At 35.5% G+C, this 57,671-nt stretch carries 50 protein-coding genes and 1 tRNA gene (1 of these 51 running past the window's edge); 25 read left to right on the top strand and 26 right to left on the bottom strand.

Annotation, left to right across the window (positions count from 1 at the left end; all coding sequences use genetic code 11):
• Both NBRC110019_RS12510 and NBRC110019_RS12505 read right to left on the bottom strand, forming a co-directional pair.
• Positions 1-2,930, bottom strand: the 5' portion of a protein-coding gene (locus tag NBRC110019_RS12510) for a SusC/RagA family TonB-linked outer membrane protein (RefSeq protein ID WP_281755351.1). It extends 175 nt beyond the left edge of the window; 2,930 of the gene's 3,105 nt are visible here — the first part of the coding sequence; the start codon lies at positions 2,928-2,930; its stop codon lies off the left edge, out of view.
• Between the two features lie 48 nt (positions 2,931-2,978).
• On the bottom strand, positions 2,979-4,418 hold the full coding sequence (locus NBRC110019_RS12505) for a glycoside hydrolase family 28 protein (protein WP_281755350.1): 1,440 nt from the start codon (positions 4,416-4,418) through the stop codon (positions 2,979-2,981).
• A gap of 264 nt (positions 4,419-4,682) precedes the next feature.
• On the opposite strand from NBRC110019_RS12505, the gene NBRC110019_RS12500 reads away from it, so the two are divergent.
• Positions 4,683-5,723 (top strand): LacI family DNA-binding transcriptional regulator, encoded by a 1,041-nt coding sequence (locus NBRC110019_RS12500; RefSeq protein WP_281755348.1) that lies wholly within the window; start codon positions 4,683-4,685, stop codon positions 5,721-5,723.
• Positions 5,724-5,741: 18 nt separating this feature from the next.
• On the opposite strand, the gene NBRC110019_RS12495 is transcribed toward NBRC110019_RS12500, so the two are convergent.
• The 8 genes from NBRC110019_RS12495 to kduI form a co-directional block, all read right to left on the bottom strand.
• Positions 5,742-7,352 (bottom strand): UxaA family hydrolase, encoded by a 1,611-nt coding sequence (locus tag NBRC110019_RS12495; RefSeq protein ID WP_281755345.1) that lies wholly within the window; start codon positions 7,350-7,352, stop codon positions 5,742-5,744.
• Positions 7,353-7,364: 12 nt separating this feature from the next.
• Entirely contained in the window at positions 7,365-8,831 is a 1,467-nt protein-coding gene (locus NBRC110019_RS12490) for a tagaturonate reductase (RefSeq protein WP_281755344.1), read from the bottom strand.
• Positions 8,832-8,994: 163 nt separating this feature from the next.
• Positions 8,995-10,428: an MFS transporter gene (locus tag NBRC110019_RS12485; RefSeq protein WP_281755342.1), complete on the bottom strand. Its 1,434-nt coding sequence runs from the start codon at positions 10,426-10,428 to the stop codon at positions 8,995-8,997.
• 190 nt (positions 10,429-10,618) lie between these two features.
• Positions 10,619-11,290 carry a bifunctional 4-hydroxy-2-oxoglutarate aldolase/2-dehydro-3-deoxy-phosphogluconate aldolase gene (locus tag NBRC110019_RS12480; RefSeq protein WP_281755340.1) on the bottom strand — a complete coding sequence of 224 codons (672 nt, stop codon included), beginning with the start codon at positions 11,288-11,290 and terminating at the stop codon, positions 10,619-10,621.
• A 12-nt stretch (positions 11,291-11,302) separates the two neighbouring features.
• The gene (locus NBRC110019_RS12475) at positions 11,303-12,313 is read right to left on the bottom strand and encodes a sugar kinase (protein WP_281755338.1); all 1,011 of its coding nucleotides are present in this window, start codon (positions 12,311-12,313) and stop codon (positions 11,303-11,305) included.
• 11 nt (positions 12,314-12,324) lie between these two features.
• Positions 12,325-13,758 carry a glucuronate isomerase gene (gene uxaC / locus NBRC110019_RS12470; protein WP_281755336.1) on the bottom strand — a complete coding sequence of 478 codons (1,434 nt, stop codon included), beginning with the start codon at positions 13,756-13,758 and terminating at the stop codon, positions 12,325-12,327.
• A 12-nt stretch (positions 13,759-13,770) separates the two neighbouring features.
• Positions 13,771-14,556: a gluconate 5-dehydrogenase gene (locus tag NBRC110019_RS12465; RefSeq protein WP_281755333.1), complete on the bottom strand. Its 786-nt coding sequence runs from the start codon at positions 14,554-14,556 to the stop codon at positions 13,771-13,773.
• An 85-nt stretch (positions 14,557-14,641) separates the two neighbouring features.
• Entirely contained in the window at positions 14,642-15,478 is an 837-nt protein-coding gene (gene kduI, locus NBRC110019_RS12460) for a 5-dehydro-4-deoxy-D-glucuronate isomerase (RefSeq protein WP_281755331.1), read from the bottom strand.
• 314 nt (positions 15,479-15,792) lie between these two features.
• Between kduI and NBRC110019_RS12455 the strand changes: the two genes are divergently transcribed.
• Positions 15,793-15,990 (top strand): hypothetical protein, encoded by a 198-nt coding sequence (locus NBRC110019_RS12455; RefSeq protein ID WP_281755330.1) that lies wholly within the window; start codon positions 15,793-15,795, stop codon positions 15,988-15,990.
• Between the two features lie 3 nt (positions 15,991-15,993).
• Here the strand turns inward: NBRC110019_RS12455 and NBRC110019_RS12450 are convergent, their stop codons facing one another.
• Positions 15,994-16,587, bottom strand: a complete 594-nt coding sequence (locus tag NBRC110019_RS12450; RefSeq protein WP_281755328.1) for a riboflavin synthase — start codon at positions 16,585-16,587, stop codon at positions 15,994-15,996.
• A 99-nt stretch (positions 16,588-16,686) separates the two neighbouring features.
• On the opposite strand from NBRC110019_RS12450, the gene pdxA reads away from it, so the two are divergent.
• The 12 genes from pdxA (at position 16,687) to NBRC110019_RS12390 (ending at position 28,021) form a co-directional block, all read left to right on the top strand.
• On the top strand, positions 16,687-17,730 hold the full coding sequence (gene pdxA / locus NBRC110019_RS12445; RefSeq protein WP_281755326.1) for a 4-hydroxythreonine-4-phosphate dehydrogenase PdxA: 1,044 nt from the start codon (positions 16,687-16,689) through the stop codon (positions 17,728-17,730).
• 81 nt (positions 17,731-17,811) lie between these two features.
• Entirely contained in the window at positions 17,812-18,351 is a 540-nt protein-coding gene (locus NBRC110019_RS12440) for a YceD family protein (protein ID WP_281755324.1), read from the top strand.
• Positions 18,352-18,360: 9 nt separating this feature from the next.
• A complete protein-coding gene (gene rpmF, locus NBRC110019_RS12435; protein ID WP_281755322.1) occupies positions 18,361-18,558 on the top strand; it encodes a 50S ribosomal protein L32 in 198 nt (65 codons plus the stop codon).
• Between the two features lie 159 nt (positions 18,559-18,717).
• The gene (locus tag NBRC110019_RS12430) at positions 18,718-19,713 is read left to right on the top strand and encodes a beta-ketoacyl-ACP synthase III (RefSeq protein WP_281755321.1); all 996 of its coding nucleotides are present in this window, start codon (positions 18,718-18,720) and stop codon (positions 19,711-19,713) included.
• Positions 19,714-19,729: 16 nt separating this feature from the next.
• Complete coding sequence (gene accB, locus NBRC110019_RS12425) at positions 19,730-20,218, top strand: acetyl-CoA carboxylase biotin carboxyl carrier protein (RefSeq protein WP_281755319.1); 489 nt, start codon at positions 19,730-19,732, stop codon at positions 20,216-20,218.
• 92 nt (positions 20,219-20,310) lie between these two features.
• Positions 20,311-21,657 (top strand): acetyl-CoA carboxylase biotin carboxylase subunit, encoded by a 1,347-nt coding sequence (gene accC / locus NBRC110019_RS12420; RefSeq protein WP_281755317.1) that lies wholly within the window; start codon positions 20,311-20,313, stop codon positions 21,655-21,657.
• 62 nt (positions 21,658-21,719) lie between these two features.
• Positions 21,720-22,415, top strand: coding sequence for a hypothetical protein (locus tag NBRC110019_RS12415; RefSeq protein ID WP_281755316.1), 696 nt, complete (start codon positions 21,720-21,722; stop codon positions 22,413-22,415).
• A gap of 2 nt (positions 22,416-22,417) precedes the next feature.
• On the top strand, positions 22,418-24,367 hold the full coding sequence (locus NBRC110019_RS12410) for a hypothetical protein (RefSeq protein ID WP_281755315.1): 1,950 nt from the start codon (positions 22,418-22,420) through the stop codon (positions 24,365-24,367).
• Positions 24,368-25,699 carry a hypothetical protein gene (locus NBRC110019_RS12405; RefSeq protein ID WP_281755314.1) on the top strand — a complete coding sequence of 444 codons (1,332 nt, stop codon included), beginning with the start codon at positions 24,368-24,370 and terminating at the stop codon, positions 25,697-25,699.
• A gap of 56 nt (positions 25,700-25,755) precedes the next feature.
• Positions 25,756-26,871 (top strand): NAD(P)/FAD-dependent oxidoreductase, encoded by a 1,116-nt coding sequence (locus NBRC110019_RS12400; RefSeq protein WP_281755312.1) that lies wholly within the window; start codon positions 25,756-25,758, stop codon positions 26,869-26,871.
• A 3-nt stretch (positions 26,872-26,874) separates the two neighbouring features.
• The gene (mtgA, locus tag NBRC110019_RS12395; protein ID WP_281755310.1) at positions 26,875-27,582 is read left to right on the top strand and encodes a monofunctional biosynthetic peptidoglycan transglycosylase; all 708 of its coding nucleotides are present in this window, start codon (positions 26,875-26,877) and stop codon (positions 27,580-27,582) included.
• The gene (locus NBRC110019_RS12390) at positions 27,563-28,021 is read left to right on the top strand and encodes a 3-oxoacyl-ACP synthase (protein WP_281755308.1); all 459 of its coding nucleotides are present in this window, start codon (positions 27,563-27,565) and stop codon (positions 28,019-28,021) included. Before mtgA ends, NBRC110019_RS12390 begins: the two co-directional genes overlap by 20 nt.
• Positions 28,022-28,128: 107 nt before the next feature.
• Here NBRC110019_RS12390 and NBRC110019_RS12385 read toward each other — a convergent pair whose 3' ends face one another.
• The 3 genes from NBRC110019_RS12385 to NBRC110019_RS12375 all read right to left on the bottom strand — a co-directional run bounded on the left by NBRC110019_RS12385 (position 28,129) and on the right by NBRC110019_RS12375 (position 33,349).
• Positions 28,129-29,064, bottom strand: coding sequence for an ABC transporter ATP-binding protein (locus NBRC110019_RS12385; RefSeq protein ID WP_281755306.1), 936 nt, complete (start codon positions 29,062-29,064; stop codon positions 28,129-28,131).
• Between the two features lie 150 nt (positions 29,065-29,214).
• Positions 29,215-32,028, bottom strand: coding sequence for a TonB-dependent receptor (locus tag NBRC110019_RS12380; RefSeq protein ID WP_281755304.1), 2,814 nt, complete (start codon positions 32,026-32,028; stop codon positions 29,215-29,217).
• A gap of 100 nt (positions 32,029-32,128) precedes the next feature.
• On the bottom strand, positions 32,129-33,349 hold the full coding sequence (locus tag NBRC110019_RS12375) for a beta-helix domain-containing protein (RefSeq protein WP_281755302.1): 1,221 nt from the start codon (positions 33,347-33,349) through the stop codon (positions 32,129-32,131).
• Between the two features lie 261 nt (positions 33,350-33,610).
• Between NBRC110019_RS12375 and dgt the strand changes: the two genes are divergently transcribed.
• Positions 33,611-34,951, top strand: a complete 1,341-nt coding sequence (gene dgt, locus NBRC110019_RS12370) for a dGTP triphosphohydrolase (protein WP_281755300.1) — start codon at positions 33,611-33,613, stop codon at positions 34,949-34,951.
• A gap of 75 nt (positions 34,952-35,026) precedes the next feature.
• Here dgt and NBRC110019_RS12365 read toward each other — a convergent pair whose 3' ends face one another.
• Entirely contained in the window at positions 35,027-36,169 is a 1,143-nt protein-coding gene (locus NBRC110019_RS12365; RefSeq protein ID WP_281755298.1) for a cystathionine gamma-synthase, read from the bottom strand.
• Positions 36,170-36,271: 102 nt separating this feature from the next.
• Here NBRC110019_RS12365 and NBRC110019_RS12360 point away from each other — a divergent pair, with 102 nt between their 5' ends.
• Positions 36,272-37,042, top strand: a complete 771-nt coding sequence (locus NBRC110019_RS12360) for a DUF3298 and DUF4163 domain-containing protein (RefSeq protein ID WP_281755296.1) — start codon at positions 36,272-36,274, stop codon at positions 37,040-37,042.
• A 22-nt stretch (positions 37,043-37,064) separates the two neighbouring features.
• Here NBRC110019_RS12360 and NBRC110019_RS12355 read toward each other — a convergent pair whose 3' ends face one another.
• Positions 37,065-37,523, bottom strand: a complete 459-nt coding sequence (locus NBRC110019_RS12355; protein WP_281755294.1) for a DinB family protein — start codon at positions 37,521-37,523, stop codon at positions 37,065-37,067.
• Between the two features lie 71 nt (positions 37,524-37,594).
• Positions 37,595-40,150: a T9SS type B sorting domain-containing protein gene (locus NBRC110019_RS12350; RefSeq protein WP_281755293.1), complete on the bottom strand. Its 2,556-nt coding sequence runs from the start codon at positions 40,148-40,150 to the stop codon at positions 37,595-37,597.
• Between the two features lie 142 nt (positions 40,151-40,292).
• On the opposite strand from NBRC110019_RS12350, the gene NBRC110019_RS12345 reads away from it, so the two are divergent.
• Both NBRC110019_RS12345 and NBRC110019_RS12340 read left to right on the top strand, forming a co-directional pair.
• A complete protein-coding gene (locus tag NBRC110019_RS12345) occupies positions 40,293-40,649 on the top strand; it encodes an arsenate reductase family protein (protein WP_281755292.1) in 357 nt (118 codons plus the stop codon).
• Positions 40,642-41,544, top strand: a complete 903-nt coding sequence (locus NBRC110019_RS12340) for a DMT family transporter (protein WP_281755291.1) — start codon at positions 40,642-40,644, stop codon at positions 41,542-41,544. Before NBRC110019_RS12345 ends, NBRC110019_RS12340 begins: the two co-directional genes overlap by 8 nt.
• 90 nt (positions 41,545-41,634) lie before the next feature.
• Here NBRC110019_RS12340 and NBRC110019_RS12335 read toward each other — a convergent pair whose 3' ends face one another.
• The 4 genes from NBRC110019_RS12335 to NBRC110019_RS12320 all read right to left on the bottom strand — a co-directional run bounded on the left by NBRC110019_RS12335 (position 41,635) and on the right by NBRC110019_RS12320 (position 49,383).
• Complete coding sequence (locus NBRC110019_RS12335) at positions 41,635-42,099, bottom strand: hypothetical protein (RefSeq protein ID WP_281755290.1); 465 nt, start codon at positions 42,097-42,099, stop codon at positions 41,635-41,637.
• Positions 42,100-42,105: 6 nt separating this feature from the next.
• Positions 42,106-44,598: a hypothetical protein gene (locus NBRC110019_RS12330; RefSeq protein WP_281755289.1), complete on the bottom strand. Its 2,493-nt coding sequence runs from the start codon at positions 44,596-44,598 to the stop codon at positions 42,106-42,108.
• Positions 44,599-44,677: 79 nt separating this feature from the next.
• The gene (locus tag NBRC110019_RS12325; RefSeq protein WP_281755288.1) at positions 44,678-48,214 is read right to left on the bottom strand and encodes a hypothetical protein; all 3,537 of its coding nucleotides are present in this window, start codon (positions 48,212-48,214) and stop codon (positions 44,678-44,680) included.
• Between the two features lie 689 nt (positions 48,215-48,903).
• Entirely contained in the window at positions 48,904-49,383 is a 480-nt protein-coding gene (locus tag NBRC110019_RS12320) for an acyl-CoA thioesterase (protein ID WP_281755287.1), read from the bottom strand.
• Between the two features lie 92 nt (positions 49,384-49,475).
• Between NBRC110019_RS12320 and NBRC110019_RS12315 the strand changes: the two genes are divergently transcribed.
• The 6 genes from NBRC110019_RS12315 to NBRC110019_RS12290 all read left to right on the top strand — a co-directional run bounded on the left by NBRC110019_RS12315 (position 49,476) and on the right by NBRC110019_RS12290 (position 53,877).
• The gene (locus NBRC110019_RS12315; protein ID WP_281755285.1) at positions 49,476-50,438 is read left to right on the top strand and encodes a YheT family hydrolase; all 963 of its coding nucleotides are present in this window, start codon (positions 49,476-49,478) and stop codon (positions 50,436-50,438) included.
• Positions 50,439-50,478: 40 nt separating this feature from the next.
• Complete coding sequence (locus NBRC110019_RS12310; RefSeq protein ID WP_281755284.1) at positions 50,479-50,973, top strand: c-type cytochrome; 495 nt, start codon at positions 50,479-50,481, stop codon at positions 50,971-50,973.
• 266 nt (positions 50,974-51,239) lie between these two features.
• The gene (locus NBRC110019_RS12305; protein WP_281755282.1) at positions 51,240-52,097 is read left to right on the top strand and encodes a YicC/YloC family endoribonuclease; all 858 of its coding nucleotides are present in this window, start codon (positions 51,240-51,242) and stop codon (positions 52,095-52,097) included.
• Between the two features lie 24 nt (positions 52,098-52,121).
• A complete protein-coding gene (gene gmk, locus NBRC110019_RS12300) occupies positions 52,122-52,694 on the top strand; it encodes a guanylate kinase (protein WP_281755281.1) in 573 nt (190 codons plus the stop codon).
• Between the two features lie 10 nt (positions 52,695-52,704).
• Complete coding sequence (gene nadD, locus NBRC110019_RS12295; protein WP_281755280.1) at positions 52,705-53,286, top strand: nicotinate (nicotinamide) nucleotide adenylyltransferase; 582 nt, start codon at positions 52,705-52,707, stop codon at positions 53,284-53,286.
• A gap of 330 nt (positions 53,287-53,616) precedes the next feature.
• A complete protein-coding gene (locus tag NBRC110019_RS12290) occupies positions 53,617-53,877 on the top strand; it encodes a T9SS type A sorting domain-containing protein (RefSeq protein WP_281755278.1) in 261 nt (86 codons plus the stop codon).
• Between the two features lie 206 nt (positions 53,878-54,083).
• Here NBRC110019_RS12290 and NBRC110019_RS12285 read toward each other — a convergent pair whose 3' ends face one another.
• The 4 genes from NBRC110019_RS12285 to NBRC110019_RS12270 form a co-directional block, all read right to left on the bottom strand.
• Positions 54,084-54,572: a hypothetical protein gene (locus NBRC110019_RS12285; protein ID WP_281755276.1), complete on the bottom strand. Its 489-nt coding sequence runs from the start codon at positions 54,570-54,572 to the stop codon at positions 54,084-54,086.
• Positions 54,573-54,606: 34 nt separating this feature from the next.
• Positions 54,607-55,173: an aminoacyl-tRNA hydrolase gene (pth, locus tag NBRC110019_RS12280; RefSeq protein ID WP_281755274.1), complete on the bottom strand. Its 567-nt coding sequence runs from the start codon at positions 55,171-55,173 to the stop codon at positions 54,607-54,609.
• A gap of 113 nt (positions 55,174-55,286) precedes the next feature.
• Complete coding sequence (locus NBRC110019_RS12275; RefSeq protein WP_281755272.1) at positions 55,287-55,889, bottom strand: 50S ribosomal protein L25/general stress protein Ctc; 603 nt, start codon at positions 55,887-55,889, stop codon at positions 55,287-55,289.
• A gap of 28 nt (positions 55,890-55,917) precedes the next feature.
• Positions 55,918-56,859, bottom strand: coding sequence for a ribose-phosphate pyrophosphokinase (locus tag NBRC110019_RS12270; protein ID WP_281755270.1), 942 nt, complete (start codon positions 56,857-56,859; stop codon positions 55,918-55,920).
• A gap of 393 nt (positions 56,860-57,252) precedes the next feature.
• On the opposite strand from NBRC110019_RS12270, the gene NBRC110019_RS12265 reads away from it, so the two are divergent.
• Positions 57,253-57,334, top strand: a tRNA-Leu gene (locus NBRC110019_RS12265).
• A gap of 104 nt (positions 57,335-57,438) precedes the next feature.
• Here the strand turns inward: NBRC110019_RS12265 and NBRC110019_RS12260 are convergent.
• A partial coding sequence (locus tag NBRC110019_RS12260; protein ID WP_281755268.1) for a hypothetical protein occupies positions 57,439-57,671 on the bottom strand: 233 nt, incomplete at its 5' end.

The following is a 57,671-nucleotide window of genomic DNA, read 5'->3' as shown; positions in this document are numbered from 1 at the left end:
CTTGGTAATGTGTATCCTAATGAAATGTTTTTAACTTTTACGAAAGATGCATCTCTATAGTACCCAATATTATTATTGATCCAATAAGTACCTTCATTTCTTGGTTGTGGATTATCATTTGTATATTGAGCCTCTAAGCCAGCATCATTTGCAGGTACATACCAGTTTAAGTCTAGTTTTTGTCTACCACGATCACGTACGTTAGCAAAATTTGAGTGGAAACTACTATAAACAAGAACTCCTTGATTGGTAATAATAGAAGCCGATAGATCGAACTGTCCGAAAGTTACTTTAGTAAAGAAACTACCAGACCATTTAGGATCTGAATTACCTAATATAATACGATCATCAGAAGTAATTTGACCATCACCATTAACATCTTTCACTTTTGCCTGTCCTTCTGTTTGGTTATAAGAAGCTGCCTCATCTACTTCGTCCGCTTGCCAAACACCATCGTATAAGAAGTTATAGTAAGAATTAGTAGAGTTACCAATAAATAGGTTATTTCCTATATCATCATCTTCGGTTTGCCCGTATAATTCTTTAATTTTATTGGTGTTTTTGGTAAATGTAAAGCTTGCATCCCAACGTAATTTTTCCTTATTAATAATGGTTGTGTTTAAGGTTGCTTCAACCCCCTTGTTACTTACTTTACCAACGTTTGCGGCAACATTTGGCCAACCAGATTCGCTAGGTAAATCTTGATTCATTAATAAATCTTCAGATAGTCTGTCATAAATTTCTACAGATCCTGAGATTCTACCTTTATATAGACCATAGTCAATACCAAAGTTGAATTCACGAGTTTTTTCCCATTTCAATAAAGTATTTGCCAATCCTAATGGAATCCATCCGTTAGCGGCATTACCACCAAAGTCATAGTACGTTTGACCGTCTAATACATTTACAGTAGAGTACGGGTCTATTACATTGTTACCAGTATATCCGTAACTAGCTCTTAGTTTTAAGTTAGAAATAACCTTATTTCCACTTAAGAAATCTTCCTGACTAACTCTCCACCCTACGGCAGCAGAAGGGAATGAATCCCAACGATACTCTTCAGGGAATAATGAAGAACCATCCCATCTGGTAGATACTGTAAACAAGTATTTATCATCAAGGGTATAGTTTAGACGTAAAGCATAAGAGCTAAGTTGTTGTTTTGAATATCCTGAATTGATGATATAAGAGCTCTGATCTCCTGATCCGGTATTATAAAACCCAGTATCAAAAGGGAAACCATAAGCATATTGGTATGTACTTTCCGTTTTATCCATGTATACACTTTGTAGTGCTAAAAAGTTAAATCGGTGTTTTTCGTTAAAAGTATAATCAACATTTACCTGATTATCCCAAGTGTAGTTAAAGTTTTCGCTTTTGGTAATAGCACCAGAAGCATCTCCTAAACTTGCTCCCTTTTCAGATTTTAACCCCCAATACTGACCTCTTCTGTAGTTTAAGAAAGAAGTAGAGAAATTAGATTTTAAGGTTAACCATTCAATAGGTTTGTACTGAATAAATGCATTCCCTATACCTTTCCAACGTTTTTTAAGGTCAGATGTATTTTTAACTGTTAAAACAGGGTTATAGGTACTTGTTTTGTTAATTAACCAGTCACCATTTTCATCCTTTAGTTTACCTGGTAGTTCATATAATGTTGTACCGTCTACGTCATACGGACTTAAGAATGGGTTTAATCTAAAGGCATCACGCATTGCCTGGTCACTACCGTCTTGTTGTTCGGTAAGTGCTATTTTAACACTACCACCTACGGTAAGTTTGTCGTTTATTTTATGATCAAGTCCTAAGTTAAAGGTGTATTTGTCTAACGACTCGTTTTCAATGTTACCGGTTTCTGTTTGGTATCCCATACCTATATTATACCCTAAACCATTATCGGCTCTACCATTAATATTAACAAAGTTGTTACTTTGAAAACCAGATTTTAGCATGATATCGTACCAATCATACCATTCGTTGTCGTTTGCTCTTCTTTCTAATTCAGAGTTATTACTACCAATTACTGAAGCATAAAGAGTTGCGGCAGAAACTTCTCCCGTTGCAGGGTCATCTGCAGCAGTAGCTAAGTAAGCAGATTGGTGATATCTCCACCAGGTTTGCGCGTCCATCATATCGGGCAGTCTGGCTACTTCTTTAAAACCAATATAGGTATCTAAGCTAACAGATAAACCACCTTTGGCTTGTGTACCGTTTTTAGTAGTTACAATAATTACCCCATTAGCACCTCTAGAACCATAAATAGCTGTAGAAGAAGCATCTTTTAAAATATCCATTTGTTGAATGTCCTGAGGGTTTAAAAAGTCAATATTATCGGTAGGAACCCCGTCTACAACGAATAAAGGAGTACTTGAACCTGTTAATGAACTTGCTCCACGGATGGTAATGTTAAATCCATCTCCAATTCTACCTGTTGAATTGGAAATTTGAACCCCTGGAACATTTCCTTGTAATGATTCTAAAGGGTTGGTCATTTTACGTTCGGTAAGCGCTTCAGCGTCTAGAGAACCAATAGCCCCTGTTAAGTCCGATTTTTTCTGGGTACCATACCCTACAACCACTACTTCATCTAAGGCTTGTGTGTCAGGAACAAGAACTACATCAATAGTAGTTTTGCCTTTTGTACTTATCTCCTGAGGAGTGAACCCTATGTAGCTGATTTCTATGATGGCGTCAGCCGAGCTAACCGTAATAGAGAAATTACCATCGAAGTCGGTAGATGTACCATTACTAGTACCTTTTTCTATAACGTTAACTCCAGGTAGCGGAATGTTGGTACCTTCCTCCAAAATGGTACCGGTAATGGTGCGCGAAGTTTGCGCATACAAAGTACCTGACATCAGTAATAAAAACATACTGATGATAGGCAGTAACCGCCGTGTTGTTACTAGTTTGAATGTATTAAATCTCATGATGTAAAAAATTTATATTTGGATTAGTATTTTTTTTAAAGATTTTTTCTATTTCATAAGCGTTTTATTAATGTATGTATTTATATAGGTGATGGAATCTGCGTTTTCTATAGAACTAGCGTTCTCTGCGTTGTCTATGGTTACATTTTTTAATGTAATATTGGTCACAGGAGCTTGTTCACGACCTTTGATGAGTAAGCCGTATTTACCACCATTTTTAACGGTGACATTCTCCAGATTAATGTTTTTGATAGTTGGGATATATTCGCCACTCTGATTAGCGTAAATCCCATAATAGGTATTTACTTTTAGTACGGCTTCTTTTACTTGACCAACTGTAAGATCTTTTACGTACACGTTCTCAACAAAACCACCACGTAAAGTGTTGGTTTTAATGCGTATAGCACGTTCAAGTTCGGGGCTGTCCATGGTGCATTTTCTAACGAATACGTTTCGAACTCCGGCTGATATTTCACTACCTATTACTACACCACCATGGCCATCTTTCATAGTACAATTTTGTACTACGATGTTTTCACTCGGAATGTTTACTCTACGGCCGTCGTTGTTTCTACCCGATTTAATGGCAATGCAATCATCACCAGTATTAAAAATACAGTTTTGAATAACTACGTTTTTACAATATTCAGGGTCGCAACCATCATTATTAGGGCCATGACTGTTTACTGTAACACCATCTACTATAATGTTATTAGACTTTAATGGATGAATAACCCAGAAAGGAGCATTGGTAAATGTTACCCCTTTAACGATAACGTTTTCGCACTCAAGAGTTTCAAAAAATAGGGGTCTTAGCTGATGTCCGGGACCAAATTTCCTTTCCGAAATAGGTGTATTGTCTTCGTTCATAATACGTAACGTAGGTAAATTGTGCTCATCTTTTTGATCGGGCATACCTTCTAAATGTCCGTAGCGGTTGGCTCCGCACCAAGGCCACCAATTAGTAGTGTCTGCTTGCCCGTTTAAAGTACCTTCCCCAGTAACTCCTATATTTTTTGCTCCTTTAGCATAAATAAGAGGGGAGTAGTTCATAAGCTCAACGCCTTCATAAGAAGTGTGCACCATAGGTAAATAATCTAAGGTATCTTTAGAGAATAGAACTTCAGCTCCCTTAGAGATATATAAGTTTACATTACTTTGTAAATGTATAGGGCCTGTTACATAAACACCTTCAGGAACTAAAACAGTTCCACCGCCACTTGCAGAGCAAGCTGTAATAGCTTTGTTAAAGGCTTCCGTGTTTTTGGTTATACCATCTGCTATAGCACCAAATTTGGTAACATTAAATAGGGTATCTTTAAATACAGGAGTTTTTACATTTTCTATTATTTGTTCTGCTTTAGCCCAAATATCGGGTTGAGCATCCGCTTTTTTGGCAGATTGAACGTCGCAACTTATACTCGCAAAAAGAAGCAATGGCAGTAAAAATGCCTTTTTAAATATTCGAGTTGTATGGTGTTTGTACATTGTTATTATGTATTGAATATCAACTTTCATGTAATCGATTGCACGAATCTAAGTAAATAATATGAAAAATCAAATTTTTACATTGAAAAAATAACTAATAGATAAAATATAAATCATATTTGTACTATATTAATAAAGCACATGTTTTTATTGAGAAATAAATGGTATATTACAACGTTTTAGTAGTGTAGATGCATCTAAATGTTATCGATTACACAATTAATATGTAAAACTTATCTATATTCGCCTTTAAAAAAATCTTCAATGAAAGAGAAAGTTACCATTTATGATATTGCCAAGGCTTTAAATATTACTGCTGCAACAGTTTCAAGAGCTTTGAACAATAATCCTAAAATTAGTGAAGCTACACGTACGCTAGTTATTGAGACGGCCAAAAAAATGAACTACGAGCAAAACAGATTTGCGCTGGCACTTAAGAGTGGTAAAAGTAATAATGTTGGGGTAGTGGTACCTTTTATAAATAGAAATTTCTTTTCTTCTATTATTAGAGGTATCGAAGAAGAGTTATACCCAAAAGGGTATCATGTAATTATTTGTCAGACCCATGAAGACACCAAAAAAGAAGAAGAAACCGTTCAGAACTTACTTAATGCACAAGTGGATGGTATTTTAATGTCGGTTTCTAAAACCACGCAACAACTGCGTCACTTTAAAAAGGTTTTAAAAAGTAATACACCGTTGGTGTTTTTTGATCGGATTAAAGAAATAGATGGTGTTAGTACGGTAACTATTGACGATTTTCAGGGAGGATATATAGCTACCAAACATTTAATAGATATGGGATGTACTCGTATAGCCCATGCAACTGTTGATTTAGCATTAGATATTTATAAATATCGTTTTGAAGGATATAAGGAAGCTTTAAATGATCACGGAATTCCTTTTAAGGAAGAATATATAATTAAGACTAAGAGTGATATTGATGCGGGTGAAAAAGCCATTAAGAAATTAATGAAACTTAAAAATGCACCCGATGCCATTTTTTCTGCTAGTGATTTTGCTGCACTGGGAGCAATTCAGGAGCTTACTAAATTAGGTGTTAAAGTGCCAAATGAGTTTGCGGTTGTTGGTTTTAGTAATGAGCCTTTTACACAATTTATGGAGTTGTCTATTACTACGGTAGATCAGTCTCCTGTAGAAATGGGTAAAATGGCGGCACGTGTATTTTTAGAGCAAATGAAAGAACCTACTTTGAAGATCATGAAAAAAGTAGAACTTTCCCCCGAATTAATCGTGAGAAAGTCCTCCTCAAGTTTAACAGCAAAACAACAAACAAATATTTAATAGAAAATACTTTTTCTTTTATAAGGAAACGCCACGTTTCCATGGGATAAAGTCGCTTTGATTTAATTTAGATGCTTTTGTAAGCACCTCTCCACTAGCTACTTTTATAATAAATTCCATAAGTTCATCACCCATTTCTTCAATAGATTTTTCACCACGTACTACAGCACCTGAGTCAAAGTCTATAATATCTGGCATTTTTGCAGCCATTTCCGAATTAGATGATACCTTAATTACTGGCGTTATTGGATTTCCTGTTGGTGTACCTAATCCGGTAGTAAACAGAATAATGTTTGCACCAGACCCTGCCATAGCAGTTGTGCTTTCTACGTCATTACCCGGGGTACACAAAAGGTTAAGTCCGAGTTCGGTTACGTATTCACCATAATCTAATACATCTTGCACTGGTGAGGTACCGCCTTTTTTAGCGGCTCCGGCCGATTTCATAGCATCGGTAATTAGACCATCTTTAATATTACCAGGTGATGGATTCATATCAAATCCAGATCCTGCAGCAACAACCGATGCTTCAAAAGCCTTCATTAGGCTTAAAAATTTATCTGCTTTTTCGGTATCTACACAACGGTTTACCAATTCTTGTTCTACTCCACAAAGTTCCGGAAACTCAGAAAGTATAGCCGTTCCTTTAACAGAGGCCATAATGTCTGATACATGCCCTAAGGTTGGGTTGGCAGAGATGCCAGAAAAACCATCTGATCCTCCACATTCTAATCCTATTCTTAGTTTGGAAATAGGTGTAGGTTTACGCTCTATATTGTTAGCCACTTTAATGGCTTTAAAAGAGTCTTCTATAATTACATTCAACATTTCTTCAACCGTACCCATTTGCTGTTGCTCATAAATAAGAACCTGCTTGGTACTGTTAGGATTAATAGCAGTAAGGGCATCTTTAAAAATCTGAATTTGTAAATTTTGGCAACCTAAACTAAGTACGGTGGCTCCGGCAACGTTAGGGTTATTTACATAACCTGCCAATAATTTGGCTAATGTTTCAGAGTCTTGACGAATACCACCACAACCTCCTTGATGGGTAATAAATTTAACGTCTATATTTTCAAAAACACGGGTACTTTCTTCCTCTTCAATAGTATCGGTACTCGAATCGTTTATAAGCGATCTTAATAATCTTCTATGTTTGTTTACATCTTGGTGCAACAATTCTTTCTCGAATATTTCTTTAAGAACCTCAATGTTTCGGTTTTCACAAAATACCAATGGGAAAAACAACCATACATTGGCAGTACCTACTTGCCCGTCTTCACGGTGATACCCCATAAAGGTGGCATCTTGCCATTTTTCTTTATAAGGAGGTGTCCATGTAAATGTGTCGGTTTTACCGGTTACCTTAGCACTTTGGTGTTTTACATTCTCGGTAGTAAGTACATCTCCTTTGGCAATGAGCTCACTTGCTTTACCTACTAATACACCATACATTATAATATCTTTACCTTTGGTAAAATCTACTAAGGCAATTTTATGTTTAGCCTTGGTGTTACTTACCACGGTATAAGGAGTACCTTCTAGTTCAATTACCTCATTCGCCTGTAGGTTTGTTAACGCTACAGCTACATTATCATTCGGATGTACTTTTATTAATTTCTTCTGCATGCTACACTAGTATTAGTTGTATAATTGACTAAAATTCTGGTAGGCGGTTTTTACCCCATTCTGGTCTATTTCTTGTAGTGCTAATGTTACCGCCTTGGTTAAACCATTAACAAGATTTAAGTCTTTTTCCCAAAAAGTTATATTACCTAATGCTTTTTTAGCTACGGTTTCATGATTGTTATCTTTCCAAAGTTGCTTCATAAAGTCTACTACGGCTGCATCGTCATTAATTGGTAAGGCTTCATTATTCCAAGTACCTTGGTAAAAACGTATTAAACACGCAAAAGCAAAGGTTAAATGTGTAGGTACTTTTTCAAATTTGTCTACATATTCTAATAAACTTGGTAACACACGTACTTTAAATTTAGATATAGAGTTTAAAGCAATGCTAGAAAGGTTATGCTTAATAAATGGATTTCTAAAACGGTCGAATACCTCATCTGCAAATTTTTCCAGCTCGGCTTTGTCCATGTCCAGTATTTCTATAATTTCTTTAAACACTGCTTTTTGTATAAAGTCTCCCGTAAACTCGTCATCTACAGTTTCTTTAACCGTGGTCTTACCATATAACAAACCAAACGGTACCATACTGGTATGTGCACCATTTAAAATACGCACCTTACGGGTACGGTAGGGTTGCATATCTTTCACTACCAATACATCTAAACCAGTTTTGTCAAAAGGTAATTTCTCTTTTAATTTATCATCACCTTCTATTACCCATAAGAAAAACACTTCTGCAGTAACAATCAGGTTATCTTTATAGCTTAATTGTGCATTGTATTCTGAAATCTGATCTCTTGGGTATCCTGGTACAATACGGTCTACCAATGTATTATGGAAAGTACAACTTTCAGTCACCCATTTTTTAAATTCGGTACCTAAATCCCAATTATCGGTGTATTTAAAGATGATTTCTTTTAGGGTGTCGGCATTATAGTTAATCAATTCACAAGGAATTATAGTAAGTCCTTTTGCCGTATCTCCGTTAAAAAACTTAAAGCGTTCAAAAAGTAATGCTGTAAGTTTAGCAGGAAATGATGAAGGTGGTTGTAAACTTAATTTATCGGTAGGCACGTAGGCAATACCAGCTTCGGTGGTATTTGATATAATAAATTCTAATTCTTCTTCTTTTGCAAGCGATAGGTAATCGGTATAATCGTTATACGGATTAACTAACTTAACAATATTAGATATGAGTTCTTTCTCCTGAATTTCTTGTCCTTTTTTAACCCCTTTCATAAACAAAGTATAGAGCCCATCTTGCTCTTCAAGCATGTGCACCATACCTTGTGCAATCGGTTGCACAACTGCAACGCCAAAATTTTTCCCAACTTTTGTGTTTAACTGCTGAATAGCGTAATCTACAAAAGCTCTTAAGAAGTTACCTTCTCCAAACTGAATTACCTTTATCGGTAATTTTTCTTCTAAACCAACATTGGTTCTGTTTAAGGATATTGTATTTGATTCTACCGACATATCAATTGGTTTTTGCGTATTTCTAGCTGAAATAAAACCATTTTATTTCAGCTAGACTGTATTTATACATTTTTTAATTAATCTAAAGTCAACACTATTTTTATATAACTACAAAAATAGGTAAGGCACTATACTTAATTGTATACTTAAAATTTATTTGGTATTATAAATCGGTTACTGGTTTGTATTTTGGTAAAATAGCTTTCATGGCTCCCCAGGCAATTATATAGGCTACGGCACATACGCAGAAAATAATAAAATACCCAGCTTCTAATCCTTCAAATCCAACAAATTTCATTTTATTGATGTCTGCATAATCAAATAACATCCCAGAACCTTTGTTAATGAAAAACGATCCGATACCACCTGCTAGACCTCCCATTCCAGTTACAGTAGCAATAGCTCTTCTAGGAAATAAATCACCTACTACTGAGAAAATGTTGGCAGACCATGATTGGTGAGCAGCTCCTGCAATACCAATAATTATAACAGGAATCCAATAGGTAATATGTCCTAAAGGTTGTGCAAAAAGTGTTAGTAGCGGTAAAAAGGCAAAAATAAGCATCGATTTAATACGTGCATCAAAAGGATGTTTTCCTTTATTTACCAAGTAGGTTGGTAAATACCCACCTGCAATAGATAGAAAAGTAATAGCATATAGTACAAAAAGAGGAAGTGCTATCTCTTGGTCGTTCATATCATAGATAGAACTAAGGTAAGCAGGAGTCCAGAATAAGAAAAACCACCAAATACCATCAGTCATAAATTTACCTACTAGAAATACCCAAGTTTGTTTATAATTTAAACATTTTAAAATACTAACACCTGTTTTTTTAGAAGAATCTTTAGGTTCGTCTTGATCGTTATCTTGTTGAATATAGGCTAACTCTTCTTTAGAAACTTTCTTACTATTTTCAGGTTTATCGTATACAAATATCCATACACCCATCCATATAAATCCTAGAGCACCAATGATAATAAAAGCCATTTCCCATCCGTAAGCTTGTGCAATAAACGGTATGGTTAGTGGTGCGCCTAAGGCTCCTACTGCCGCACCTGCATTAAAAATACTGGTAGCAAAAGCACGGTCTTTTTTAGGAAAATACTCGGCAGTGGTTTTAATAGCAGCCGGAAAGTTACCAGCTTCACCAAATGCCAACACTAAACGAGAGAATATAAAAAAAGTAACACTTACCGAAACAACAGCACCAACATCACCAACGGTGGCAATAATTTCTTTAGCATTAGAAAAACTAAGTGTCCATTCACCTGTAAGATAACCAGCGGTACAGATACCTGAGAAGGCATGTAAACAAGCTCCTAAAGACCAAATTCCAATAGCCCACAAAAATCCTTTTTTAGTACCAAGCTTATCTACTAATGGCCCTGCTATTAGCATACTAACAGCATAAAATATAGAGAATAGTGCAGTGATATTACCATAATCATTATTGGTCCAATGAAATTCGGGTGCAATGTTGTTAGCCCAAGTGAGCGATAATACCTGACGATCCATATAATTGATCGTGGTTGCTGCAAAGAGCATGGCACATATGGTCCACCGGAAATTTGTTGGTGTTTTGATTTTTGTTTTCATAATGTAATGTTATGTTTTTTTGCCCAAACCTTAATGTTTTCAAAAGACTTGAGTGATATTGGTTATTATAATTTGTTATTTATAAGAACATTGCGTTTCGAAATCGTTTTCGGGTTATACTATATATTGTCTGAACCCAAATGGGGTGTTTTTAGTAATGAAGACCGTTTAAAAAAGGTATTTCTTTACTTTATATATTTTTAAAATCTTTTATGAGTTGAAGTGCATTAGACACTTTATCCTCAAGGGCTTTATAATCGTTAGTTGCAACTAAATCGTTGGTTATTAGTTTAGATCCCATGCCTACACAAGTAACTCCAGCATTAAACCATTCCGAAATACTTTCGGCAGTTGGAGCAACGCCACCTGTAGGCATAATTTTAGTCCATGGACATGGGCCTTTAATAGCCTTTACAAAGTTGGCTCCATAAGTGCCTCCCGGGAATAGTTTTACTACTTCGCAACCCAATTCTTCTGCTTTTGCTATTTCTGTTAGGGTAGCACACCCTGGCGACCATAATATTTTTCTACGGTTGCATACAATAGCTATATCTTCTCTAAGCACAGGAGTTACAATAAAGCTGGCTCCTAATTGCATATACATAGAAGCTGCTGCTGCATCGGTTACAGAACCTACTCCCAAAATAAGATCAGGACATTCGGTTTCACAGTATTTTATTAATGAGGTAAACACTTCGTGTGCAAAAGCACCACGAGCAGTAAACTCAAATAACCGAGCGCCACCGTCATAACATGCTTTTACTACTTTTTTCATTACCTCTGCATTTGGATGGTAGAAGAGCGGAACCAGTCCTGTTTCTTCCATTGTTAAGGTAACCTCTATTCGTGAATATATTTTCATTAGTTGTTAGTTTTATCGTTGTACTCTTCCAGATTGATCGCCACCCATTAGGTTTTCTACTTCTTCTTTAGAAACCAAATTAGCATCTCCGTAAATGGTATGTTTTAAACACGATGCTGCTACAGCAAAGTTTAAAGCAGTAGCGTCGTCATAGGTGTTTAATCCATAGATTAAAGCTCCCATAAAACTATCGCCGGCACCAATGCGGTCTACAATATGAGTGATGTTGTACGATTCAGATTCATGTAATTGTTTACCATCATATAAAACAGCCGACCAAGTGTTGTGCGATGCACTAATACTACCACGGTTGGTAATGGCAATTTTTTGAATACTATTAAATCTGTCTTTTAGCTTTTCGCATAAAGAAACCAGTAATTCTTTTTCGGTAGTGCCTTCGGGTTCTATATCAAAGTATTGTTTAGAGGCATAATCACCCGCCAATACTACATGACATTTGGCCACCATAGGCTCCATAATTTCTTTCGGAGATTTTCCATAGTTCCAAAGATTAGCGCGGTAATTAAAATCGGTAGATACGGTTAATCCCATTTCATTAGCTACCTCAATGGCTTCCATGCAAACATCAGCTGCATCTTGAGAAACCCCTGGTGTAATACCCGACCAATGAAACCAGTTGGCATCTTTAAAAACTTCTTTCCAGTTTATCATACCTTTTTTAATGGTAGAGAAGGAAGAGTATGCACGGTCGTATACAATTTTACTACCACGTATTGAGGCTCCTTTTTCTAAAAAGTAAATACCCAAACGATCACCACCCATAGGTATAAAGTCTGTACCAACTTTATATTTGTTCATTTCCATGAGAGCACTTTCCCCAATATCGTTCTTGGGTAAGCGGGTAATAAATTCTACAGGCAGGCCAAACTTGGCAATACTTGTAAGTACATTTAACTCGCTACCACCAAAGTCTGCATTAAACTCATTTACTTGAGAAAATTTAAGATAGTCTTTGGTAGAAAGACGTAATAAAAGCTCACCTAATGCTACAATCTTTTTCAATGTCTTAGAAATTAAATTACTACTTCTTTAGTTGCCTTTACCGGAAAATTGAAATATTCCTTGGCATTGTTATAACAGATATCCTGAACGATTTTACCAATCCATTCGATATCATTTGGTAATTCTCCTCTCTGAATTTCGTCTCCGAACAGATTACAAATAACACGTCTAAAATATTCGTGACGAGGGAACGACAAAAAGCTTCTTGAATCGGTAAGCATACCAATAAAGCAACTTAAAAGTCCCATATTAGAGAGGGCATTTACTTGTTTAATAATTCCGTCTTTTTGATCTAAGAACCACCATCCTGAACCAAATTGAACCTTCCCTTTCACAGTTCCATCGTTAAAGTTACCAATCATTGTGGCTAATACTTCATTGTCGGCAGGATTTAGGTTGTATAGGATAGTTTTTGTTAGCTTGTCTTTACCATCTAATCGATTTAAAAACTTCGATAAGTTTTCAGCTTGCGAGTAGTCTCCAATAGAATCCCAACCAGTATCAGGACCTAATAAACTTAGCATACGTTTGTTGTTGTTTCTAAGCGCTCCTAAGTGAAATTGCTGTACCCATCCAAATTCATGATAGGTTTCTGCAAGAAATACCAATAAGGCAGTTTGAAACTTATGTGATTCTATTTTTTGTAATGGCTTGCCATCTAATCTTTTTAAGAAAATAGCAGCTATTTCGTTTTCGGTATATTCCTCAAAAGGAATGTAATTAAGTCCATGATCAGATAGTTTACAACCATTCTTGTGGAAGTATTCAATACGCTTGCGCAATACTACTTTTAAATCGTCATAGGTGCTAATCTCTATATCTGCTGCTTCACCTAATGTGTTAATGTAATCAATATAGGTTTCTGTATCAATTAAAATAGATTTATCTGGTCTAAAAGAGGTACTCATATACAAGTTACTCTCTTCGTTGTTAGCAAACTGCTGATGGTATTGCAAGGTATCGGTAGGGTCTTCGGTAGTACATACTGTTTCTACATTCATTTTGTTTAGAAGCCCTAAACAGCTATATTCGGGAGCATTTAATTGCTCTGCAGCAGTAGCATAGATAGCATCAGCTGTTTTTTCGGTAAGCAGATCGGTTACATTAAAGTAACGTGCCAGCTCTAGGTGTGTCCAATGATACAGCGGATTACGCATCGTATATGGAACTGTTTTAGCCCACTGTGTAAATTTTTCTTTATCAGTAGCATCACCTGTAATAAAGCGCTCGTTAACGCCTAAAGCACGCATGGCTCTCCATTTATAATGATCGCCATAAATCCATACTTTGGTAATGTTTTCAAACTGTGTATTGTTCGCAATGTCATTAGGAGTTAAATGACAGTGGTAATCTATAATAGGCATTTTACTGGCGTAGTTGTGATACAGTTCTTGTGCAAAACTGTTTTCCAGTAAAAAATCATCATGTATAAATGGTTTACTCATTTGTACTAACTTTTATTGTTCGTTACTCGGTTTTCCGATAGTGGCTAAAATTCCACCATCAACATATATAATTTGTCCGTTTACAAAATCACTAGCTTTAGAAGCAAGGAAAACGGTAGTTCCTTGTAAATCTTCTGGGTTACCCCAACGTCCGGTTGGTGTGCGGTTTATTATGAAATCGTTAAACGGATGTCCGTCATGTCTTATAGGAGCTGTTTGCGAGGTAGCAAAGTAACCCGGACCTATACCATTTACCTGAATGTTGTGTTTAGCCCATTCGGTTGCTAGGTTTCGGGTAAGCATTTTTAAACCTCCTTTAGCCGCGGCATAAGCAGAAACCGTATTTCTACCCAATTCACTCATCATAGAACAGATATTTATGATTTTACCTTCTTTACGTTCAATCATACGTCGTCCTACTAATTGAGCCATTATAAAGGGGCCTACCAAATCTACGTCAATTACCTGTCTGAAATCTGCTATTTCCATGTTTTCGGCAGGAACCCTTTTAATAATGCCCGCGTTGTTAATCAATATATCTATAGTTCCTATAGTTTCTTCTATTTCGGCAACCTTCTCGGCTGCTACTTTTTCATCGGTGACATCAAATATGAACCCCGATACTTTATACCCTTTGGCTTTGTAATGTGCTAAGGCATTTTCTATCTTAGAAGGCGTGGTGCTGGTAATAATTAACTCTGCACCGGCATCTCCTAATCCTTCTGCCATCGCCATTCCTAGTCCGTGGGTTGCTCCTGTAATAAGGGCTCTTTTATTTTTAAGATCAAATAAATACATGCTTGGTTTTGGTTTTGCTCGATAATCGAGATTTAAATTTGATTCTTATATATTCTTCGTGTACATGCTCCGAAGTTGTTTACTGTTATTTTAACTGATCAGGTGCACAAAAGTCCATATCTCCGTAATCTAGATTTTCACCTGCCATACCCCAAATAAACGAGTAGTTAGATGTGCCACTACCAGAGTGTATAGACCATTCCGGTGACAATACCGCCTGATTGCTTTGCATAAAAATGTGTCGTGTGTGCTCTGGTTCTCCCATGAAATGAGAAACGGTTTGTCCTTCTTCTAAATCAAAATAGAAGTAAGCCTCCATACGTCTGCTGTGGGTATGTGCTGGCATGGTATTCCAAACATTTCCAGATAATAATTCTGTTAGTCCCATTTGTAACTGACAGGTTTCTACAATACTATTTACCAATAATTTATTCAAGATACGTTTGTTAGCATATTTTTCATCGCCAAGTTCAATAACTTCAGCATCTTCTTTCCCTACTTTCTTATTTGGAAACTTTTTATGAGCAGGAGCAGAGTTGATATAGAATAAAGCTTGTTCTCCGTCTACATTTTCAAAAAGTACTTCTTTACATTCTTTACCTATGTATAAAGCTTCTTTTTTAGCAAGTTCAAAAACGTCACCATCTACAGTTACCTTACCTTTACCACCAACATTTATAATTCCCATTTCTCTTCTATCTAAGAAATTTTCAGATTTTAAATAAGGAATGGTTTCAAGTTTTAAAGGTTCTGAAGCAGGCATTGCACCACCCACAATGTACCTGTCATACATAGAATAGGTTAATGAAATAGTGTTTGCTGTAAATAAGGTTTCTATAAGAAAATGATTCCGTAATTCATCTGTTCCATAAGATCTGGCGTCTACAGGGTGAGATGCATATCTAAATTCGTGTTTTGTCATGATAAACGAAGTTTTGTGTAATCGATTACACAAATATATAGGTTTTATTTTAAAATCCTAGTCAATTTTATGAAAATGAAAAAATGATCTTGTGTTTTTTAAGAGGAGGTATTGAAAATAGGGGTAAAAATTACGAATAAATAAAATATAGTGGTTTTTAAATCTGAAAAGCGATGTTTTTTTCGGATACGGATAATTTGTTGTTCACCGATTGAAATATAAACTTTACCTAAATTTTATGGTTCTTAGACGATTTTTTAACGCTACGTCTAAAAATATTTCTAATTTTGTATTTAGTTTGTTACTGTATGTATATGAGTACTAAGATAAATGTTTTAATAGCTATGCTTTTTAGTGTGGCAGTTTTTGGAGATAATATTCCTCCAGTTCCGCAACCAACAAGTGCTCCGGTACCTGTGGGTTTACCAATTGATGCATGGGTAATTCCGGTATTTGTTATTGGGTTACTATATGGAGTTAAAGTTTATACAAGTAAACAAAGAGCAGTTTAATTATTACAAATAATTAAACTGCTGTAATCTGGCAATATATTTTCCAACTACATCAAATTCCAGATTAACAATACTTCCCTTTTTAAAATTTTTGAATACGGTGTTTTCAAAAGTATAAGGTATTATAGCCACACTAAAGCTGTTTTTTTGTGAGTTAATAACAGTTAAGCTTGTGCCGTTAACAGTTATAGATCCTTTTTCAATAGTAATGTTTTTTAATGCTGCATTATACTCAAAGCTAAAAACAGTGCTCCCGTCTTGTGGAATTATATCTGTACATACAGCAGTTTGGTCTACATGCCCTTGTACAATATGTCCGTCTAAGCGATTGCCAATAATCATGGCTCTTTCTAAATTAATTTCATCGCCTAGTTGTAAGGTGTTTAAGTTAGTTTTGTCTAAGGTTTCTTTAATAGCAGTTACGGTATACGTATCTCTTTCAATACCAACAACGGTTAAACAAACACCATTGTGAGCAACACTCTGGTCTATTTTAAGTTCGGTGGTTAATGGAGTTTTTACTGTTATGTGTAAATTTTCAGCTTCTTTTTTAAGATCTGAAACAATTCCTAATTGTTCTATTATTCCGGTAAACATATTATTAATATATTTAATTAATTTTGTACTAGCTTTAAAAATCAAAAATAGTAAATGTTGTTGGAGAGTTAATGACGTTATTTAAGAAAAGATAATTATATGAGTGAAAAAGAGAATAAAATAAAGGTTGGTATATCAATAGGAGACTTAAATGGAATAGGCATAGAGGTGATCCTAAAAACTTTTGAAGATGCGAGAATGATGGAGTTTTGTACACCAGTTATTTTTGGTGCTACCAAAACATTTTCGTTTCAGAAAAAAGTATTCAAGCTAGGTACCAATTTTGTTGGAATAGCAAAAGCATCTGAAGCTGTAGATGGTAAACTAAATATTGTAAATGCTATTAAAGATGTGCCAAATGTAGAATTTGGACAAGAAACAAAAGCAGGAGGTACAGTGGCGTTACAGTCATTAAAATCTGCAGTAGCTTCTTTAAAGGCAGATGAGATAGATGTGTTAGTAACTGCACCTATTAATAAATCGAACATACAAAATGAAGAATTTCATTTTCCGGGGCATACAGATTATTTAGCTACCGAGTTAGAAGGAGATAGTTTAATGTTTATGATATCTGATACGCTACGTATTGGTTTACTAACAGATCATGTTGCAGTAAAGGATGTAGCAGCGACTATTACCGCAGAGCTTATTGAAAAGAAAATTGCAACGGTGGAAAAATGTTTGATTCAAGATTTTTCTATTCGTAAGCCAAAAATTGCTATGTTAGGAATTAATCCGCATAGTGGAGATAATGGTGTAATAGGTAATGAAGATGATGTGGTAATGAAACCAACCATTAAGAAATTATTTGAGAGTGGTAAAATGGTTTTTGGCCCATATGCGGCAGATAGTTTTTTTGGGTCTGACTCTTATGAACAGTTTGATGCCGTAATTGCTGCCTATCACGATCAGGGATTAATACCTTTTAAAACCCTTTCTTTTGGAAAAGGGGTTAACTATACCGCAGGTTTAAGTAAAGTGAGAACCTCCCCAGACCACGGAACTGCATATGGAATTGCAGGTAAAGGAGAGGCCGATGCATCGTCATTTGCCGAGGCTGTTTTTGCAGCTATTAAGATATATAGAAATAGAAAAGATTATAAATTACTAAGTGCAAACCCATTAGTTAAAGCCGATAATTAACAATGGAGGTAAAAAAATGTTGATAAAATTATCAGCATAAATAAAATTTTATATCTTTGCATGCTCTAAACTGTTGTTGAGATGGATAAATTTAAGGAATATGTTATTCCTTTTGTAGGTTTAAAAGAAGGAAAACATCAGTTTCGGTATTCGATTGATAATAAGTTCTTTGAGTTATTTGATTTTACTGAATTTAACGAAGCACGAATTGAAGTATCGGTAGTTTTAGATAAGAAAAACTCGATGCTTGAGTTGCATTTTAAATCGAAGGGTACTGTAAATGTAAATTGCGATGTTTCCAGTGAACCTTTTGATTTGCCTATAAAAGGTAATCTTTTACTGGTAGTTAAGTTTGGTGAAGAATATAATGACGATAATGAAGAAATGCTCATTATTCCTCATGGAGAATATCAGGTAAATATAGCACAATACTTATATGAAATGATTGTGTTATCGGTGCCTGTAAAACGTGTTCATCCAGGAGTAGAAAATGGGACATTATCATCGGAGATATTAGAGAAGCTTGAAGAGCTTCAGCCGAAAGAACAAAATGAGACAAATGAAGAGGATGATATTGATCCTCGATGGAATACGCTAAAAAAACTATTAACGGATAAATAAGATTGAACGATGGCACATCCTAAAAGAAAGATATCAAAAACCAGAAGAGATAAGAGAAGAACGCACTACAAAGCATCTGTTCCTCAAGTAGCTATTGATCCTACTACAGGAGAGTCTCACCTTTATCACAGAGCACACTGGCACGAAGGAAAATTATATTACAGAGGTCAAGTGTTAATTGATAACACTGAGGAAGAAGTAGCTTAATTTTTAAAAAAGCATTGAAAAAACTCTCACATTTGTGAGAGTTTTTTGTTAAGATACGGAAGTGATTGAAAAAAACTCTTTTTGCAAAGAAAATTGGTGATTTTTTACTATTTTCACCTAATTTTGCGCCTGTTTTGCTTTTTTTGAAAAACTATTTGTATGAATAAAATAACAGCAGCTATTACCGCTGTAGGAGCTTATGTGCCTGATTACGTATTAACCAATGCCATTTTAGAGACAATGGTTGATACTAACGACGAGTGGATAACCACTAGAACTGGTATTAAAGAAAGAAGAATTTTGAAAGATTCTTCTAAAGGAACTTCGTTTTTAGCTATTAAAGCAGCCGAAAATCTTTTGGAGAAGAGAGGCATTAAAGCGGAAGAAATAGATTTAATAATTGTGGCTACTGCTACACCCGATATGCCCGTAGCTGCTACTGCAGCATATGTGGCCTCTGAAATAGGTGCTGTAAATGCATTTGCTTTTGATCTTCAAGCGGCATGTTCCAGCTTTTTGTATGGAATGTCTTCAGCTGCTAGCTACATCCAATCCGGAAGATATAAAAAGGTATTATTAATTGGTGCCGATAAAATGTCATCTATATTAGATTATACAGACCGAGCTACTTGTATCATTTTTGGTGATGGAGCGGGAGCGGTATTGTTTGAGCCTAATGACGAACACATCGGATTTGTAGATGAGTACTTAAGAAGTGACGGTATTGGAAGAGAATTCTTGAAAATTGAAGCAGGAGGATCTTTATTACCACCTTCTTTAGAAACTGTTCAGAATAAACAACATTATGTATTTCAGGATGGAAGAAACGTATTTAAACATGCTGTTTCTAACATGGCTGATGTGGCCGAAAAAATAATGACGCGTAACCAGCTTACACAAGAAGATGTATCATGGTTAGTACCGCACCAGGCCAACAGACGTATTATTGATGCAACTGCCCAGCGTATGGGGGTTTCAGAGAATAAAGTAATGATTAACATACACAAATACGGAAATACTACCTCTGCAACGTTACCTTTATTACTTAACGATTATGAGAAGCAACTAAACAAAGGCGATAATTTAGTCTTTGCTGCTTTTGGTGGAGGGTTCACTTGGGGGTCTATTTATTTAAAATGGGCTTATAATTCTTAAAACAAAACCTAAAATTATGGATATTAAGGATATTCAAAATCTGATTAAATTTGTTGCCAAATCTGGCGCCAGTGAAGTAAAACTGGAGATGGAGGATGTAAAAATTACCATTAAAACTGGTGCTGATGATGCTAAAGCTGAAGGAGTGGTATTTCAGCAAATGCCTATGGCACAGCCAATGGCTCAGGCACCTGTTCAAGCTGCGCCAGCTGCACCTGCCGCGCCTGTTGCACCTGCACCAAGCAAAGAAGATGATAATGCTAAATATATTACTGTAAAATCTCCTATCATAGGTACATTCTATAGAAAGCCTTCTCCTGATAAGCCTGCATTTGTAGAAGTTGGTACTTCTATTTCTACGGGAGATGTTCTTTGCGTAATTGAAGCTATGAAACTATTTAACGAAATAGAATCTGAGGTTTCTGGTAAAATTGTTAAAGTATTAGTCGACGATTCAAGTCCAGTAGAATTCGATCAACCTTTATTCTTAGTAGATCCATCTTAAGAATTTTAAATGATTGTATTCGTTCGGTAGTCAACACATACCGGATACGAAGTATTTAAAAAAATAACAATTAACATTTAAGATTTCTAAAGATGTTTAAAAAAGTATTAATAGCTAACAGGGGAGAAATTGCTTTACGAGTTATTAGAACTTGTAGAGAAATGGGTATTAAAACGGTAGCTGTATATTCTACGGTAGACGCAGAAAGTCTTCACGTACGATTTGCAGACGAAGCTGTTTGTATTGGTCCCGGTCCTAGTAAAGATTCATACCTTAAGATACCTAATATAATTGCAGCAGCAGAAATTACGAATGCCGATGCAATTCACCCTGGTTATGGTTTCTTATCTGAGAATGCTAATTTTTCAAGAATTTGTGCTGAGCACGGAATTAAGTTTATTGGCGCATCTGCAGATATGATTGATAAAATGGGGGATAAGGCTACCGCTAAAGCTACTATGAAATCCGCTGGGGTACCTACAGTTCCAGGATCAGATGGTATCATTGGGTCTTATGAGGAGGCCGAAAGCCTTGCCGTAAACATGGGGTTCCCTGTAATGTTAAAAGCTACTGCCGGTGGTGGTGGTAAAGGGATGCGTGCCGTGTGGAAGAAAGAAGAGCTCTTAAAAGCCTGGGAAAGTGCCAGACAAGAGGCAGCTGCTTCCTTTGGAAATGATGGTATGTACATGGAAAAACTTATTGAAGAACCTCGTCACATTGAAATTCAGGTGGTGGGTGATCAATTTGGTAAAGCGTGTCACTTATCTGAAAGAGATTGCTCTGTTCAGCGTCGTCACCAAAAATTAACAGAAGAAACACCTTCTCCGTTCATGACAGATGAATTGCGTATGCAAATGGGAGAAGCGGCAGTGAAGGCTGCTGAGTATATTAAATATGAAGGTGCAGGTACTATTGAATTTTTAGTAGACAAGCACAGAAACTTCTACTTCATGGAAATGAATACCCGTATTCAGGTAGAGCACCCTATTACGGAACAAGTAATTGATTACGATTTGATTCGTGAGCAAATTTTAGTTGCTTCGGGAGTGCCAATTTCTGGTAAAAACTATTTCCCTAAATTACACTCTATTGAATGTAGAATTAATGCAGAAGATCCGTATAATGATTTTAGACCGTCTCCTGGTAAGATTACTACGTTGCATGCACCAGGCGGACACGGAGTTCGTTTAGATACACACGTTTATAGTGATTACGTGATACCACCAAATTACGACTCAATGATTGCTAAGCTTATTACTACTGCGCAAACCAGAGAAGAAGCTATCAATAAAATGAAAAGAGCATTGGATGAGTTTGTGATAGAAGGTATTAAAACCACTATCCCGTTCCATAGACAATTAATGGATGATCCGGCATATGTTTCGGGTAATTATACCACTAAGTTTATGGAAACATTTACTATGAAAGAAAAAGAATAATATACTATAATAAGGCCCCATCTTGGGGCTTTTTTTTATTATGTTCAGGTAAATTTTTATCTTTGGAAAGATTATCTGACGCTATGAGACCATTTTTTTTTCGATTACTTTTCTTATTTGTACTACTTATAAGTACCACTTCCTGTTTTGAAATTATAGAAGAACTAAGCTTACATAAAGATGGTTCCGGTAATTTACAGCTTACTCTAAATGCTAGTCAGAGTAAGAGTAAATTGGCGTCTGTTATGTTATTAGACACTATACAGGGGCATAAGGTGCCTTCTAAGAAAGATATTAAAGAGCACATAGAAGAGTTGGTAAGCGATTTAAATGCTTCTGAAGGGATCTCTAATGTAACATATAAGCTAAATTTAGACTCATATATAGTATCGTTAAGTTGCGACTTTAAAGAAGTGGCTAATATCAATGACTTTGTACAAAAGTTATGGGATAAACAACGTTCTAAAGGAACGTTTAAATCATATAGCTTTGATGTGGGAAAACAACTTTTTTCTAGATATTATGGATTTAAGGATAATCTTAAAAACTCTGTTAGGTCATTGAAAGATGATGATAAAAAGGTACTAGATAATGCTAGTTATACTCTTATTTACAGGTTTGATAATACTGTTAAATCTTTTAGTAATAGAACAGCCAGATTATCTAAATCTAAAAAAGCTATGATGATGAAAACTCCGATTATGGATATTGTTAGCGGAGCATCAACAATTGAAAATAAAATTCAACTAACCAATTAATTATGAAAAAGTTAATCGCATTTTTATTGCTGGGTACTACTGTGTTTATAAATGCTCAGGAGACTATTGAAAAAGTGCCTGCAAATGCCAAGGTGGTAGTTTCTGCAAATAGTGGAAACTTACTAGAGCTTATGTCGATAAAGCAATTAGAAGAATCGCTTTTGGGTAAAATGATTTTACCACAATTAGAGCAAATGGGCATTGGGTCTTCTTTTAAAGATGTAGGACTAGATTTAAAAGGGTCAGCACAGTACTTTTTACAATCTAATGATAGTATTATGTACAATGTGGTGGTTTTACCTATAAAAAATCATAACAAATTAGAGAGTGCTATTACTACGGCATCTCATATGGAAATAGTACAAGAGCAAGAATTACACACTATTGAATCTAAAGATATAGAGGTATCTATAGTATGGAGTAAAGAGTATTTTGTGTTTGTTTATGGTGCTTTAGTATCCTCATATTTTAAGCAAGATGAGGTAATTGAACGTTATGGTCTTGAGGCGGAAAAAGAGTTTTCTTGGGATAATTATATCCAAAGCGATTCTTTAGATACAGATGTTGAAATGGTATTGGTTAAAGAAGCGGTTGATGAGCCTAGTGATGAAACAGAGGAAATAGAAATTACCGAGGAAATAGAGGAGCCAGATACGTACGTGGTGGTTGAAAAGGTAGAAAATGTAGACTATGAAGAGGATATAGATTATGAGGAAGATATGGAATACGATGCTGCTGAATATAATCATTATCACATGGAAGTATCCGCTAACGATAGTATTAAAGGGATGCTAACAACTGCGTGGTCATTTAAAAAGGCAAAACAAATAATTAGAGGTAGTAAGGATACTTCTATTATAAGAAATAAGGATTTTAAGAAGTCTATAGATGATAAAGCTGAATTATCTATTTATATAGATGATTTTACAACTATTTTAGAACCATGGATGGATCAATTAGGATTGCCTCAAATGAGGATGAGTAAGAATCTTTTAAATGCCTATGAAGGAATGTCTAATGGAGTAAATCTTTATCTTAATGATACTAATATTGAGTTAACTCTGGCTACTAGGTTAAATGATGAAATGGCCGATTATTATAAAGGAATTTATGATCGTGATTTGAATGATAAGTTTCTTAATTATATTAATGAGGACAAGGCTATAGGATATGCTGCAATGGCAATAAATACGGAAAATATATTGAAGGAGTATCCTGGTATTGTTTCAAGGAGTATGCCTAATATACCTTATGTAGACAAAGAGTTGGTGGATATAGCTACAGAGGCATTTTCACTAATTTTAGATGAGAAAGCTATTGGAGAGCTAATAAACGGTGATGGTGTTGTAGTGTTTAATGGAATCAATGAAAGAGAAGTTACGTATACTACCTATGAGTATAACGAAGAGACATGGGAATCTGAAGAAATTCAGGAAACCAAAATGGAGAAGATACCCGAAATGTTAATTATGTTATCTTCAGATAATCCGTCTATTTTAAACAAGCTAATTGCATATGGGGTTAAGAAGCAGGTGATTACTAATGAGAATGGCTATTATGATTTTAAAATTCCTGATTTTCCAATGTCTGTTTATGTAATTATTAAAGATGGTATTGTATTTATTAGTAACTCTAAAGAGGAGGCAACCCAAATAGCTTCAGGTACTTTTGTTCCGTATTTAACAGATGAACATAAATCAATGCTTACTAAAAATAAGTTTGCAGCGTATTTTGATGGTTCAAGGTTAGCACAGGAATTACCGGTTGAAGATATGGGGATTGCCCAAATGAAGGTAATTATTTATATGTTAGATAATTTTGGATCTCTTTCTATGGAGACTTCTAAAATGAAAGGAAATACAATAACGAATAAAATTGAGTGGGCATATCCGGCTGGTAAAGGAAATGCAATGGAGTATTTTTTCGATATGATACAAAATATGCCTAGATAAATGAAGGTATTAAAAAAGGTATTAACAAGAGCGGTTTTGCTATGTGCAGGACTGCTCTTGCTGTTTTATGGTGTGCTAATGATTAGGGAAAGGCTTTCCTATAAACAGGCAATTGCTTATAATGCGGACGTTATTGTAAAAATACCCGTAGATGATTTGGCAATAGACTATTTCTTTGGGGAGTTTGGTGACCTTGGTGGTAGCAGTAAGAAAGAGAAAAAGGAGAAGAAGCTTAATAAAGGGGTGTATTACCCAGCTAATGTATTTGTTTATACGGTAAAAGGTAAAAAGGCAACAACATTATTTACGTCTTTACCAGTTGCAGACAGTGCAGATTTATCAATCTATCTAATCAAAAAGTATAAACTGAAAAGAGAAGCATCAGATAAAGGATATAGTCTTTTAAAAAATAACGATGGTCGTTTTCGTGTGGCGTTTACTGAGGATCGACTAGTACTTTCATATAGCTCTACCAAGGAAAGTGTTACAGATGTATTTGATTCGTTATTGGTGGAAGGGAAGCAGTTGACTAATGAGTTGTATCTGAAGATGCTTAAAAGTGTAGATGATGATATAGTGATTTTAACAGAGGAAGGCCCGGTATGTACGTTTGAATTTGAGAAAGGATTTATTTCGTTTAACGGAAGCGTAAAGAATAGTTTTAAAGGGGCTAAAAGTTACAATACTTTAGCGGAGATACAGACAGATACTACAAGGGCGTTTTATCTTAGTATGAACGGTATTCCGTTGCTAAAGCAACATACATTGCCTATAGGGGAAACAGGGGTTTCAGTTGCCAATGTAATGGCTAAATATGCTAGCGGTATTCAAGTAAATGTAGAGGGTACAACGTTACAAGAGAAATCGGTAATCACTTATGATTATAACGATGATTTTGAAAAGGTAGAAGTAAAGACCATTACACAAGAGGAGGTTCCTAGCATAACCATGAGTTTAAAGAGCAATAGTGTGAATGGCTTAATGAGCTATCTTACCGATAAGGGGGTGCTAAAAGATAGTATGTTAGCTAGTGATATTTTTCCTTTGTATACGTTCTTTACTAAGTCATCTGATAGGGGTAATATTATTATTTCGACTAATGTAAATGAGAATGAGAAAGATGTTGCTACGTATGGATTGCCTTTTTATTTGTATGCTAATTTTAGAAACCTTGCGGAGTATAAAGACCTTGTATTTATAAAACCTTATGTGAAAGAAGTGAAGGATATTGAAATTAAATCGCAACCTGCTGATAATAATGTCTTTACTTTTACAGGGAAGTTAAACCTTAGCGATACTGATAAATCCCCGTTAAAATTATTAATTAAGTAATCGTCAAGAAGGAATCTTGATGTTTAATTTCTATCTTTAATAGAAAATGTATTGTTATGTTTAGCTATTGGGAATTAAAAAATTGGATTCAGAATATTGACTTTGCGATTGTAGGAAGCGGTATTGTAGGTTTAAATTGTGCTATAGCGTTGCGCGAAAAGTATCCGAATGCTTCTATCATAATTTTAGAGCGGGGTATGCTGCCACAAGGTGCCAGTACCAAAAATGCTGGGTTTGGTTGTTTTGGTAGTTTGTCTGAGTTACTAGATGATATGAATACGCACAGTGAGGAAGAAATGATACACTTGGCAAGAAGTAGATGGGAAGGTTTACAGGCATTACGACATTTGGTAGGAGACAAGGCTATGGATTATAAGCAATATGGAGGCTATGAGATTTTCCCGAAAGGCAATCCTGAGTTTTATGAGTCGTGCCTAGAACAAAGAGACCGTGTAAACAATCTTTTGAAACCTTATTTTAAGCAAGAAATTTTTAAAGAAGAAGCGAATGTTTTTAATTTCGGAAACATTCAGGAGTATTATATGAGCAATACCTTAGAGGGGCAGTTAGATACCGGTAAAATGATGGCGTCTTTACTAAAAATTGCCTATGCTAAAGATATAAAAGTACTGAATAGTGTTATTGTTGAAGGTGTTGAAGATTTAGGTAGTGAGGTGAGTATAACCACTAATGCATTTGATTTAAAAGTAAAACGAGTATTTATTGCTACCAATGGGTATGCAGGCGATTTAGGAGTAACTGAGGTTAAGCCTGCCCGTGCTCAGGTGTTAATTACAGAACCTATTCCAGAATTAAAAATTAAAGGTACGTTTCATATAGAAGAGGGGTATTATTATTTTAGAAATGTTGATGATAGGATTTTGTTTGGTGGCGGAAGACATTTAGATTTGCAGGGCGAAACCACTACGCACATGGCGCAGACCATCCTAATACAAGAAAAGCTGGAGGAATTATTAAGGGTAATTATTTTACCCGATACTGAATTTAAAGTAGCCCATAGATGGAGCGGTATTATGGGAGTTGGTGCTGCCAAGCGCCCAATTGTAAAGGCAATGTCTGATAATGTGTTTTGTGGTGTACGTTTAGGTGGTATGGGTATTGCTATTGGTACCTTAATTGGTAAAGAATTAGCAGCATTAGAATCGTTATAATATATGAAGAAACTCTTTCGCTTTTTGTTAAAGCTTTTTTTTTGGTTTGTAGTAGTTACCGTTCTATGGGTAACTTTATATAGGTTTGTACCGGTGCCATATACCCCGTTAATGGCTATTAGAGCCTATGAAAATCGTGACAACGATGCATTTGAAATTAAACATGATTGGGTTCCGCGTAAATACATTTCTAAACATATGGATTTAGCGGTGGTATGTAGTGAGGATCAGAATTTTTTAAAACATCATGGGTTTGATTTCTTGGCTATAGAACAAGCCATGGACTATAATAAGAAAGGGACTAAAAAGAGGGGAGCAAGTACTATTAGTCAGCAAACTGCTAAAAACGTTTTTTTATGGCCCGATCGTAGTTGGGTTCGAAAAGGGTTTGGTGTATATTTTACTCTTTTAATAGAGTTAATATGGCCCAAGGAACGTATTATGGAGGTGTATCTGAATAGTATTGAAATGGGTAATGGTATTTTTGGGGTAGAAGCAGCTTCGCAATACTGGTTTATAAGACCCGCAAGTAAACTCTCTAAAAGTAATGCTGCTGCATTAGCATCCATTTTACCAAATCCAAGAAATTATAAAGCCAACCCACCAACACGGTATATTAAAAGAAGAATTGCATGGGTATTACAACAAATGCGTTTTCATGGGGGTAAGTTAGATTATGATAAATACAAGGATGCAAAAAAGAAAGATTGAGTTATTAGCGAGCTGTAAAACGCATCTTATAGGTAAACTAACCACTTTAGAAGCTACACTAGCCGATTTAAAAGAGTCGTTGTTTTCTGAGACTAAGAGTACTGCTGGTGATAAGCATGAAACCGGTAGAGCAATGGTACAGTTAGAAATGGAAAAAACCGGACATAAAGTATTAGAGGTTCAAACCGATATTCAGACCATCCATAAGTTACTCAATACTACTCAAAAAGATACGCAAAGAGTACGGTTAGGTACTTTGGTAGATACCAATTTAGGAACTTATCTTATTGCTGTGAGCCACGGCATACTAAAGTATGAAGGCACTAGCTATTTTGTGGTGTCTGCAATATCTCCGGTAGGCAAGGCTTTGCTAGGTGCTAATGAAGGTGATGAGTTGTCTTTTATGGGGAAGCAGCTTGTGGTTAAAAATATTTGGTAAACTACTTTGGGGCAAGTCCACGAAGCGTTTAGTAAGCATAACATTTCTATTTCGAGATAAGTCTCGGAGCATTTAATCTCAATTATTGAGTAACATAAATCTAGTCCCTAGATGGTTATTAAAATTGTGTCGTTTAGGGTAAATTGCTTTTTTGTTTCCACAAACACTTGTTGCTTGTTAGTTAATTCGGCAATTACCAAATAATCGGCACCTCTGTAGTAGCATTCTTTTACAGTGGCTGGGGTTCCGTTTTCTTGTACGATGTGTACTTGGTGTGGGTAGCAAATCAATTCTTCATCATAACCACCAAAGTCTTTTTTGTTTAGTACGTTTATATCACCAAATAAAGCGGCTGTGTACTTGTTTTTAGGGGTGTTGTATATAGTGTTGGGTGTGTCATAAGAAAGTGTCTCTCCGGCTTTCATAACCAATATTTTGTCGGCAAACGGTAACGACTCTTCTCGGTCGTGGGTGGCTACAATACACGTAATGTTAGCTTCTTTTAAATGACGAAATAAATTACGGCGCAAGCGATTTTTCTGAAAGCTATCTATATGGCTAAAGGGTTCATCTAGTAATAATACTTTTGGCTCTCTAGCAATAGCTCTAGCAAGTGCTACCCGTTGCATTTGTCCGCCACTTAGTAGTTTGGCTTTTACATTGGCATAAGGTGTCATTTCTACCATGTCTAGTAGTTCCTTAATGCGTATCTGTTTTTCTTCTTTATAAAAATTAGAAAGGTACTTACCAATGTTTTCTGCTACGGTGATAAAAGGCATCAGGTCAAAATCTTGTGCCAGGTATTTCATAAAGTCCATTCCGGGTACTAGATTATAGGCAGGTCCCAAAATTTTCTCATTATTGTAGGCTAGTTCACCTTCATCTAAATCGTATAACCCATATAAACACCTTAGCAGGGTACTTTTACCACAGCCACTTTCGCCTACAATGGCAATATGTTCTCCTTGATTTACAGAAAATGAAATATTATTTAAAACCTTTTTAGCATCGTATGAGAAGCATACATTAGAAACCTTTAACATGTGCGGTATTTTGTAGCAAAGGTAGTAAAAGGCAATTATAAAATGTGCTAAGGTGAAGCCAAATAAAAAAGAGGGATTAGTAATAATCCCTCTTTATATATTAGTAATTCAAATTTGATTTTTATTAAATCAAGCTAATTCAAAAGAATGTTAGAAGTTCATGCTGTATCCTAAAGTAAATGTAGTACCAGGAGCTCTAAATGAGAAGTTTTCATTTGCAGCGTTGTATGATTCGTACTGGCTTCTTCTAGTTTCATTTAAGATGTTTTCAACTTTAAAGGTGATTTTAGATTTTTTATCTTTATCTAAAGTTTTAGAAAAGTTGAAGTTGAAACTATGAAAAGGCATTGTGTATACATCAGGAATTTGACCTGCACTACCAACAACTTCCAAAGTTTTTCCTTGTACGTTGTAATATACACCAGTTTTTAAACCAGCATTATCACTGTTATAAGTTAAACCAGTATTAATTAGGTAAGGAGATTGCCCTTGTAATTTTCTGTAATCTTTTACCTCTTCACCATCTCTGGTATAAGTAACACGTGCTTCATATTCTTCTGTAGCCATGTCAATTCTAGAATCAATTACGGAAACGTTCAAATTAAGACTTAAGTTTTCTAGTCCTTTGGTAATAAAACCAAAGTTTTTTCGAGCCTCTAGTTCAATTCCCATTACCCTAGCAGCTTCAGAGTTTCTTGGGGTAATTTGGTCAGGTACCGTTTGGTCATAGGCAACAACCTCAATAGGATTTTTAAAGTCCTTATAGAAACCACTTATAGCAAACATTTGTGCTTGATTACCAAAGAACTCATAACGTAAATCCATATTGTTAATGTAAGAAGGTACAAGATCCATATTACCTAAGAATAATAAACCATTTAATAAATCACGGATTTGAACAAATGATTTTTCTTTAAAACTAGGTCTTGCAGTAGTTCTATAGTAAGATAAACGAATGTTACTGTTATCGTTTAACCCATAGATAAAGTTTGCAGAAGGAAATAAATCTAATACGTCTAATGTTTGTTCATTGTTTAACTCAGTAGAACCATCAGTACCTGTAAATAATGTTGTAAAATATTCCGCCCTTAAACCTACAACAGCCTTTAACTTTTCAGTTACTTTAAATTCGTTAGATACATAACCTGCAGCTGTAGATTGAGTAGACTCAAAGTCGTTAATTGGCTGGAAGTTACCTCTAATATACGAACCGCTGTTGGTAGCTGGTGTCCATACATTATCATATGATAAAATCGCATCTGGGTCACCATCAAAAATATTTGTATTAATAGCTCTAAAGGCTACATCATAATTGTAGATTGTATAATTTCTGTTTTTGTAGCTGTACAATCCACCAAATTTTAATTGAGATTTGTTCTTAAACAGGTCGTACGATTTTGTAAAATCTAATTTACCTATAAGGTTAACCTCTTTTAAATCTCTCCATAATCTAACTGGGAAACCAGCATCAGAACTAATCATATATGTACCATCACCATTATCAATAAAGGTAGTTAATTTTGCATCTTTATCCTGAACGTTAGTTAAGGTAGGAGAAAGTGCCCATTCCGTAGTGAATGAAGCATCTTCAGAAGAATGTTTACCAGATAATAAAATGTTAGTAACAGAACGTTGTTTGTACTCTAAGTAATGTTTAAGAGTTGTAACTACGTTTGATACTTCTGTAACCTGATTGTATATGGCCGCTCTATCTTCACCATTTTGGATGTGAAGTACATTAAAACGATATTTAGATTTTTCAGTTTTATAAGATAACCCTGCTAAACCTGAAAGTAAAACAGAGTTGGTACCATTAGCACCTGTTCTGGTTCTATCTGCGCGTAAGTCGTAAAGATTACTTTCACTCCATTTTACATAGATTCCATTTTGAAAATCGTCATAAAAAGTAGTTTTGTTTTTGTAATCTAATGAAGCAATAATACCTAATTTATTTCCATTTTTTAGGTCGTATTGGTTACCATAGTTATACCCAAAACTAAAGTTTGGTAAAGAAGTTTTTTCTTTAGCAGCCATGTTAGGTGTAAATGAACGAGTAATACCTTCTAAAGTACCATTATCTCCTGGAGGAGAAGGAACATTTGTATTTGCAGAAATAGGCATTTTTCTAGTTCCATCATCAAATCCTAAGAAGTCTGTAGAACCTCCATCATAACTTAAAAAGTTACTTTTCATGTTCATGTCTGGGTTATATCCTACAGAAAATGATAATGATGATTGTTTTTGTGAAGGGAAATCTTTAGTTACAATGTTAACTACCCCGCCTGTAAAATCGGCAGGTAAATCAGCTGAAGCAGATTTAACAACAATAATATTTTCTAAGATACTTGTTGGGAATATATCCATTTGAACGGTGTTTTTATCTGGGTCTAACCCTGGGATATCCATACCGTTTAAGATAGATTTTGTATAACGGTCACCTAAACCACGTACGTATACGAACTTACCATCTTGAACAGAAACTCCAGGAACGGTTCTAATAGCAGAAGCAATACTAGAAGCCCCTGTTTTTTTAATACCTTCCATAGATAAACCATCTAATAAGGTAACCGATTTTTTCTGGAAATTAAGTACAGATACTTCAGTGTTTTTACGTACCGTTGTAGTAACTACAACTTCATCTAGAGCTTGTGAGGCCATACCTAATGTGGTATTTAATTCTAACGTTTCGTTAGCTTTTACCACTACATCGGTCACTTCTTTAGAGTTATAACCAATAAAAGAGAACACTAATGTATAGGTTCCCGGATCTAATGATAATGAATATACCCCGTCAAAATCTGAGGTTGTTCCTTTAGATGAATCTCCTTTTACGGTTACATTGGCAAATGGTAATACATCATTAAATTCGCCGTCAATTACTTTACCAGTTACAGTACCTTGTTGTGCAGCAGCAAACAAAGGTAGGAGTGCTATAGATAATAAAAAGCAAAAATTCTTTAACATGTGAGGTTGAATAACGTGTTTTAGTTTTTAAAATGACAACATCCAAAGGCAATATTATTGCCTTTGGATGTTGCCTTAATTTATGTTGTATATCCTTAGATTAGAATGCACTTTTAGATGCAGCGTAAGTCCAAGAATAACCTGATGGAGTAGCACCAACTGTTGCAGAAGCAGCGTCAGCAATAGCAGTTGCGTTATCAGTAAATTTAGTTTCATCACCAGCAGTGTAATCACCACTAATTAATTCGTCAACTGAAGTAATACCTGAAGGTAATACAATTTCCCAGTTAGAGAAAGTAATTCTATCAGCAGATAATTCAGTAGCAGCATCAGCACCGTTAATTTTAACAGTTCCGCTAGCGCTAAAGTTATAAGCTAAGATGTTTTCTAAGTTAGCGATAAGACCGTCTCTACAGTCAGCCATTTTGCTATCACCAGCACCAATTAAAGTAACGTTTTTGATAGTGTGACCATCTTCAGTAGTAGCAGATCCTTCTGGCCCGTCTAATTCTAATGCAGTACCTGAACCTGATCCTAAGATAACCATACCGTTATCTAAAGTACCAGCCCAAGCTTGGTCAGTATCAAATCCATCATCACCTTGATCGTAAATAATAGCATAAGAAACGCTTACAGTTCCACCAAAGAACTCGATTCCGTCATCTTGGTTACCAACAATCTCGATGTGATCGATAGAAGTACCAGAACCAACACCACCTAAAGATAATCCGTTGATTTCGTTATCATCACCGATAGTAACACCACCGTGACGAATAGAAATATAGCTTAAAGATCCTGAATTATCAGCAGGATTATTTCCTCCATATTGTCCGTAAGACTCAGTAGCAGCGATACCTTCAATTTGAGCAGTTTCAACATCTCCAGAAACAGAGATTGGAGCGTATCCTAAAATGATAACACCACCCCATAAACCTTTATCTGCAGTTGTTAAGTTTGTTCCTTCAGTTTCACCAACTTCTATATTATCTAATTCAGAAGTAAAGATAATTGGATTAGAAGCAGTACCTTCAGCAATAAGTGTACCACCTTGGTCAACTACTAAAGCAGAAGCTAAAGTTTCTTGTCCTTCCATTCCTTTGATTATTGTACCAGCTTCGATTGTTAAAGTAACGCCGTCAGCAACGATTACTTTACCATCTAAATGATAAATTTGGTCGCTAGTCCAAGTTTCGTCAGCAGTTAATTCACCACTTTTAGTTTGGTCAGATACAGGTTCTGTTGTTGTACCTTCATCATCATCTCCACAGCTAACAAATAAGGTAGCTAAAAGAGAAAGGAATAAGAATTTTGTAAGTTTCATGTTGTTTTTCATGTTTGAATTACTTAAAATTGTTTTCATCGTTAATTTTGCCTTTTGAATAACCAAAAAGTTGAGGTACAAAGAAATTTTATTTCTTAAAGAGGACAGTTAAAGCTATTTTATCAAAAGATTAAATTAATACTAAGAGATTTTTGATGGAAGCTCCTGTTGTTAACATTTACTTAACATGTCTTTTTTGATAAGTAAATACTCTACTATCTTATTAGATCATTATTTGTTACCTTGCGCTAAATTTTTGGTATGCGCTGGGAACAATTATTATCCTTAAAAAAATACGGAGATACGTCGCAAAGAATTCGTTTAGAGCAAGATGAAACTCGTTTAGGGTTTGAGGTTGATTATGATCGTATCATCTTTTCTTCTGCTTTTAGAAGTTTGCAAGATAAGACGCAAGTAGTACCCCTTAGTAAGACCGATTTTATCCATACTAGGTTAACACATAGTTTGGAGGTATCGGTGGTTGGTAGAAGTTTAGGAAGAATTGTAGGTAAAGAGATTTTAAAAAAATATCCGTATCTGCAAGAGGAGCTAGGTTATCAGATTAACGACTTTGGTGCTATTGTAGCGGCTGCCGCACTGGCGCATGATATAGGAAATCCGCCTTTTGGACATAGTGGTGAAAAAGCTATTGGCGAATTTTTTAGTAATGGTAACGGAAAGGTGTTTAAAAAAGACCTTACCGATAAGCAATGGCAGGACCTTGTTGATTTTGAAGGAAATGCTAATGGATTTTCGGTATTGAATAATAGTATGCATATGGTGGGTGGTGAACTACGTATATCGTATGCAACACTTGGGGCCTTTACTAAATATCCTAAAGAGTCACTACCTAAAAAGCCTACTTCTCAAATAGCAGATAAAAAATATGGGTTTTTTCAGCATGATGTTGCACTATTTCAGGATGTAGCGGAAGACTTAGGGTTGTTTAAAAAAGAAGGAGCTGATGTTGCTTACCAACGACATCCATTGGCTTTTTTAGTAGAAGCAGCCGATGATATATGTTATACAATTATAGATTTTGAAGATGGTATTAACAAAGGGTTGATTGATGAGGATTATGCGCTAGAATATTTGGTAGCCATTGTAAAAGATACTATTAATACGTCTAAATATCATAGCTTAAATACTAAAGAAGAGCGTGTTAGTTATTTAAGAGCATTGGCTATAGGGCAACTAATACAAGATGCTGTGGCAGTGTTTTTAGCTAATGAAGAGGCTATTTTAAATGGGGAGTTTCATTATACACTAACAGATAAGGGTAGGTTTACTGCTCAGATCAATGATATTATTAAGTTATCTGTAAATCGTATTTATCGCAGCAGAGAGGTAATAGAAAAAGAGTTGATGGGGTATAAGGTATTACAAACCTTACTAGATAAATTTATTACTGCCTATACTAATTATTATAATGGAGTAGCTTCTAATTATGATAAACTGGTATTAGAAATGTTGCCGGAAAAGTTTAGAAAAGAAAAAGAAAGTACCTATGCAGGCTTACTAAACATCTGTCAGTTTGTGTCTTTACTAACCGATGGTAGTGCAATGGAAATTTATAGCATTTTAGAAGGAAGCGGAAAATAAGATTGAGCTTATATAAAAGAAAAAAGGAACCATTTGGCTCCTTTTTTCTTTATGTTAATTGACATTCTACTTTTATTACTTTTCAATAGCCTGTTTTAAATCGGCAATTAAATCTTCGGCATCTTCAATACCTACACTTAATCGTATTAAAGCATCCACAAGGCCATTTTTTTCTCGTTGTTCTTTTGGTATGCTGGCATGCGTCATACTTGCCGGGTGTCCTGCTAAGCTTTCTACGCCACCTAATGATTCCGCAAGTGTAAATACCTTCAGGTTTTCTACAATTTTAATAGCCTCATCGTAGTTATTTCCTTTGGTAACAAACGATATCATACCTCCAAAATCCTTCATTTGTTTTTTAGCTACCTCATGATTTGGATGACTTTCAAAACCGGGCCAGTATACTTTTTCCACCTTAGGATGCGATGCTAAAAACTCAGCCACTGCCTTTCCATTTTCACAGTGTCGTTGCATACGTACATGCAAGGTTTTAATACCTCGCAGTACCAAAAAGCTATCCATTGGTCCACATACTGCACCACTGGCATTTTGTATAAAGTATAGCTGATCGGCCAATTCTTTATCTTTCACTACCAATGCTCCCATCACCACGTCGCTGTGTCCGCCAAGGTATTTAGTTGCTGAATGCATTACAATATGGGCTCCTAAGTTTAGTGGAAGCTGTAAGTATGGCGTAGCAAAAGTGTTGTCTACTGCTAACAGTAAGTTATGTGCTTTAGCAATAGTAGCAACCGCTTCAATGTCTATAATGTTCATCATTGGGTTGGTAGGTGTTTCAACCCAAATAAGTTTGGTGTTTTCGTTTACATAGTCCTTAATGGTATGTGCCTCAGCAAAGCTTACAAAGTGAAATGTAATCCCTAGTTTCTGGAATATTTTAGTAAACAAACGGTAGGTACCTCCATAAAGATCGTTTGTAGCAATAATTTCATCACCCGGTTGAAACAATTTCATTACAGCATCAATAGCAGCAAGTCCACTACCAAAGGCTAGCCCGTAGTTTCCATTTTCCAAACTTGCAAACGCATTTTCCAAAGCATGACGTGTTGGGTTTTGCGAACGAGAGTACTCATACCCTTTATGGCCACCCGGAGTGGTTTGTGCATAGGTAGAGGTTTGGTAAATTGGAGGCATAACAGCGCCGTAAGCTTTATCGTGTTCTTGGCCTCCGTGTATGGTTTTTGTATTGAATTTCATTGTAAGAATATATTAAGAGCTGTTAAATCTAATGCAAAAATACTTTTTCTTAAAGGCATTTTCAATAAACCTTATATCTTTAACCTATCCATTAAAATTGTTATGAGAAAAATAGTAGCCCTTATGTTTACAATGGCGCTTTTTTTGAGTTGTGAAAATGAAAAAAAAGAACCCATAAGTATCGACTTTATTGTCAAGGAGAGTGACGAAAAATGTGATGGTGCCAACTGTCCGTTAATAGATATATCATACCCACAACTAACTACTACGGTATTTGCCGTTGAGGAAATTAATAAACACATAGAACAGGCAGTGGTAGCTGTTATTGAATCGTCTCCAAATGATGAGGTAATAGGTGTTTCTTTAGATCAGTCTATTGAAAATTTTAAAAGGGAATTCACACAAGAGCAAAAAGACTTCCCTGATTCTAATGTTGATTACCAAGCTAGAATAAAAGGGGATGTTAATTGCCAATTACCAGCGCTTATAAGTATAGAGCTAAATAGTTTTATGTATAAAGGAGGTGCTCATGGGTATACCTCTACTAAATATATAAATATTAACAGCAAGACAGGAGAGGTGATTACTAATGATCTGTTGTTTAAAGATGAAGAAGGTTTTAAAAAGGTTGCTGAAAAAGCCTTCAGAAAACATGAAAAAGTAGCCGACGATATTTTGTTAGAAGACGCCGGCTATTGGTTTAAAGATAATGTTTTTCAATTACCTGAAAATATTGGATTTTCTGAAACCGAAGTAATTTTATTTTATAATCCGTATGAGATTACTCCATATTCTGAAGGACCGGTTGAGGTAATAATCCCTTTTTCTCAGGTAAAAAAGTATATAAGTTTTTCACTTACTCCTAAAGCGTAGTTGCTTTTCGATAGTTTAGTGATTATACTAATTTCTTCTGTGCTAAAATATACCCTAAGTGCATGCCTTCATGATATTCATTAAATTCTAATGCGTCGTCTACAGAATTTAATGTACTGTTGTTGGTACTTACGGTATAGGGTTCAAAAGCATTGAATTTACCGGCACTGTAATCTTGCTTTAGTTGTTCCAGTGTAGCAAAAAGTAATTCTTTTAATTCCTTAACATCAGCATCTGTGATGTCTTTTTCAGGTTTAGTTCCTTTTTTGTAAGACATTACCCAAGCTGCATCTATAGTAAATGGTAAGCCCGATAATTTATAGCATAATAGCTGAGAGGTAATCATTGCATGGGCAATGTTCCAAAAAATGTTGTTATTAAACCCTTCAGGAATAGTGTTTAGTTGTTCAACGGTAAGCTCTTCTAAGAACTTCTTAAATATCAATCGGTTGTTTTCAATATTCTTAAATGTAAATTCCATGGTTTTTATTTTTGTATAAAGGTACTATAAAAGCAAAAAACTACCTTGTTAGCAAGGAGCTTTATGCGTAATTATCTTTTTAAAGCAAAATGGCCTTGTACACTTCTATTGTTATCTAATTCTACCGTATACCAATAATCATCAGATGGCATCGGGTAATCTCCATAGCTTCCGCTCCAACCATCCGATAAGCGTAGTCGGGCTAATAGCTTACCATAGCGATCAAAAATAGTAACATAAGAGTCGCTCACACAGTCAGAAGGTACATTCAAAGCTTTCCAGGTATCATTTACACCATCTCCATTTGGAGTAAAGTAATTTGGGAAAGCAATAACGCAAGCCTCATCGGTTGTAATACCACAGCCATTTAGGTCTTTTACATACACGGTATACGATCCACCCTCTAGATTTTCAAAGATCGGAGATTCCTGATAGGTTAAACCATCTAAGCTATATACATAGTCACCCGGTCCGGTAGCAATAATGGTAATGGTGTTATTAGAAGTGGCATCTATCACTGCAACTCCTTCAATAGTTGCGGCGTCTGAACCTACTAACGTAATGGTTTGTGAACTGGTGCACGCAGAGGTAGTGTAGGTAGTAGCAGTTACTGTATAAGCGCCTTCGGTAGTGGCGTTTGCTGTGCTATTGCTACTTACCAACTCCCCAGACGGATTATACCATTCATATTGATAAGCCCCTGAAGGGTTTTCAACGGAAATGGTATACGGTAAATCGTTTAAGCAAATTTCCTGTGGACTTGTAACTTCAAAAAAAGGTAGCGGTTCTACTAATAGTTGAACACATTTTTGCAACCCAAAGCAAGAGTTGTTGGTCGTGTTATCTATTCGTATATACAACCAATCTTCATACGGTGTGCTGTTGAGATAGTTAGTTGCAGAAACTGCATTTAATTCTAACAAGGCATCCGATTCATTGGTATAGTAGGTAACCTCTAAATCGGATGCATTGGAAAATAAACTTAAAACATCGGTAGTGATACTCGATAGGTTAAAGTACTCCATTCCATTTGTGTCATCACCGTCGGCGTTACTGTCACAGGTGGTTAAGGTTGCGGTATAATCATCTGGTATTTGTGATGTAGACACCACTAGCTCAATGGTTGCAATGGCATAACAACCAGCATTATTTTCAACGGTGGCATATACTTCATTTTGTAATGCATTGGTGAACGAAGTAGGGTCATAAATTTTTTCATATATGTCTTCATCTTCGGCTCCTGCTTCTGTTTTATAAAAAGTAAACGTATAATTTTCGGAGGTGATAAAATCAATAGCTTCTTCTAAATTAAAAGCTGCAAAACCATCGGTGTCGGTATCACATTGTTGTAGGGTTACAGGAGAGGTGATTACCGGAATGTCTTTAATAGTTAAAGTGAACGAAGTAGTGTTAATACAACCTCGGTCTAAGTCTTCTACACGTACATAAATTGTTTGCCCATCTACACCAGTATCATACTCATCGGGATTGGTAATAACATTTGTTGCGTTCTCGGCATTGGTCTGTGTATTGTAAAAAGTAACGGTAAAGTCGGCAGTACTTCCGCCATCTAAAATGGTATCAATTAACTGGGTAAAATCAAACATACCTACTCCGGTTCCGTTTTGGTCGCAACCTTCTAATATACCCGGACTTTGAGCAGGAGTATCATATAGGGTAATTTCTATTTCTTCAGAGGCAATCTGGCAGTTAGGGCTGTTAACATTTTGTGCTTCAAAAACCAAAAAACGATATAGCTGTCCTTCCTCAAAATTGGTTACTGTAATGCTATCGGAAGTAGCCCCGGTGATATCGGTCCAAGTAGTACCATTGTCATTACTAACTTGCCATTGGTAAGCTATATTTGTGTATAGGCTGGTGTCAACATCGGCTGTAAAAGTAATTACATCGTTGGGGCATACACCGTCATCAAAGTCTGCAAAAGCGGTATCTACAGTAGCAAGAGATCCGCAAGCTTTAAAAGTAATATCGTCAATAGCCAAGTCATTTCCACAACCTCCTAAAGAGTTATTAATAAGAACAACGGATACATTGCTACTTCCGGCTGGCATTTCAAATTCAAACGAATAATTAACCCATTGTACGGTGGTTGTAGATTCTATATCTCCGGTATCAAGACTTCCTAATTCGTTACCGCTGTCGTCTTCAATTACAAATTTCACATTACACGGTATGGGCGTACTACAAGTACCATTATCTGGTAATGCATTTAAGAAATAGGCCGAAAACTGGTACACTAAAGAGTTGCATAATCCGGTTACCTCTTTTCGGTAGAATTCACCAGTGGTATTTTCATCGGCATTAACCACTAGCATATATCCTTGTCCGCTTTCGTCATCGGTATGATCTGAGGTACTGAATAACGAACTTAAAGCTGAATTAGGATTGGTAGTAACCGTATAATAGCCGTCTTGGGTGTTACCAGTACTATTATAAGTGTAGTTAGTTGTGCCGGCAGGGAGCGCTCCTGCAAAGGTGGCTCCTGTGCTCGAATTGTTTCCAAAAGTTTCTTCAAAAACCGGATCTCCAAAACTACCATTACAGGTTTGTGCTTGCAAGGCTAAGGCTCCGGCAAAAAAGATAATCGCTATATATAGACATTTCATTTTATGAAAAAATTAACATTCCAATGTAAGTGTATCCCTAAATATTGACAAGGGTTTTTATCAATTCTAAGGTTTTTTTAACATTTGACAGTTGTTAACTGGTGACTAACAATTATCTTTACATAGCATATTAATAACTGAAATGAAAAAGATTTATTATCTAAGTACCTGTGATACTTGCAAAAAAATTTTAAAAGAGTGGGAGCCACTTTTGGAAGGAGTTGAATTACAGGATATAAAAAAGACCGCATTACAATCTACCGATGTAGATATTATGTATGAATTGGCTGGCTCTTTTGAAGCATTGCTTAATAAAAGGGCACAATTATATAAACAACGAAACTTAAAAGATAAGAAGCTTACTGAAACCGATATAAGAAACTTGTTATTAGAACATTATACTTTTTTAAAAAGACCTGTTTTGGTATTAGAGAATCGTATATTTGTGGGCAACGCTAAAAAAACGGTAGCCGATGCCAAAGCTGCATTACATGAATAAACGAACGCTGGCTATATTGGCTGCTACAGGTGCAGCGGTTATTTATGGACTAAACCATACCATAGCCAAGGTGGTAATGCCAACCTATGTAAAACCTTTCGGATTTATTTTCTTAAGGGTTACCGGTGCTATGATTTTGTTTTGGCTGGTGGGGTTGTTTGCTCCTAAAGAACGTATTCAGCGTACCGACTGGTTGCGTTTGTTAGGATGTGCTTTGGGAGGAATGAGTTTGAATATGCTCGCTTTTTTTAAAGGCTTAAGTTATTCTACACCGGTATATAGTTCGGTATTATCTACCATTACTCCAATTTTGGTGTTCATTCTTTCGGCTTTTTTAATTGGCGAAAAAATGACCTTTAAAAAAGGGTTAGGAATTGCTCTTGGATTTGCAGGAACCTTGGTGCTCATACTTATGGAGAATGAAATACGAGCAGATGCCCCTAATGTTTTGACGGGTAATCTGTTATTTATTTTTAACTCGTGCATTTTTGGGGTGTACTTAATTTTGGTAAAACCACTTACCCAAAAATATAGTACTATAACCTTAATGAAGTATTTGTTTTTGGTAGGGTTTATTATTAACCTGCCGATTACCTATAGTGAATTTACGGAGATAAATTGGAGCGAGTTACCATTTGATGCTTGGTGGCGAATAGCCTTTGTAATTATTGGTACTACCTTTTTAACGTATTTATTGAATGTATATGCCATGCGAGAATTAGCGGCATCTACCATTAGCGCATTTATATATTTGCAGCCACTAATTGCTATTGTATATGCTGTTTCTACTGGATACGGAACCTTATCTACCGTTAAAATTACCGGAGCTGCCTTGGTTTTTTCAGGAGTGTATTTGGTAACGCAAAAAAAGAAGCAGGTAGTACATAAGGAATAGCATTTTTAGAAGTATCATAGAGAATAAATATTCCATATAAAAAAAGGAAGCCTTTATTTGGCTTCCTTTGTATTTGTTTTTAGAATTGATTTATAACCAATCCATTTCCCTATTCATACTATAATTTGTAGAAGTCCATTCTCCTTTAAAAATAGCTACGAGTGCGCTAAAAATTTTAATCATATTTTGTGTTTTAAAAGGTTTTCTCCATTCATTTTCCCAATATTCTGATATTATCGGGAATCCAAATAATTCTTCCATAGAGATATAGGTTCCTTTACTTTTCATTTTCTCCAGGATGTTTTCAAATAACCGAATCATTTCTTTTTCATCCTCTTCGTCTTTTAAATCCTCTTCCCAAGAAAAACTTAGGTACGAACGAAAATACCCGCTTAGGACTCCTTTAGCATCATCTGTTAATTCTTCTATATCTTTAAAATGATACTCATTAGTAGTTAGCTCTTGGTAAATGTACTGAGAGGCTAATTCCATAACTTTTTCTGTTATCCAAAAACCGTAGTCCTTGTTTTTATAGTCAATAAATGTAACTGCCATTGGTTATTATTTTAGGTTTAATTTAATTAAATATTTATCATCTACATATTGTTTGTATTCAAAAGTAGGGCTTTCAATATAATCTAATACCCTTTGCTGCAAGTCAGGATGAAATTTATCCATATTCTTAAAGTCAATCACTACATAATCTAATGGTGGACTATCACTTTCTGGAGCATGAATTTTTTTAAAATGTTTATGAAGAGAAGCTTTGAATTTATTCCAATTTTTAGTATAGTTATGTGCCCAAGCATTAATGGCTTCTTCCCTATCAGGTAGCCCCATCGGGTCTAAACTTTTACCTTCTAACAGTCCTGAAAGCATTTGAATGTCACCAGCCTCCCCTTCAACAGATACTCTTGAGATACCATCGTATTTAAGTTCTAAATCTATAAAGCTTTCTATTTCATGAGTTCCAAACACATTGTTGGTGGCTACGTCTTTAGCTTCTTTAAGACGTTCAAAACGTTTTTCAAAATACAATGTTTTTATTTCATTGGAAAGTTTTTCACCTTTATTTACAAGTTTAGGATGAAGAATTTTCTGAAGTTCTTCTATCGAAGAAGCGGATATAATTATCTCGTCACGAAATACAGCTATCCGCGCAACAATCTCATTCGTTTCATCTGTTAAACCCATAAATACAACGCCAGCTTTTTCTAGTCTGGTTAGTTGCGCAGTTTTAAACCGTAAAATAGTTCCTTTAAATACCTCCTCTACACCAATAACTGCATTTTTTACCGTGTTTCCGTTAAAATTAGAAATGAGTTTAGTAATTAAAATCCTTAGAGGTTTTTTAGCCGCAGTAGATGCCAGTTTGTAAATGCTGGTTGCTAAGGTTAATGTAGACCGCACCAATGCAGGCGCACTTATAATAGCTGTTGCCAGGCCGCCGTAAAAATATACTTTTTCTAGAACGGCTAGTAGTTCCTTGCCATATTTTAGCTGCAATATTTCTTCTTTAAATGCTATAATGGCAAGCCCTGAAGCTGCTACACCAATATCTAAAATACCCAGAAATATAAGAAAGGGTGTACCTGAAAATAATGTTGCTATACCAAAGGCTAGAGCCAATATGTTTGCGCCTATCTCTATTAGTTCTTTTACTTCTTCCCATTCTTTTTGGTATGCTAGGTCTTTTACAAAAATTGCGGGCGCTAAAATGGTTATGGTTTCATTTTTTTCATCTACCATTTTTAGTGTTACCATATCCATAGGATGCAAAGATTTTGTTTGACCTATGTTTTTCCAACTTACTCTCTTAAAATTACTACCAACCCGTGGAACTGCACTATATGATAAATAATGAGCAGCTTGTTTTTCTTGTTGCGTTAAATCTATTTTATCTGCAGAAGTATCTTTTGTAACAATATTACTATCAACCCTGTGGGTATCATCAAAGCTGAAAACAATATCTCTTTTTATATGTTCATTAGACCCATCATTCGATTCGTTCATGTGGCTTAAACATATAGCGTTCATAAGGGAGGCGAATATACTTTTGTTTGTTACAAATTTTTGGGAGCTTTGTAAACTAATTTCCTCGCCATCATCTGTTTTTTGAGAAACTATTTCAATAGAAGTTTTTAATTCACCTTTTTCTAATAGGTTATACGTTTTTATGATCGTTTGTGGATTTTCCTCTAACTTATCATACAAGAACTTTACACTTTTTTCTTGATTATAAATACCCTTAAGTATTTTTATAAGAACATTACTACTATCAACAAACCAACCAGTCTCATCGTAGGTTAACAGTTTCTGAAAGCCCTCCCATAGCTTTTCTCTATCTAGTTTGTCTATCACAAACTGAGGTGCCAGTTCATATAACCATTTTAAAGACTTACTGTCTTCTGTACTCTTAAATTTATCTAAAAATTTATCTTCTACGGCTTTTCGTATATGAGTTCGGCTATCAATATGTTCAATAAATGCAATAAGGTCCTCGGGATTGTGTGTAGACAAAATAATGGCAGTATATTTTCTTCTGTCTTCATCAGAAGCATTTGCCCTGCAATCTTTAGTGTTTTTATAATACATATAAAATCTAAAAACAGCTTCTTGTCTTTGCGGGTAAATGTTTACTTGGTAACTGTAATTTTTGTCTAAACCATAGACTGTTGTGTTTAGTGAAGAATAAAAAGAGGCGTTAGTTTCTTCATTATCATCATTAATATAGGTAAAACTGGTTCCTATAATTTGGGGTTCGGGTTGAGTATAAATATTTTTTGCAAATGGGTAAACATCGCCACTACCAGCTTTAGCATATATTATTTTTTCTTCGCCTTCGTAGTTGGTGTAGTCAAAATTAAATTTAGAGCTATTTCTGTTTCTTTTTAAATCGTCTGCAAGCTCTTGTAATTTTGCACTTCTGGTATAAAAAGAATCTGTAAACTCATCACATGGTTTTTTATAAAAAACACTGTTAGTGCCAAAAGCACTATCGTTAGCTACCTCATTTCCTATTTGCATTAAGGGGTTGTCTTCAAAATATTCCATTGTATGTTTCTATTTGGTAGAAAAGAAATAGAAACCAGCCTCTGTGCAGAGACTGGTTGTTTAAAAACTACTACTGGTTTTAGGTAGTGGTAGTAGTATCGGGTTCAAGGTTGGTAAATACTTCGGTTTTATTTACAATCTCTGTAGTACAGGCGGTTTGGTCTGCTACTTCAAAGTCGTCAATATCATCGCAATTGCATGGTAATGCTTTATCTACCTGTAAGCCAATACTATCTGCTTGTAAAATAGTAAGAGAGGTTGGTACACGAGTTTTCCAGGCTTTACCCTCTGGTAATCCTTTGGTTTCTTTTAACTCGTCTACTACCGATAAATACAAGTCGTCTTCAATAACCGGTAATTCTCCTCCGTTCCAAATGTTTCCGGTTGCCATGTAGTGTAGTACAGCATCTTCAAAACCTGGGCGTACAGTAAGGACCACTCTGGCTAAACCAGATTTCATAAAGTTGCTAAAAAGTTCATCATCATTTTCATAGTGATAGAGTTCTTTCCAGTCTTCGCGGCTACCCCAATAAAAAGGATAGAACTTGTATGACATAATATCCCATTCAAAAGCCTGCTCCATAAAGGCAGCAAAAGATGCGTATTTGTTAAGGTTTTTAGATACCCCTACTTCATAGTTTTGCATGTTACTACCAGAGTACATAGTTTTACCATACGTATAGGTTGCATCTGGTGTTTGGTCTACCAAATAAGAGATACAGTTTTTGCGTAATACGGTTTGCTCAATTTGTCTGTAAAATAATGGGTTCGACTCATAAATAGTTTTAGCGGTTTCTTCGGCAGCCTTTTTTTCTGCAAGGTAATTTGCCAATAAATCTTCATAAGCCGTAATAATGGAATTAAATGTATCTAATTGCCATTGCTCGTAACTATCGGTAGTACGTTCACATCTTACCGTAACATTAATATTACCGGTATGATGCCCTAAAGAGTCATATGACACTGGAATGCTGCCTACAAAGTTATCAATATTATGGAAAGCAGGTAATAGACTTTGAGTAAAGTTCTTCCCTCCAACACTTACTTGTGTACCACCATGCGATCCGTTAGGTTCATCCGCTACGTGCCAAATTACTTTTACCTGACTCGATTTGTACCCTTCTGGAATAGTGATGTCTTCGGCTCCTGCAGCTATTTCGTCCCATTCGTTGCCAGAAGTTTCCATGGCTGTAAAAGAGAGCGCTTTACCAATTTTAATGAACTCTGTCGGAGGTACTGTAAGTTCTATGTTATAGGCTGCCCCTAACTCTTTATAGTTCGTTTCGGTTATGTGTGATGCATCAGGATACCCATTTGTTCTAGGGTCAATTGGTTTTTCAAGCGTAATGGTATTGTCTTCTGCTGCAATTTCGCTCATTGCCAAGCGGTGTAGCTTAGATGGTTGCGGAATTAGAAACTCATAAGTTAAGCGTTTACCATAGTTGTAAATTTGGTTTTTGTAAATTTTATCTACCCAACGGTATACACCCACAACATGGTCTGCCCCTTTACGGTTGTCAAATCCGTGTTTGTTGGTTTCTTCGTATTCTTCAACAATTTTGGTAACACGTTCTTCTTTCACTTTTTGTACCACTCTGTCTGTAGCTTGTGCTGTAAGTTCTTGTGCCTCTGTAACCGCTTGGTTAATACTATCTTCTTTAGAGGTATTATAAGCAAAGTTAGCACCTGCACTTACGTTAAAGGCTTTACCTTTATAACCTACATTACTATGGGCACTTGTATCTTTTGTTTCAGATATAATTTGTGCAATTTCAGTTTGCATCTCATACCTGTTGGTAGTGGTAGAGTCGGTTAATTTTTCTGTTTCAGCTTCCGAAGAGATAGAGGTAGTATCTTCCTGAGTGCGTAACCTGCGAGTCTCTTTTTCTTTGTACGCTCTTGCCATTACGTTTTCAATGTGCGATACTTCTCCTTCTACATAGCAATGCACACTTTGTTCTACCTTGCGGTAATCTGCAATACCTAACTGGCGCATACCATATCCTGTTGGTATGTACAGCCCGTCTATAGAAGTAGCTTCGTCGGTGTTATCTTCTTCTTGAGTATTGTCTGCTACGTTATCACAAAAAATATGGCTGTATAACCAGTCTCCGTTTGCTTCAAAATCCTGAGATATTTGATCTCCGTTAGCAAGGTTTACGGTTAAACTAACATAGGTGGTTGTAATACTGTTTGGGAAGTTATTTGTAGTAAATTTCAATTTGTATAAGTCATTGTTAAACAAACTTATAAACTCTGTGGTAGTGTATGTATCTGCACCACTTGTATTGCTGGTTTTAAGTGTTGCTGTTACAGAGTTAATGGTGGTGTCTTTTGTACTGCTACTAATGATAAAATGGTAGGTCCAAGGGCAAGAGCCTTTTACGGGACTATCTTTAGTACCTATAAATTTTAAAGTATAGCATACATCAACAATTTCTTGTGGTGTTTCATACTCTAAATCTGGATTTTCAGAGATAATGGTTCCTCCTAAACTAACTTGTTTTTGTTTTAGCGGAGTGTTTTCAAATAATTGCCTATTTGCACGTACTTCTTCAGAGGTTAAAATTTCTTTAAACTCGTCGTATGTGCTTATTTCCGAAATAGAAGTTAGCTCAGACAATAGAGTATAAGTGTCTGTTTGCATTTCAGCAAGCGCTTTGGTTTCCGATATTTCCACTAAAGGTGTATAAGAAAACTCCGGAATGCTTGGGTATGCTGTAGTATTGACTTTATCAAAAAGGAATCCTTCTTTTTGGATGTCGCCTAGGCTAGTTTTACCTTCAAACCATGCTTTCTCTTCTTTACTAATATCCGCCTTAAAGGTGTCAATTGTAGGTTGAATATCCCTTTTATACTCAGCCAATCTAGCTTCATAATTGGCTACTTCTAAAGCCTGGTGCTTTTTTTTAAGGTTTTTGATATCTGCTTTGGCAACTGCAATTTTGGCTAATTTGTCTTTAGCAATTTTAGCATTTTGTTCTCTCGTCCATTTTGTGTTTAATTTAGAAACAATACCGTTTGTTCTTACCGAAGTTGTTTTTACTTCATCAGAAAAATTAAACAGCTCTTTAGGAAGTACTACTTTGGCATCTATATAAGTTTTTAAAAGGGGGATAATTTCTGTATCGGTTTTTCCTTCATCTACTAAGATAATATAGCCAGAAACCACGTGGTCAGCGACTAATAATAGTATAAGATCCTCTTTTAAATATGCATTTTGTTGGGTTACAATCTGGTAAAATAGGTTAGACCAGATGGTTTTGGATCTCTCACTTGCTAGTGGGGATACATCTTCGACGTTGAGTTGTTCAATAATATTGTCTTCATAGTCTGTTCTGTTTCTCGAAAGCCATAATCCAAAGTCGTATAACCTACGACGCAGGGCTTTAATCTCTGCCTTGTCTATTATAGGAGTAAAAGATGAAGCAGCTAATTGTAAGGTACTATTCATACTCTCTTTAGAAAGTTTAGCCGATATTTCATCGTAAAATGCACCAGTTTTTTGAGACTCCGGTTGTAAAATAAATCGTTCAGATTTTCCGTTTTCATCAGTTAGTTGTGGACTTCTAAGGCTGGCGAACCTGTACAAGGTCTGTGACGCTTGTTCACTCATAATATTGTATAATTTTATAACTAAGAAGTATCGTCTTTCATGAAAGGATTTGCTATATGACAACTTATATGCCGTTTTGCTGTGCAGTGAAGAAGTAATAAAGGGTTAAAAATGCAACCTACAAGTTATGTGTAAATGCAATGATATGTGTATTAATTGTTTGCTTAAAATCGAGATTCTCCCGATGTTCATTTTTATGTTTTAACGTGTTGATTTATAGTATTTTATGTTTTTTAGGTTTAGGTTGTTTTTGCAAACTGACATCGGGTTTTTTACAGAAAATATGTCAGTGTCAATGGCTTCTTTTGTATTTGTTTTTCTACAGTTGTTCATAAACCTGTGGATAACCTATTACATTTTATCATTTTTTTTAGAATCCTTTAACCTTGCTTGTCCGCCTTACTTACTACTTTTATAGAAAGGAAAAGCTACTGCTGTTTGGAACGGTACAATTACGAAGGGTTAGGTGATAGTGACGCAGAGAAGTTTGCAACACTTGTGAAGCATGTAGAGGAACATTGCCCGGTATCTTAGTTGTTAGCTACCAAAATTACAGTTGACTTATCTTAAATTATGGTATTAAAATATACGGAATACCATCCAGAAGCATAAAAATTTGTTGAGTAAATTTAGTTGTAAATAGATAAAAAGCTCCGATGTAAGAGGTTGCATCGGGGCTTTTTTGTATCTTATAAGTTAATGTTTACGGGTTTTTTACTGTACTTTCGAGTGTCTTCTTTTGTTAGTGTTCTGTAATTATCAGCTCTGAATTCTGCCCCTAATAGTGATTTTAGATCATCTGGTAATCCTATTAATTTACGGGTTCCTAAATCTATCCAAGCACCCATCATTTCGCAATGCGCAAAGTTGGTTCCGTCTTCTTTATAAAAGTTGTGATGAAATTCAAAAAATCGATAGTCTTCACTTATCCCTGCAATTTCTAAAGAAACCTTTACAGGTTTACCTGCAAATACCTCTTTAAAGTAGTACATGTGTTCGTAAAATACTACTGGGCCTATATTGTATTTAGCCATTTCTTTTTGGCTAAAGCCGTTTTCCATTAAGAATCCCATACGGGTATGACTCATAAAATTAATATAAGCCGAATTGCCTAAATGTCTATTCGCGTCGGTGTCGCTCCAACGTATTTCAAATTCTTTTAAGTACATAATTGGTTGTAATTTTCTATGCGCGCATAATACATTATAAAAATAATCGGTTTTTTCTAAAGTAGCTGTATCTTTATATAAAATTTAGTTGCATGCCTTTGGTTTCGTCTTCATATAATCCTCCTTCACTATTTAAAAACGGTCATTTTGCTACTATTTATTGTAGTGTATTTAGAAAGGTGTATTGTTTGCAAAAGAGGGAAAGAATTATATTAGAGGATGGAGATTTTTTAGATTTAGACTGGAGCTATGCTACTGAAAAAACAGATAAGCTTGTTATACTGTTGCATGGTTTGGAGGGCAGTGCACAAAGACCGTATGTTAAAGGAGCAGCGAAAATTTTTAACGAGCATCATGTAGATGCTTGCGCTGTTAACTTTAGAAGTTGTAGTGGCGAAACCAATAATAGTTTTGGTTCCTACCATAGTGGGCAAACGCAGGATTTGGCAGCAGTGATAGCGCATGCTTTAGCAAAGCAACAGTACCAAACCATTATCTTAAAAGGGTTTAGTCTTGGAGCAAATGTGATACTTAAGTATTTGAGTTCTCATGGCAATATTGCGAGGGAAGTAAAGGCGGCTATTGCTGTTTCGGCACCTTGTGATTTGTATGGTACGATGCGGCAATTACACCAAAAACAAAATATAATCTATCATACCAAGTTTAAGAAAGACCTGTTGGCAAAGTTGAGAGATAAGCAGCAAAGGTTTCCTGAATTATTAACTTCTGAAGATATTAAGGCTATTAAAACGTTGAAAGATTTTGATGATATCTATACCTCAAGAGCGCACCACTTTAAAGATGCTTTAGATTATTATGCAAAGGCAAGTTCTTTACCAGGGCTACAGGATATAACTGTTCCAACTTTAATTTTAAATGCTAAAAACGATTCGTTTTTATCTCCTTCCTGTTATCCGTTTGAGGTGGCAGAAAAACATGATTCCTTATATTTAGAAACGCCAAAGTGCGGTGGGCATGTTGGTTTCTATATGCATGGTAAGTATTCATATAACGAAATTAGATCGATAGATTTTATGAAAAATGTCATTTTTTAAATTACACAATTAAAATACTTTAGCAATGAAAATAAATAGTATGTCGCAATTAAAATATGTTTTTATAGTAGCATTGGCACTTTGCTTTGTACAATGTAATACACCTGATAAAAAAGAAAAGAAAGGTTTTAAGTACGAGCATAAGAAGCAAGAACAAAAAAGTAAGAAAGAAGAGAAGGAAGCAGTTATAGTTCCGGTAGATTTGAATAATAAGGGAATTGGACCTGTTACAGCGTTAACATTTCCGGCTGGAATAGATACCGGATTAGCCGAAAAAGGAAAGGCAATTTACATGGAAAAATGTACAGCTTGCCATATGGCTACTAAAAAATTAGTAGGGCCCGCATTGAAAGGGGTATACGATGTAAGAAGTCCGGAATGGGTAATGAATATGATTATAAACCCTATTGAGATGTTAAAGAAAGATCCGATAGCGAAAGCATTGCAAGAAGAATGCAATGGCGCAGTAATGATAGACCAACGTATAAGTCAGGAAGATGCTCGATCTATAGCAGAATACCTACGTACGTTATAAGACACGCCACTCGTTTTAATTAAAATTGCACATAGTTTATACTCCTAACTAACCGACCTTAACTATGTGTAATTTTTTTATTTATTCTTGTTTTAAAATTGAAAATCAGATATTTAAGAGTATAGTGACTTGCATATAACTTACGGGTTTTTGTGTGCAGTTACAATGCGTCTTAATTAATAAATAGTAGTATAAAATGTTTGTTAGGTACCAGTAAACAACATCTATTTTGTTTTATTACCTTTGCAACTCTTATAAATGTTCTTATGATACAATCTATGACAGGCTTTGGGAAGCATACTATACAGCTACCCACCAAAAAGATTACAGTAGAATTAAAATCTCTTAATAGTAAAAGTATTGATTTAAATGCACGAATTCCCGGGGCTTACCGCGAAAAGGAATTAAGTATGCGTAATACCATAGCCAATGAGCTAAAGAGGGGGAAGGTAGATTTTGGTTTATATATAGAGATTACAGCTGAAGAGACATCAACACAAGTAAATGAAGCTATTGTAAAGCAATACATTCAGCAACTTAAAAATGTAGTTGACGGGGATGAGGTTGAGTTATTAAAAATGGCTGTTAGAATGCCTGATGCCTTAAAAACGGAACGTGAAGAAATTGATGAAGAAGAATTTGCGAAGGTTGAAATGGCGTTAGAAGAAGCGTTAAAGGCAATTGTAGAGTTTAGGACCGAAGAAGGCCATGCGCTTACAAGAGAGTTTGAGTTGCGTATTAAGAATATAAGTGATTTATTAGAGGAAATAAAAGTAATAGATCCTGAACGTACCTCAATGATTCGTGAAAGATTAGAGAAAGCGGTGAGTGAAGTAAAGGAAAAAGTTGATGAGGATCGTTTTGAACAAGAACTTATTTTCTATCTAGAAAAATATGATATTACTGAAGAGAAAGTACGCTTGGCAAATCACTTAAGTTACTTTACCGAGACTTTAAATACTGACGATTCTAATGGTAGAAAGCTAGGCTTTATTTGTCAGGAAATTGGTAGAGAAATAAATACTATGGGTTCTAAAAGTAATTATGCACCTATGCAAAAGGTAGTAGTGCAAATGAAAGATGAACTTGAAAAGATTAAGGAACAGGTTTTAAACGTTTTATAATATTTTAAAAGATAATTTTAGTTCGTGAAACAGGGAAAGCTTATTGTGTTTTCGGCACCATCGGGTAGTGGAAAAACAACGATTGTACGACATTTACTTAGCAAAGAAGAGTTGAATCTTGAATTTTCTATCTCATGTACCTCGAGAGAGCCAAGAGGTGAGGAAGTTCATGGTAAAGATTATTACTTTTTATCGTTACATGATTTTAAACAACACATTAAAAACGGTGATTTTTTAGAGTGGGAAGAAGTGTATAGAGATAACTTTTACGGAACACTAAAAGCAGAGGTAGAGCGTATTTGGGCGTTAGGCAAACACGTTATCTTTGATATTGATGTGGCTGGTGGTCTTCGTATTAAAAAGAAATTCCCAGAACAAACGTTGGCGGTTTTTGTAAAACCACCAAGTATTGATGAGCTAAAAATACGTTTGAAACAACGTAAAACAGAAAGTGAAGAAAAAATAAACATGCGTATTGCCAAGGCTTCTGTTGAGTTGGCAACTGCACCGCAGTTTGATACTATTATTAAAAATTACGAACTTGACGTGGCTTTAGAAGAGGCAGAAACACTAGTGACTAATTTTATTAATAACTAGGCAAAACAGTATGAAAAAAGTAGGGTTGTATTTTGGTACTTTTAATCCCATTCATATAGGACATTTGGTAATTGCCAATCATTTTGCAGAGCATACCGATCTGGAAGAAATTTGGATGGTGGTAACTCCTCATAATCCTTTTAAAAAGAAAAGTACCTTGCTAGATAATTACCAGCGTTTAGAAATGGTATATCTGGCAACCGAGTCTTATGAGTTTTTAAAGCCAAATGATATAGAGTTTGGGTTGCCACAACCCAACTACACGGCTGATACCTTGGTCTACTTACAAGAAAAATACCTTCAGTATGAGTTTTCCCTCATTATGGGAGAAGATAATCTAAATTCTTTTCATAAGTGGAAAAATAGTGACGTAATTTTAGCGAATCATCATATTTATGTATATCCGCGCTTGCTAGATAGTGCCTTAGAAGAGTCATTAGTAAAAAGCGGTAAAATACATATGGTACATGCACCAATTATAGAAATATCTTCTTCTTTTATACGGGATGAAATTAAGGAAGGAAAGAATGTAAGACCTTTGCTACCAGAGAAAGTTTGGGAGTATATAGACAACAATTTGTTCTACAAATAATAATGCTTTAGAAACACTTTTCTTGATTTTCTACAAATAGTGTTGATGATTGCAATTCTATTAAATAGTTCTGTTTTTTAAGGGTATTGTTATAAAAAACTATGTTTTAGGTTTAAATCATTAGAAATAACAAAAATTTTTAAGGTTTTTTTTGAATTCGTTACATTTGCCTCCATTAATACATCTAATGATAATGTTGAAACTCCAAATGATAACCCACGTATATACGAATTAGAAATTGCAATAGATGCAGCTAACCAAACTAAAACTATTTCTACTGTAGATTTACAAAGAGATTCTGGTGGGGTAGTAAATGTATTTGGTGCTAGTATGAAGTTCTCTGCTGCTGCTTTAGCAAACGAAACGTTTGATGCTACTACTATAGCTGTATATCCTAACCCTGTAAAAGAGGTTTTACAAATTCAAGGGGTAGATGCACTTAACGTATCTGTATACAATATGTTAGGTCAGCGTATGGATGCTGCTTTAAGCAACAATACAGTAAACATGTCAGGTTTAGTGAGTGGTGTTTATTTAGTTACTATTCAAGCTGAAAATGGTTCTAAAACGTTACGTGTTATTAAAAACTAATTTTATGTACTCGATAATCGAGATTTAATACTATAAAAGTAGTTTTAAACTAAAGAACTCATTTCTTTAATACTTTGTGGGGGGCTGCCCCGGAGTAGTTAAGTTTAATTTATATAAGGGGTTACCTATTACAGGTAACCCCTTTTTTTGTAATTCTATGTCTCGTACTGAAATATCGATATGTATAGATCAAATAATTATGTAAATTATTTTAGGGAAATGCTAAGATTTAGCAATTGCTGGTTGGCTACCAAGTTAGGGATACTTACCGTTAAGGTATTTTTTTTAAGGCTTATAATGCCCGAGGTAATAGGGTAAACACCAGCCTTACCTTTGCAATAACATTGTACATTTAATACTGGGTTAAGCTGTTGTATCTCCTTGTCTATCCATTCTCCTTGGGTAATGTTATTGGGTAGTTGAAACAGTAGTGTTTCGGTATAGCCGCCATCTACAGTGGTGGCGTCTTTACCGGTTTCGTAAGTGTATTTTATTACGGTTGTATTGGTGTTTTCCGAGAAGTTGTAATAAGTTCCTGTGTCGCTATTCCCTAATACATTTAACTGTTTGTTTTGCTCAACAATAACAGTGCAATCTGTGCATTCGGTAGTAGCTTGGGCTATATTACCTATTTGTTTAGGGGTGCTGCAGGCAAATAATACCAAGCAGGCAGCCGCTATAAGTACTTTTTTCATGTGTGAGTTTTTCCTAAAAGTACAAAAAACGTGCCTATTTGCCGTTAAAGGTGTTCATGGTGGTGTTAAGACCCGATAATACGAACGAGGGAATAATCTCGGTACCTTTCTCTAAGCGCTCTATAAGCTGTTTTTCTTCCTCCTCAGACCATTTCCCGAGTACATAGTCTATTTGCTGGCCTTTTTTAAAAGCATCGCTAATACCGAATCTAAAACGCGGGTAATTGGTGGTTTGTAATTGTGCTTGTATGTCCTTTAACCCATTATGTCCGCCATCGCTACCCTTGCCTTTAATGCGTATAGAGCCAAAAGATAAGTTAAGGTCGTCTGTAATTACCAATAGGTTTTCTATAGGCACTTTTTCTTTTTCCATCCAATAGCGTATGGCTTTACCGCTAAGGTTCATATAGGTACTCGGTTTAAGTAATATAATGGTGCGCCCTTTTACTTTATGTGTGGCAAGGCTACCCAGTTTAGCTGTTTCAAATGTAAGTGCATGCTTTTTTGCATAGGCATCTACTATTTTAAAACCAATGTTATGACGGGTATCATCGTACTCGCTCCCTATATTTCCTAGTCCGGCAATTAAAAACTTTTTCATTTTTAGTATACGCTATATTCTATAATTAAATACTTCGAGTTTTGCTTCTAGGTTGCAAAAATAAAAAAAGCACTCTATATAGAGTGCTTTTAAAATATTTAGGTTATTGAACCTTATTTTTTCTTTCCTGCAGTTTTCTCTGCTTTTGCAGCTTCTTGAGCAGCTTTCATTGCAGCACGAGAAATTCTTACCTGACAAACAACGGTGTTGTCTGGGTGCATAATTTTGTAGCTTTCTTGTGGTAAAGCTGTAACATATAATTTGTTACCCATTTCTAAACCAGAAATATCTGCGTAGATAAAATCAGGTAAGTTTGCTGGTAAAGCTTTTACTTTAAGTTTACGATTGTTTAAACTTAAAACACCACCGGCCATAACACCAGGAGCACTACCTTCAACTTTAATCGGAATTTCAATAGTAACTTCTTTATCATCGTGTAATTGATAAAAGTCGATGTGAAGAATTTCATCAGTTACAGGGTGAAATTGAATGTCTTGTAAAATAGCATTGTACGTAGTACCAGCTAGGTCAATCACTGCGGTATGTGCATCCGGAGTGTAAACCAAGTTTCTGAATTCTAATGTTTCAGCTGAAAAGTGAACTGGGCTGTCTCCTCCGTATAATACGCAAGGAACCTGTCCAGCATTACGTAAGGCTTTAGTAGCTACTTTGCCTACGCTTTCTCTTTGAGATCCTTTAATTGTAATTGACTTCATTTTATATAAAAATTAAATAATAAAAATACTACATTAAAAACTTAGAGCTAATAGATGTATTGTGATGTACTCTGTGCATTACATCGGCAAATAATTTTGAACTGCTCAATACTTTAATTTTTTCGCTCTTCTGTTGTAACGGAATAGAATCTGTAATGATTAATTCCTTTAATGCTGATTTCTCAATGCGCTCATAAGCATTGCCGCTTAATAAAGCGTGAGTAGCAATAGCGCGTACGCTAATAGCACCTCTTTCTATCATTAAATCAGCAGCTTTGGTAAGAGTTCCGGCAGTGTCTACCATATCGTCTACCAAAATTACATTCTTCCCATTAACGTCTCCAATAAGCTCCATGTACTCAATAACGTTAGCTTGTTTACGTTGTTTGTAACAAACAACTACATCGCTGTTTAGGTATTTAGAGTAGGCATAAGCTCTTTTAGAACCTCCCATGTCTGGTGATGCTATGGTAAGGTTGTCTAAGCCAAGGCTTCTTAAATAAGGTAAAAAGATAGTAGATGCAAATAAATGATCTACAGGCTTCTCAAAGAACCCTTGAATTTGATCTGCGTGCAAGTCCATAGTAATAATACGGGTAGCACCGGCAGTTTCTAACATTTTTGCAACCATTTTTGCAGCAATAGGTACACGAGGTTTGTCTTTACGATCCTGACGTGCCCAACCAAAATAGGGCATTACAGCAGTAATATGGCGTGCCGAAGCTCTTTTAGCGGCATCTAGCATTAACAACATCTCCATAAGGTGTTCTGATCCTGGGTGTGTAGATCCGATAATAAATATACGGGCTCCGCGAATAGATTCCTCAAATGACGGTTGAAATTCACCGTCGCTATAAGTAGAGAAAGAAACGTTACCCATTTCTGCACCAAACGCTTTTGCAATGTCTGCTGCCAGGGCTTCACTTTGTCTACAAGCGAAAATTTTTGGTTCTGGGGCTACATATGCCATGGCTAAAATGTTGTTTAATAGTTACTTAAAATAGCTTCTCAAAATGAGGTGCAAAGGTAGAAATTAATTTTTATTAGTAATGCAAAAGTTGAATTTATTTTATGATGATTTTAAGCTAATGATAAGATAACATGCGTTTTGTTTGAAACTCATTACCTTAGTAAGGTATATACCTTTTTTGTTTTGACACAAATTGGAAATTCACGAGACCTTAAAAACAATAAATAGGTGCGAGCCAAAAAGACAAGATTTTTATAGTGATATAGGGTGGTTGCTTAAAGGGAAATAGGGAGAAGTGTTTATTTAATTTTATGTGATTCTAAAAAAAGAAGGGTGCCATAATTTATTTTTGGGTTTGGATAGTAAAAATTAGTATCTTTGCCGTCCTAAAATGCTCGAGTGGCGGAATTGGTAGACGCGCTGGATTCAAAATCCAGTTCTTTCGGGAGTGTGGGTTCGATTCCCACCTCGAGTACTACAAGGCTTAGCCGTGATGTTATCACGGCTTTTTTTGTGCCTAGGTACAACACAATGTTAAAGTTTGAATTTTAACATAAATTGGAGTGTTTTGATGGCAAATTAAAAGGATAATACTCCTTCTTCAAGTAAAGACAAAATCATTTTAGCTCTGCTTTCTACTTCAGTCTCAGCAAATGAAATAAGATTATAGCATTTTCCTTCTTTGGATATTGATAAAGCAATAATTTTATTGTTCATGGTATACTTAGTTATATACTCATGGTTAAATTTTATACTGATCAATTGAGCGTTTTGGTATTTATCTATTTCATTTTCAGAAATGAGATTGTATT

Source organism: Neptunitalea chrysea (assembly GCF_027924145.1).
Classification (GTDB): domain Bacteria; phylum Bacteroidota; class Bacteroidia; order Flavobacteriales; family Flavobacteriaceae; genus Neptunitalea; species Neptunitalea chrysea.
The sequence above is the reverse complement of the archived record's forward strand: the minus strand, read 5'-3'. Positions and strand labels throughout refer to the sequence as shown.

What these genes read in the sequence shown, in the direction of transcription:
- NBRC110019_RS12385 (WP_281755306.1), bottom strand. Translation starts at nt 29,064, where the DNA reads ATGTTAAAGGTTTCTAATGTATGCTTCTCATACGATGCTAAAAAGGTT.
- accB (WP_281755319.1), top strand. Translation starts at nt 19,730, where the DNA reads ATGGATATTAAGGATATTCAAAATCTGATTAAATTTGTTGCCAAATCT.
- NBRC110019_RS12485 (WP_281755342.1), bottom strand. Translation starts at nt 10,428, where the DNA reads ATGAAAACAAAAATCAAAACACCAACAAATTTCCGGTGGACCATATGT.
- NBRC110019_RS12490 (WP_281755344.1), bottom strand. Translation starts at nt 8,831, where the DNA reads ATGTCGGTAGAATCAAATACAATATCCTTAAACAGAACCAATGTTGGT.
- NBRC110019_RS12270 (WP_281755270.1), bottom strand. Translation starts at nt 56,859, where the DNA reads ATGGCATATGTAGCCCCAGAACCAAAAATTTTCGCTTGTAGACAAAGT.
- NBRC110019_RS12505 (WP_281755350.1), bottom strand. Translation starts at nt 4,418, where the DNA reads ATGTACAAACACCATACAACTCGAATATTTAAAAAGGCATTTTTACTG.
- accC (WP_281755317.1), top strand. Translation starts at nt 20,311, where the DNA reads ATGTTTAAAAAAGTATTAATAGCTAACAGGGGAGAAATTGCTTTACGA.
- NBRC110019_RS12455 (WP_281755330.1), top strand. Translation starts at nt 15,793, where the DNA reads ATGAGTACTAAGATAAATGTTTTAATAGCTATGCTTTTTAGTGTGGCA.
- NBRC110019_RS12305 (WP_281755282.1), top strand. Translation starts at nt 51,240, where the DNA reads ATGATACAATCTATGACAGGCTTTGGGAAGCATACTATACAGCTACCC.
- dgt (WP_281755300.1), top strand. Translation starts at nt 33,611, where the DNA reads ATGCGCTGGGAACAATTATTATCCTTAAAAAAATACGGAGATACGTCG.
- NBRC110019_RS12315 (WP_281755285.1), top strand. Translation starts at nt 49,476, where the DNA reads ATGCCTTTGGTTTCGTCTTCATATAATCCTCCTTCACTATTTAAAAAC.
- NBRC110019_RS12355 (WP_281755294.1), bottom strand. Translation starts at nt 37,523, where the DNA reads ATGGAATTTACATTTAAGAATATTGAAAACAACCGATTGATATTTAAG.
- nadD (WP_281755280.1), top strand. Translation starts at nt 52,705, where the DNA reads ATGAAAAAAGTAGGGTTGTATTTTGGTACTTTTAATCCCATTCATATA.
- NBRC110019_RS12360 (WP_281755296.1), top strand. Translation starts at nt 36,272, where the DNA reads ATGAGAAAAATAGTAGCCCTTATGTTTACAATGGCGCTTTTTTTGAGT.
- NBRC110019_RS12375 (WP_281755302.1), bottom strand. Translation starts at nt 33,349, where the DNA reads ATGAAACTTACAAAATTCTTATTCCTTTCTCTTTTAGCTACCTTATTT.
- kduI (WP_281755331.1), bottom strand. Translation starts at nt 15,478, where the DNA reads ATGACAAAACACGAATTTAGATATGCATCTCACCCTGTAGACGCCAGA.
- NBRC110019_RS12365 (WP_281755298.1), bottom strand. Translation starts at nt 36,169, where the DNA reads ATGAAATTCAATACAAAAACCATACACGGAGGCCAAGAACACGATAAA.
- NBRC110019_RS12380 (WP_281755304.1), bottom strand. Translation starts at nt 32,028, where the DNA reads ATGTTAAAGAATTTTTGCTTTTTATTATCTATAGCACTCCTACCTTTG.
- NBRC110019_RS12500 (WP_281755348.1), top strand. Translation starts at nt 4,683, where the DNA reads ATGAAAGAGAAAGTTACCATTTATGATATTGCCAAGGCTTTAAATATT.
- mtgA (WP_281755310.1), top strand. Translation starts at nt 26,875, where the DNA reads ATGAAGAAACTCTTTCGCTTTTTGTTAAAGCTTTTTTTTTGGTTTGTA.
- NBRC110019_RS12400 (WP_281755312.1), top strand. Translation starts at nt 25,756, where the DNA reads ATGTTTAGCTATTGGGAATTAAAAAATTGGATTCAGAATATTGACTTT.
- uxaC (WP_281755336.1), bottom strand. Translation starts at nt 13,758, where the DNA reads ATGAGTAAACCATTTATACATGATGATTTTTTACTGGAAAACAGTTTT.
- NBRC110019_RS12345 (WP_281755292.1), top strand. Translation starts at nt 40,293, where the DNA reads ATGAAAAAGATTTATTATCTAAGTACCTGTGATACTTGCAAAAAAATT.
- NBRC110019_RS12495 (WP_281755345.1), bottom strand. Translation starts at nt 7,352, where the DNA reads ATGCAGAAGAAATTAATAAAAGTACATCCGAATGATAATGTAGCTGTA.
- NBRC110019_RS12325 (WP_281755288.1), bottom strand. Translation starts at nt 48,214, where the DNA reads ATGAGTGAACAAGCGTCACAGACCTTGTACAGGTTCGCCAGCCTTAGA.
- NBRC110019_RS12285 (WP_281755276.1), bottom strand. Translation starts at nt 54,572, where the DNA reads ATGAAAAAAGTACTTATAGCGGCTGCCTGCTTGGTATTATTTGCCTGC.
- NBRC110019_RS12310 (WP_281755284.1), top strand. Translation starts at nt 50,479, where the DNA reads ATGTCGCAATTAAAATATGTTTTTATAGTAGCATTGGCACTTTGCTTT.
- NBRC110019_RS12440 (WP_281755324.1), top strand. Translation starts at nt 17,812, where the DNA reads ATGGATAAATTTAAGGAATATGTTATTCCTTTTGTAGGTTTAAAAGAA.
- pdxA (WP_281755326.1), top strand. Translation starts at nt 16,687, where the DNA reads ATGAGTGAAAAAGAGAATAAAATAAAGGTTGGTATATCAATAGGAGAC.
- pth (WP_281755274.1), bottom strand. Translation starts at nt 55,173, where the DNA reads ATGAAAAAGTTTTTAATTGCCGGACTAGGAAATATAGGGAGCGAGTAC.
- NBRC110019_RS12465 (WP_281755333.1), bottom strand. Translation starts at nt 14,556, where the DNA reads ATGTATTTATTTGATCTTAAAAATAAAAGAGCCCTTATTACAGGAGCA.
- NBRC110019_RS12340 (WP_281755291.1), top strand. Translation starts at nt 40,642, where the DNA reads ATGAATAAACGAACGCTGGCTATATTGGCTGCTACAGGTGCAGCGGTT.
- NBRC110019_RS12335 (WP_281755290.1), bottom strand. Translation starts at nt 42,099, where the DNA reads ATGGCAGTTACATTTATTGACTATAAAAACAAGGACTACGGTTTTTGG.
- rpmF (WP_281755322.1), top strand. Translation starts at nt 18,361, where the DNA reads ATGGCACATCCTAAAAGAAAGATATCAAAAACCAGAAGAGATAAGAGA.
- NBRC110019_RS12290 (WP_281755278.1), top strand. Translation starts at nt 53,617, where the DNA reads ATGAAGTTCTCTGCTGCTGCTTTAGCAAACGAAACGTTTGATGCTACT.
- NBRC110019_RS12320 (WP_281755287.1), bottom strand. Translation starts at nt 49,383, where the DNA reads ATGTACTTAAAAGAATTTGAAATACGTTGGAGCGACACCGACGCGAAT.
- NBRC110019_RS12275 (WP_281755272.1), bottom strand. Translation starts at nt 55,889, where the DNA reads ATGAAGTCAATTACAATTAAAGGATCTCAAAGAGAAAGCGTAGGCAAA.
- NBRC110019_RS12410 (WP_281755315.1), top strand. Translation starts at nt 22,418, where the DNA reads ATGAAAAAGTTAATCGCATTTTTATTGCTGGGTACTACTGTGTTTATA.
- NBRC110019_RS12450 (WP_281755328.1), bottom strand. Translation starts at nt 16,587, where the DNA reads ATGTTTACCGGAATAATAGAACAATTAGGAATTGTTTCAGATCTTAAA.
- NBRC110019_RS12405 (WP_281755314.1), top strand. Translation starts at nt 24,368, where the DNA reads ATGAAGGTATTAAAAAAGGTATTAACAAGAGCGGTTTTGCTATGTGCA.
- NBRC110019_RS12390 (WP_281755308.1), top strand. Translation starts at nt 27,563, where the DNA reads ATGCAAAAAAGAAAGATTGAGTTATTAGCGAGCTGTAAAACGCATCTT.
- NBRC110019_RS12480 (WP_281755340.1), bottom strand. Translation starts at nt 11,290, where the DNA reads ATGAAAATATATTCACGAATAGAGGTTACCTTAACAATGGAAGAAACA.
- NBRC110019_RS12330 (WP_281755289.1), bottom strand. Translation starts at nt 44,598, where the DNA reads ATGGAATATTTTGAAGACAACCCCTTAATGCAAATAGGAAATGAGGTA.
- NBRC110019_RS12350 (WP_281755293.1), bottom strand. Translation starts at nt 40,150, where the DNA reads ATGAAATGTCTATATATAGCGATTATCTTTTTTGCCGGAGCCTTAGCC.
- NBRC110019_RS12430 (WP_281755321.1), top strand. Translation starts at nt 18,718, where the DNA reads ATGAATAAAATAACAGCAGCTATTACCGCTGTAGGAGCTTATGTGCCT.